This window comes from Streptomyces sp. NPDC046215 (genome assembly GCF_040646215.1).
GTDB lineage: Bacteria > Actinomycetota > Actinomycetes > Streptomycetales > Streptomycetaceae > Streptomyces > Streptomyces stramineus.
Genome location: NZ_JBEYZW010000039.1, coordinates 1 through 57,377, shown reverse-complemented (window position 1 = coordinate 57,377; position 57,377 = coordinate 1). Strand labels below are relative to the sequence as shown.

49 protein-coding genes and 1 pseudogene (1 of these 50 running past the window's edge) are annotated in these 57,377 nt (G+C 73.4%); 33 read left to right on the top strand and 17 right to left on the bottom strand.

Features of this window, described 5'->3' with window-relative positions:
- Positions 1–337, top strand: partial view of a VOC family protein gene (locus ABZ951_RS18720; protein ID WP_344096543.1) — the 3' portion only. It extends 68 nt beyond the left edge of the window; only the last 337 of its 405 coding nucleotides appear in the window; the start codon falls outside the window, past its left edge; the stop codon is at positions 335–337.
- A 129-nt stretch (positions 338–466) separates the two neighbouring features.
- On the opposite strand, the gene ABZ951_RS18715 is transcribed toward ABZ951_RS18720, so the two are convergent.
- Entirely contained in the window at positions 467–1,213 is a 747-nt protein-coding gene (locus ABZ951_RS18715) for a hypothetical protein (RefSeq protein WP_344096541.1), read from the bottom strand.
- A gap of 550 nt (positions 1,214–1,763) precedes the next feature.
- Here ABZ951_RS18715 and ABZ951_RS18710 point away from each other — a divergent pair.
- From ABZ951_RS18710 to ABZ951_RS18670, 9 genes are all read left to right on the top strand, one after another.
- On the top strand, positions 1,764–2,492 hold the full coding sequence (locus ABZ951_RS18710; protein WP_361280270.1) for a hypothetical protein: 729 nt from the start codon (positions 1,764–1,766) through the stop codon (positions 2,490–2,492).
- A 504-nt stretch (positions 2,493–2,996) separates the two neighbouring features.
- Positions 2,997–3,827, top strand: a complete 831-nt coding sequence (locus ABZ951_RS18705) for an SDR family oxidoreductase (RefSeq protein ID WP_344098180.1) — start codon at positions 2,997–2,999, stop codon at positions 3,825–3,827.
- Positions 3,828–3,935: 108 nt separating this feature from the next.
- Positions 3,936–6,701, top strand: coding sequence for a BTAD domain-containing putative transcriptional regulator (locus ABZ951_RS18700; RefSeq protein WP_361280268.1), 2,766 nt, complete (start codon positions 3,936–3,938; stop codon positions 6,699–6,701).
- Between the two features lie 85 nt (positions 6,702–6,786).
- Positions 6,787–7,365 (top strand): DUF4232 domain-containing protein, encoded by a 579-nt coding sequence (locus tag ABZ951_RS18695; RefSeq protein ID WP_344098136.1) that lies wholly within the window; start codon positions 6,787–6,789, stop codon positions 7,363–7,365.
- A 307-nt stretch (positions 7,366–7,672) separates the two neighbouring features.
- Positions 7,673–8,242 carry a nucleoside deaminase gene (locus ABZ951_RS18690; protein ID WP_344098135.1) on the top strand — a complete coding sequence of 190 codons (570 nt, stop codon included), beginning with the start codon at positions 7,673–7,675 and terminating at the stop codon, positions 8,240–8,242.
- Positions 8,243–8,577: 335 nt separating this feature from the next.
- Positions 8,578–9,765 carry a pitrilysin family protein gene (locus tag ABZ951_RS18685; RefSeq protein WP_344098134.1) on the top strand — a complete coding sequence of 396 codons (1,188 nt, stop codon included), beginning with the start codon at positions 8,578–8,580 and terminating at the stop codon, positions 9,763–9,765.
- Positions 9,762–10,298 carry a hypothetical protein gene (locus ABZ951_RS18680; protein ID WP_361280266.1) on the top strand — a complete coding sequence of 179 codons (537 nt, stop codon included), beginning with the start codon at positions 9,762–9,764 and terminating at the stop codon, positions 10,296–10,298. The genes ABZ951_RS18685 and ABZ951_RS18680 overlap by 4 nt, the downstream gene beginning before the upstream one ends.
- A complete protein-coding gene (locus ABZ951_RS18675) occupies positions 10,291–11,361 on the top strand; it encodes a nucleotidyltransferase family protein (RefSeq protein ID WP_344093350.1) in 1,071 nt (356 codons plus the stop codon). Before ABZ951_RS18680 ends, ABZ951_RS18675 begins: the two co-directional genes overlap by 8 nt.
- A 140-nt stretch (positions 11,362–11,501) precedes the next feature.
- Positions 11,502–12,353 (top strand): hypothetical protein, encoded by an 852-nt coding sequence (locus ABZ951_RS18670; protein ID WP_344093352.1) that lies wholly within the window; start codon positions 11,502–11,504, stop codon positions 12,351–12,353.
- Between the two features lie 40 nt (positions 12,354–12,393).
- Here the strand turns inward: ABZ951_RS18670 and ABZ951_RS18665 are convergent, their stop codons facing one another.
- Entirely contained in the window at positions 12,394–12,804 is a 411-nt protein-coding gene (locus ABZ951_RS18665; RefSeq protein WP_344093354.1) for an organic hydroperoxide resistance protein, read from the bottom strand.
- Positions 12,805–12,916: 112 nt separating this feature from the next.
- On the opposite strand from ABZ951_RS18665, the gene ABZ951_RS18660 reads away from it, so the two are divergent.
- On the top strand, positions 12,917–13,396 hold the full coding sequence (locus ABZ951_RS18660) for a MarR family transcriptional regulator (RefSeq protein ID WP_344093356.1): 480 nt from the start codon (positions 12,917–12,919) through the stop codon (positions 13,394–13,396).
- Between the two features lie 57 nt (positions 13,397–13,453).
- On the opposite strand, the gene ABZ951_RS18655 is transcribed toward ABZ951_RS18660, so the two are convergent.
- Both ABZ951_RS18655 and ABZ951_RS18650 read right to left on the bottom strand, forming a co-directional pair.
- Positions 13,454–14,440: a DUF72 domain-containing protein gene (locus ABZ951_RS18655; protein WP_344093358.1), complete on the bottom strand. Its 987-nt coding sequence runs from the start codon at positions 14,438–14,440 to the stop codon at positions 13,454–13,456.
- Positions 14,441–14,532: 92 nt separating this feature from the next.
- The gene (locus ABZ951_RS18650) at positions 14,533–14,838 is read right to left on the bottom strand and encodes a hypothetical protein (RefSeq protein WP_344093360.1); all 306 of its coding nucleotides are present in this window, start codon (positions 14,836–14,838) and stop codon (positions 14,533–14,535) included.
- Between the two features lie 171 nt (positions 14,839–15,009).
- Here ABZ951_RS18650 and ABZ951_RS18645 point away from each other — a divergent pair, with 171 nt between their 5' ends.
- The 7 genes from ABZ951_RS18645 (at position 15,010) to ABZ951_RS18615 (ending at position 21,560) form a co-directional block, all read left to right on the top strand.
- Positions 15,010–16,167 carry an aromatic acid exporter family protein gene (locus tag ABZ951_RS18645; RefSeq protein ID WP_344093363.1) on the top strand — a complete coding sequence of 386 codons (1,158 nt, stop codon included), beginning with the start codon at positions 15,010–15,012 and terminating at the stop codon, positions 16,165–16,167.
- Between the two features lie 237 nt (positions 16,168–16,404).
- On the top strand, positions 16,405–16,599 hold the full coding sequence (locus ABZ951_RS18640) for a hypothetical protein (protein WP_344093365.1): 195 nt from the start codon (positions 16,405–16,407) through the stop codon (positions 16,597–16,599).
- Between the two features lie 356 nt (positions 16,600–16,955).
- Positions 16,956–17,066 carry a keywimysin-related RiPP gene (locus ABZ951_RS18635; RefSeq protein ID WP_130876455.1) on the top strand — a complete coding sequence of 37 codons (111 nt, stop codon included), beginning with the start codon at positions 16,956–16,958 and terminating at the stop codon, positions 17,064–17,066.
- Positions 17,067–17,091: 25 nt separating this feature from the next.
- Positions 17,092–18,936 (top strand): lasso peptide isopeptide bond-forming cyclase, encoded by a 1,845-nt coding sequence (locus tag ABZ951_RS18630; protein ID WP_344093372.1) that lies wholly within the window; start codon positions 17,092–17,094, stop codon positions 18,934–18,936.
- 43 nt (positions 18,937–18,979) lie between these two features.
- Positions 18,980–19,237, top strand: coding sequence for a lasso peptide biosynthesis PqqD family chaperone (locus ABZ951_RS18625; protein WP_344093374.1), 258 nt, complete (start codon positions 18,980–18,982; stop codon positions 19,235–19,237).
- Complete coding sequence (locus tag ABZ951_RS18620) at positions 19,234–19,668, top strand: lasso peptide biosynthesis B2 protein (protein WP_344093376.1); 435 nt, start codon at positions 19,234–19,236, stop codon at positions 19,666–19,668. The genes ABZ951_RS18625 and ABZ951_RS18620 overlap by 4 nt, the downstream gene beginning before the upstream one ends.
- Positions 19,669–19,742: 74 nt before the next feature.
- On the top strand, positions 19,743–21,560 hold the full coding sequence (locus tag ABZ951_RS18615) for an ABC transporter ATP-binding protein (protein ID WP_344093430.1): 1,818 nt from the start codon (positions 19,743–19,745) through the stop codon (positions 21,558–21,560).
- A gap of 131 nt (positions 21,561–21,691) precedes the next feature.
- Here ABZ951_RS18615 and ABZ951_RS18610 read toward each other — a convergent pair whose 3' ends face one another.
- From ABZ951_RS18610 to ABZ951_RS18580, 7 genes are all read right to left on the bottom strand, one after another.
- A complete protein-coding gene (locus tag ABZ951_RS18610; protein ID WP_344093378.1) occupies positions 21,692–22,216 on the bottom strand; it encodes a hypothetical protein in 525 nt (174 codons plus the stop codon).
- Positions 22,217–22,298: 82 nt separating this feature from the next.
- On the bottom strand, positions 22,299–24,056 hold the full coding sequence (gene ctaD / locus ABZ951_RS18605) for a cytochrome c oxidase subunit I (protein WP_344093380.1): 1,758 nt from the start codon (positions 24,054–24,056) through the stop codon (positions 22,299–22,301).
- Positions 24,057–24,428: 372 nt separating this feature from the next.
- Positions 24,429–25,547, bottom strand: a complete 1,119-nt coding sequence (locus tag ABZ951_RS18600) for a substrate-binding domain-containing protein (protein ID WP_361280275.1) — start codon at positions 25,545–25,547, stop codon at positions 24,429–24,431.
- Between the two features lie 32 nt (positions 25,548–25,579).
- Positions 25,580–26,608, bottom strand: coding sequence for an ABC transporter permease (locus tag ABZ951_RS18595; RefSeq protein ID WP_361280260.1), 1,029 nt, complete (start codon positions 26,606–26,608; stop codon positions 25,580–25,582).
- Complete coding sequence (locus tag ABZ951_RS18590) at positions 26,605–28,137, bottom strand: sugar ABC transporter ATP-binding protein (RefSeq protein ID WP_344093434.1); 1,533 nt, start codon at positions 28,135–28,137, stop codon at positions 26,605–26,607. The genes ABZ951_RS18595 and ABZ951_RS18590 overlap by 4 nt, the downstream gene beginning before the upstream one ends.
- A 104-nt stretch (positions 28,138–28,241) precedes the next feature.
- A complete protein-coding gene (locus ABZ951_RS18585; RefSeq protein ID WP_344093435.1) occupies positions 28,242–31,073 on the bottom strand; it encodes a SpoIIE family protein phosphatase in 2,832 nt (943 codons plus the stop codon).
- Positions 31,074–31,246: 173 nt separating this feature from the next.
- The gene (locus tag ABZ951_RS18580) at positions 31,247–32,305 is read right to left on the bottom strand and encodes a methyltransferase (protein ID WP_344093382.1); all 1,059 of its coding nucleotides are present in this window, start codon (positions 32,303–32,305) and stop codon (positions 31,247–31,249) included.
- 239 nt (positions 32,306–32,544) lie between these two features.
- Here ABZ951_RS18580 and ABZ951_RS18575 point away from each other — a divergent pair, with 239 nt between their 5' ends.
- Complete coding sequence (locus ABZ951_RS18575; RefSeq protein ID WP_344093384.1) at positions 32,545–32,946, top strand: DUF393 domain-containing protein; 402 nt, start codon at positions 32,545–32,547, stop codon at positions 32,944–32,946.
- Positions 32,947–33,069: 123 nt separating this feature from the next.
- On the opposite strand, the gene ABZ951_RS18570 is transcribed toward ABZ951_RS18575, so the two are convergent.
- Complete coding sequence (locus ABZ951_RS18570; RefSeq protein WP_344093388.1) at positions 33,070–33,555, bottom strand: GNAT family N-acetyltransferase; 486 nt, start codon at positions 33,553–33,555, stop codon at positions 33,070–33,072.
- 560 nt (positions 33,556–34,115) lie between these two features.
- On the opposite strand from ABZ951_RS18570, the gene ABZ951_RS18565 reads away from it, so the two are divergent.
- Together ABZ951_RS18565 and ABZ951_RS18560 are read left to right on the top strand one after the other, a co-directional pair.
- A complete protein-coding gene (locus tag ABZ951_RS18565; protein WP_344093390.1) occupies positions 34,116–34,586 on the top strand; it encodes an NUDIX domain-containing protein in 471 nt (156 codons plus the stop codon).
- On the top strand, positions 34,583–36,580 hold the full coding sequence (locus ABZ951_RS18560) for an ABC transporter ATP-binding protein (protein ID WP_344093393.1): 1,998 nt from the start codon (positions 34,583–34,585) through the stop codon (positions 36,578–36,580). The genes ABZ951_RS18565 and ABZ951_RS18560 overlap by 4 nt, the downstream gene beginning before the upstream one ends.
- A gap of 78 nt (positions 36,581–36,658) precedes the next feature.
- Here the strand turns inward: ABZ951_RS18560 and ABZ951_RS18555 are convergent, their stop codons facing one another.
- Entirely contained in the window at positions 36,659–37,045 is a 387-nt protein-coding gene (locus ABZ951_RS18555) for a peptidase inhibitor family I36 protein (protein WP_344093396.1), read from the bottom strand.
- Between the two features lie 103 nt (positions 37,046–37,148).
- A complete protein-coding gene (locus ABZ951_RS18550) occupies positions 37,149–38,324 on the bottom strand; it encodes a hypothetical protein (protein WP_344093399.1) in 1,176 nt (391 codons plus the stop codon).
- A gap of 621 nt (positions 38,325–38,945) precedes the next feature.
- Here ABZ951_RS18550 and ABZ951_RS18545 point away from each other — a divergent pair.
- The 12 genes from ABZ951_RS18545 (at position 38,946) to ABZ951_RS18490 (ending at position 53,739) form a co-directional block, all read left to right on the top strand.
- Positions 38,946–40,142, top strand: coding sequence for a hydroxymethylcytosylglucuronate/cytosylglucuronate synthase (locus ABZ951_RS18545; protein ID WP_344093401.1), 1,197 nt, complete (start codon positions 38,946–38,948; stop codon positions 40,140–40,142).
- Between the two features lie 52 nt (positions 40,143–40,194).
- Complete coding sequence (gene blsE, locus ABZ951_RS18540; RefSeq protein ID WP_344093403.1) at positions 40,195–41,184, top strand: cytosylglucuronate decarboxylase; 990 nt, start codon at positions 40,195–40,197, stop codon at positions 41,182–41,184.
- Positions 41,172–42,062 (top strand): CGA synthase-related protein, encoded by an 891-nt coding sequence (gene blsF, locus ABZ951_RS18535; protein WP_344093405.1) that lies wholly within the window; start codon positions 41,172–41,174, stop codon positions 42,060–42,062. The genes blsE and blsF overlap by 13 nt, the downstream gene beginning before the upstream one ends.
- 96 nt (positions 42,063–42,158) lie before the next feature.
- Complete coding sequence (blsG, locus tag ABZ951_RS18530; RefSeq protein ID WP_344093408.1) at positions 42,159–43,349, top strand: arginine 2,3-aminomutase; 1,191 nt, start codon at positions 42,159–42,161, stop codon at positions 43,347–43,349.
- On the top strand, positions 43,346–44,524 hold the full coding sequence (locus ABZ951_RS18525; RefSeq protein ID WP_344093410.1) for a DegT/DnrJ/EryC1/StrS family aminotransferase: 1,179 nt from the start codon (positions 43,346–43,348) through the stop codon (positions 44,522–44,524). Before blsG ends, ABZ951_RS18525 begins: the two co-directional genes overlap by 4 nt.
- Entirely contained in the window at positions 44,521–45,792 is a 1,272-nt protein-coding gene (locus ABZ951_RS18520; RefSeq protein WP_344093413.1) for an ATP-dependent carboxylate-amine ligase, read from the top strand. The genes ABZ951_RS18525 and ABZ951_RS18520 overlap by 4 nt, the downstream gene beginning before the upstream one ends.
- Before the next feature lie 95 nt (positions 45,793–45,887).
- Positions 45,888–47,126 carry an MFS transporter gene (locus ABZ951_RS18515; protein WP_344093415.1) on the top strand — a complete coding sequence of 413 codons (1,239 nt, stop codon included), beginning with the start codon at positions 45,888–45,890 and terminating at the stop codon, positions 47,124–47,126.
- Between the two features lie 105 nt (positions 47,127–47,231).
- Complete coding sequence (locus ABZ951_RS18510; RefSeq protein WP_344093417.1) at positions 47,232–49,115, top strand: hypothetical protein; 1,884 nt, start codon at positions 47,232–47,234, stop codon at positions 49,113–49,115.
- Between the two features lie 70 nt (positions 49,116–49,185).
- On the top strand, positions 49,186–49,803 hold the full coding sequence (locus tag ABZ951_RS18505) for a class I SAM-dependent methyltransferase (protein WP_344093419.1): 618 nt from the start codon (positions 49,186–49,188) through the stop codon (positions 49,801–49,803).
- Between the two features lie 7 nt (positions 49,804–49,810).
- Positions 49,811–50,317, top strand: a complete 507-nt coding sequence (locus ABZ951_RS18500; protein WP_344093421.1) for a nucleoside 2-deoxyribosyltransferase — start codon at positions 49,811–49,813, stop codon at positions 50,315–50,317.
- Between the two features lie 169 nt (positions 50,318–50,486).
- On the top strand, positions 50,487–52,376 hold the full coding sequence (locus ABZ951_RS18495; protein WP_344093423.1) for an ABC transporter ATP-binding protein: 1,890 nt from the start codon (positions 50,487–50,489) through the stop codon (positions 52,374–52,376).
- 277 nt (positions 52,377–52,653) lie between these two features.
- Positions 52,654–53,739 carry an amidase domain-containing protein gene (locus ABZ951_RS18490; RefSeq protein ID WP_344093425.1) on the top strand — a complete coding sequence of 362 codons (1,086 nt, stop codon included), beginning with the start codon at positions 52,654–52,656 and terminating at the stop codon, positions 53,737–53,739.
- A gap of 89 nt (positions 53,740–53,828) precedes the next feature.
- Here ABZ951_RS18490 and ABZ951_RS18485 read toward each other — a convergent pair whose 3' ends face one another.
- From ABZ951_RS18485 to ABZ951_RS18475, 3 genes and pseudogenes are all read right to left on the bottom strand, one after another.
- A complete protein-coding gene (locus ABZ951_RS18485) occupies positions 53,829–54,998 on the bottom strand; it encodes an aromatic acid exporter family protein (RefSeq protein ID WP_361280254.1) in 1,170 nt (389 codons plus the stop codon).
- Between the two features lie 203 nt (positions 54,999–55,201).
- Entirely contained in the window at positions 55,202–56,629 is a 1,428-nt protein-coding gene (locus ABZ951_RS18480; RefSeq protein WP_344093428.1) for an amino acid permease, read from the bottom strand.
- 174 nt (positions 56,630–56,803) lie between these two features.
- A pseudogene (locus tag ABZ951_RS18475) lies at positions 56,804–57,377 on the bottom strand (hypothetical protein); the annotation flags it as partial.

Sequence of the window (57,377 nt, the reverse complement as noted above, 5' to 3'; positions counted from 1 at the left end):
CCTTCGGCTGGGATTCCGTCAGATCCCCAACGACGAGCAACCGAACCTGCGTTATCTGACTTTCGGCCACACCTGGCTCATCCTATCGGACCTGCACGTCCACGAATACAACCGGCCGGAGGACGAACAGGCGGTCAAGGCCGGGCCGCTCGGGCTCGGTTTCGCGCTGGCTCTTCCGACGCGGGACCTTGATGCCATGTACGACCTGTGGCAGCGGGAGGGTCTCTTGGTGGTGAGTGAGCCGGAGGACACGGCCTGGGCCCGGGTCTTCGTGGGTCAGGACCCCGACGGCTACGAGGTGGTGTTCGAGCAGTTCCACGACACGTACCGGCCATAGCCTCCGTCGTCCGGCAGGCTGGGCGGGCTGTGACGGGCCTGGCGGTGGGTCGCGTCGGAGCCCTCAGCCCGGCGACCGGGCCGCCCGCATCGGCGGCCGGCGGCCCAGTCTGTTATCGGAATGGTGGTGTTACCCGATGCAGCCGGGGACGGGTGAGGGGCTGCCGGTGCAATTGGTGGGGGTGTTGGCGGTCACCGAGGAGGTGTTGAGCGTCGCGCTGCCGGCTACGTGGTAGATGCCGCCGGGGTTGATGGCGGCGGCGTTGCCGTTGACCACGCTGCTGGTGAGGGTGAGGGTCCCGTTGACGTTGGCGATGCCGGCGGCCTGGTGGGCGGTGTTGTTCTTGACGTTGCTGCTGGTGAACGTCGCCGCTGCTGCTCCGCCCGTGCTGTAGATGCCGCCGCCGGTAGCGTCGGCGGCGTTGTTGGACAGCTCACTGCCGGTGAGGGTGACCGCGCCGAAGTTGAGGATGCCGCCGCCGTTCGTGGCGGCGTGACCGCCGCTGAGGGTGACGGCCTTGAGGGTGAGTCCGCCGGCGGTGCTGACCTGGGCGATGCGGAAGTTGGTCGCCCCGGCGCGGGTGATGGTGTTGGCGTTGCCCTCGAGGGTGATGGGCGTGGTGATGATCGGCAGCCCGGTGGGGCCGTTGACACCGTCGTTGCCGTGGGCGGCGGTGAGGTTGTACGTACAGCCCGGGGTGAGGGTCACCGTTCCACCACCGGCGGCGTTCGCGGCGTTCACGGCGGTGATCAGTGACGTCTCGTCGCACGCGACGGCCATGATCCGGGCCTGGGCGGTCGTGGGCAGAAGGGCGGTCGTGCCGGTGGCCAGAACAGTGGCCCCGACGAGGGCGAGAAGGGCACGACGGAATCTCATGGAACCCCCTGGGAATCGTTCGGCTGCCCCGCTGATGCGGGGCACTGCGGCGGTGCGCAGCGAGCTCAGACGTACCCTTTCGGCCGCCAGGGGATACGCGGGGAAGCTTTTCCCTTCATGCGGAAATACGTAGTAATGGTCAGCCGTTGGGAGTTTACCCGGCCTCTCGCCCTCGAATCTTTGACTGATCTCGCAGCGTGAGTGCGGGAATATCCGCTATGGCGTGCCGCCGCATATAAGGCCCAGCCTCATGCGTCACCACCGAAGCAGGCACCCCGAAATGAGATAAGACGACATACACCTCGGAAGCTCTGACACCTAGCTCATTCATCGCCTTCGCATTAGCGTCAGATGAACCGGAATAGAACGACAGGCACACCCGGCGGTCCCTGGCCGGGAACATGCGCTTACTCCTCCCCGCTGCCCCGTTGTCGGGCAACGGGCGGGGAAGTGGGCGCCTGCGTTACCGGCCGTCCGAGGAGTACCGACGATCCACGTCATCTCGGGCCATCACCGGCCCGACTCCCGCCTCCTTCAAGGAGTTTGCGTCATGACTGGAGAACGACGACCTTCCGCCCTTCTGGGCATGCGCGCCCTCTTCGCCGCGGTGATGCTCACCGCGGTGCCCACCGCGGCCCTGGTCGCGGGCACAGCCCCTGCGGTCGCCGCCTGCTCCGGCACCAACGGCCTCAAAGGCGCCGACGGAACGCCCACCCACCCGGCCGGCTGGCCCGGTACCGACGGCGGCAACGGCGCCCCCGGTTGCGCCGGCGGGAAAGGCGGCGACGGCGGAGCCGGATGGGGCGGCGGGGCCGGAGGCGCCGGCGGGGCCGGAGGTGCCGGCGGCGCGGGCACGACAGGCTTCGGCGGAGCCGGTGGCAACGGCGGCGACTCCGGCCCGGACGGCGGGGCCGGCGGTGCCGGGGGCATCGGCGGAGTCGGCGGGGCCGGGAGTTCCTCCGGCAGTGCCGGCGCCCCGGGCGGGCTCGGCGGGCTCGGCGGCGATTCCACCGTCAGCACCGGCGGAGCCGGAGGTCAAGGCGGGGCCGGTGGTGCGGCGACCGGCAGCAACAACAACGGCGGGGCCGGCGGAACAGGCGGCAACGGCGGCAACAGCGGCACCACTGGCACAGGCGGGGCCGGCGGAGCGGGCGGCAACGGCGGGGCGGCCACCGGCACCGGCCTGATCGGACACTGCGGTCCCGGCGGCAACGGCGGACTCGGCGGCGTCGGCAACGGCGCACACGGCACCCCCGGCACCGGCAGCGGCACCTGCTGACAACCGGCCCCGGCCCCACCGGGTACGGCCGCGCGTCCCTCGTGCGGGTGAGCCCGCAGCCGCGCGGCCATACCTGTGAAGTGCCCTGGAAACTACGGGGGTTACCAACCTCAAGAAGGGTTCATGGGTGTACCCGTCACCGGCGGTCTGATCGACAGCGTGATCGGCATCGTAACTGGCGCAGTGGCCGGCATCGCGCCCCAGGCCCTGGCTCTCGTGCGCGGTCCTGGCGTGCCGGTGTGAGTGAGTCGGGCATGCCGTGACGGCTCGACGTCATTGAGTGAGGTCCTACTCCGAATCCGGAGTAGGACCTCGGCGTTTGCCTGCGAGCGGGTTTCGGGCGGTGCTGGTCACGCCCCCTCATGGGGGTCGAGGAACCCCCCGGATCGCGAACACGCGGCGGCCGGGGGAGGGGTGGGCGCGGGCCCCCGGCCGCACGCGCGACCCGGTGGTCCGTAGGATCGAAACGTCCCGCACACCACCACCTTCGGAGGTCGTACGACCATGACGGACCGGCGAGTTGTCATCGTGACCGGCGGAGGAACGGGCATCGGCGCGGCCACGGCCCGGCTGCTGCGCCGCGACGGCCACCACGTGATCGTCTCCGGCCGCCGCCCCGAGCCGCTGCGCCGCGTGGCCGAGGAGACCGGAGCCCTGGCCCACCCCGCCGACGCCGGGGACCCCGACGCCGCCCAGGGCCTCGTCGACGCGGCGCTGTCCGCCTACGGGCGGCTCGACGGGCTCGTGCTCAACGCCGCCATCGGACGCTCCGGAGCCGTCGGCGACCTGTCGGTCGAGGACTGGGAAGCCGTGATGCGCACCAACGTCACCGGCCCCTTCCTGCTCCAGCGCGCCGCCCTCCCGCACCTGCTGGAGGCGCGCGGCTCGGTCGTCGCGGTCGCTTCGGTGGCGGCCCTGCGCAACGGGCTGGCCAACGCCGCGTACGCGACGTCCAAGGCGGCCCTGCTCCAGCTGTGCCGCTCCCTCGCCGTCGACTACGGACCCCGGGGCCTGCGCGCCAACACCGTGTGCCCGAGCTGGGTGCGCACGGACATGGCGGACGGGCGGATGCGCCGGTTCGCCGAGGAAGCGGGCCTGGAGGGTGGCGTCGAAGCCGCGTACCAGGAAGCGACCCGGCTCCTGCCGGCGGGCCGTCCCGGTGAGCCGCAGGAGGTCGCCGAGGCGATCGTCTGGCTGCTCTCGGCGGCCGCGTCCTTCGTCAACGGCGCGGTGCTCACCGTCGACGGCGGGGTCACGGCCCTCGACCCGGGGGTCGCCCCCTTCGCCTTCCGCATCGAGCCGCGCGACGCCGCCCCGGGGGACCCCGGCCGCTGAACCGGCGGGAAGGGCTCCGTCCCGGGGCGAGCGAGGGCGCCGGCGCGTGGGCCATTGCCGCAAACCACCGGTATCCTGGATCTTTCCTGTCAGGAGGGCGTTGGACGGATGGAATTCCGGCTGCTTGGGACGGTGTCGATCGCCACCGGAACCGGTGATCTCCCCCTCGGACCCGCCAAACGACGCAGCCTGCTCGCTGCCCTGCTGCTCAGGCCGAACTACCCCGTCTCCGTCGAGCAGCTGACCGCGGCCCTGTGGGACCACGAGCCGCCACCGCGCGCCCGCGGCGTCATCCAGGGCCACGTGTCGCGGCTGCGCACCCTGCTGATGTCCGCCGACGCCGGGATGTACGGCGTCGAGCTGGCCACCCAGGGCACGGCGTACGTCCTGCGGATGCCGGACACCCTGCTGGACGCCCACCGCTTCGAGGAGCTGGTGACGCTGGCCCGCGGCCGGCGCGCCCCGGCCGACGCGGCGGCGATGTACCAGGAGGCGCTGTCGCTGTGGCAGGGGCCCGCGCTGGCCGACGCCTACCCGAGCGCGCCCCTCCAGGCGGCCGCCCATGCCCTGGAGGAACTGCGGCTGGCCTCGGTGGAGCAACTGGCCTGCGCCTACGCGCGCTTGGGCGACCACACCCGGGCCGCGGCCGTCCTGCGCGCGGAGGCGATAGCCCACCCGCTGCGCGAATCGCTGTCCGCCGCCCTGATGAGGGCGCTCCAGAGCGCGGGCCGCCGCTCGGAGGCGCTCGACTGGTTCCACCGCACCCGGCGGCTGCTCGCCGACGAACTGGGCGTCGACCCGGGCCGGGATCTGGCGGACGCCTACGCGGCCGCCCTGCGCGGCGAGGACGACGTGGCGGCGGGCGCCGCCGCGGCGCCGTTCCCGGCCCTGGCCCCCGCCGCGCCGGCGCCCGCCCAGCTTCCCGCGGTCCCGGCAACGGCCGCCTCCCACACCGCCGTCGCGGATCTGCTGCCGCGCGCACCGCGCGGATTCCACGGGCGGGCACCGGAGCTCGTCGCCCTGTCCAGGGCCGCCGCGGGCGAGGCGCCCGTCTGTCTGGTCACCGGGCCCGCCGGGGTCGGGAAGACCGCCCTCGTGGTGCAGTGGGCGCACCGCAACAGCGCCGGCTTCCCCGGCGGCCGGCTCTACGCCGACCTGCGCGGCTTCGGCGACACGGGGGAGCCGGCCCTCGCCGAGGTGCTGCGCGAGTTCCTGCTGGCGCTGGGCGTCGCGCCGCTGCGGATACCGGAGTCGGCGAACGCCGCGGCGGCCCTGTTCCGTTCGCTCGTCGCCGACCGCCGGCTCCTCGTCGTACTTGACAACGCGCGCGACTCCGAGCAGGTCAGACCGCTGCTGCCGGGCGGCCCCCGCTGCGTCACCGTCGTCACCAGCCGGAACCGGCTGGGGGGACTGATCGCCACCGACGCCGCCCGCCCCGTGCCCGTGGACATCCTCGGCCCGGAGGACGGCACGGCGCTCCTCGCCGGGGTGCTCGGCAAGGAGCGGGTGCTCGCGGAGCCGGTGGCCGCGCGGCGGATGGCCGAGCTGTGCGGCGGGCTGCCGCTCGCGCTGCGGGTCGCGGCGGCCAGGCTGGCGGACCGGCCGGGGTGGGCCCTGTCGGCGATGAACACCGAACTGTCCGACACGACCCGCCGGCTCAGCCTGCTGGACGTCGAGGACACCGGCGTCCGCGCGGCCCTGCGGCTCAGCGTGCGCCAGCTCCCCGAGCACGTCTCCCGCCACTTCGCCCACCTCGGCCGCCACCCCGGGGTGCACTTCGACCGGTACGCCGCCGCGGCCCTGGCGGGCACGGACCCGGTCACGGCGGAGGCCGCGCTGGACCGGCTCGCCACGGCGCACCTCGTCACCGAGACCGCGCCGGGCCGCTGGACCCTGCACGACCTCGTACGGCTCTACGCGCGTGGCCTGGACGCCGGGCCCGACGCCGTCACCCGCGTGCTCGACCACTACATCGCCACCGCCCTCGCCGCGGTGGCCGTGGCCGAGCCCGGCGACGAGGAGTGCTTCCCGCTGCCGGCGGACTTCCGCGTGCCCGCCGCCGTACGGGAGTTCACGGACCGGACCGACGCCATGACCTGGTACGTGACCGAGCGCGACGACCTCACGCTGGCGGCGGCCGCGGCGCGCACCGCCGGACTGCACAGCAGGACGTGGCGGATCGTTCTGGCCCTGTGGCCGCTGATGGTGTGGCGGGTGCTGGACGGCTGGACCCCCCTCCTGGAGAGCGCGCTGGAGGCGGCGCGGGCCGAGGCCGACCCGGCCGCCGAGTCGCGGGTGCTGGCCCTGCTGGGCTGGGTGCTGACGGAGGAGGGGCGCACCGTGGAGGCCCTGCACTGCCTTGAGGCCGCCCCCGCGCTCGCGGCCCGGGCGGGCGACCTGGGCGGTGAGGCGACCGCGCTGGTCAACCTCTCCCTGGCACAGGCGGCCCTGGGCGGCCCGGCGGAGGCCGCGCAGGGGTGCGAGCAGGCGGTGGTGCTGGCCCGGGAGGCCGGGGACCGGCACACCGAGCGCCTGGCCCTGCACCACCTCGCGCGGCACCGGCTGGAGGCCCGGGAGTGGCAGTCGGCCCTCGACACGGCGGCCGAGGCGCTCGCCTTTGAGGACCTGTCGGGCACCGCGCCCGCGGCTCGGGTCCTGCTGCTGGTGGCCATGGGCGAGGCCCTGCTGGGGCTCGGGGACGAGGCCGAGGGCATCCGCCGGCTCGGCGTGGCGGCGCGGGAGGCGGAGGCGTGCGGTTTTGACGAGGGCGCGGTCCAGGCGCTGGGCGCGCTGCTGCGGGTCTCGGCGGACGAGGGATTCCGGGTCCGGTACGAGGCGGCGCTGGCGCGTCAGCGAGACGTCAGCGCCGCGTGAGCCGGACGCCAGCGGGCCTCTCCACACTGGTGAGCAGAGCAGCACGACGCCGCAGAAGCCACACCACCACCCGGAGTGCATCCTCATGCGTACACCTCGTATCCGTACCGCCGCCCTGACCGCCACCACCACGGCCGCGCTGGCCCTGTCACTGACGGCCTTCACCGGCTCGGCCGGCGCCGAGGCGAAGGGCGGCGTGGTGCTCAGCGGCGCGGCCCGGGCCGCCGACACCGGCACCCGGCAGTGCAACGGCGACGAGATGTCCTACTCCGTCCTGCACCGCTTCGCCGGACAGCAGGGAGAGCACCTGCTCATCACGGCGACCAACGCGGACGCCGAGCCGTGCTGGGTCACGTCGTACCCGTCCGTCATCCTCGGTGACACCGCCAACGTCCTGGGCCATTCCCCCAAGGACGCCCCCGGCGGCGCCACCCGCGTCACGGTCCGGCCCGGCGGCAAGGTCTACTCGGCCGTGAACCTCTTCACCGACGACGCCGCGCCGCACACCGCGCTCGGCTTCAGCATCGCCATGCGGGACGTGACGGGCGACACCGGCCCGGCGACCGAGCTGGACTCCTTCGACGAGAAGGACCTGCCGTCGAAGTTCTCCTGGTCCGACGCGGACGTCACCAACTGGAACACCGCCAAGCCCTACGACTTCTGACCGGCCCTCAGGGGAGCCGGGACGAAGACGGCCGGACGCCCTCCCGCGGCCCCACCCGGGGGAGGGCGCCCGGCCGGCCGGGAAACCCGGGGCACGGCGCGACATCGCCCGGGCCCGGGCACCCTGCATTCCCGCGAGTCGGCTTTCTCTGCGGAATGCGTGCAGGGAGAGGGGTATTGTCGGCATTCCACCGGCCGGTCCCGGAGAATCGGAAAACGGCCCGCGTTTTCCTGAACCGGTGCCGGGGCAGGCGCGCCTTTGGGCCTCGAACGCTGACTCAAGGGAATCCACGCCGATCGGAGACTCCGTGACGGAACACAAAGAGCTCATCACCGAGGCGGTACGCCTGGCCACCGAGTCCGTGGAGAACGGCTGGGGCGGCCCCTTCGGCGCGGTGATCACCCGCGGCGGGGACATCATCGCGCGGGGCCAGAACCGGGTCCTCCTGACCGGAGACCCCACGGCCCACGCCGAGGTCGAGGCCATCCGCAAGGCCGTGCAGCACCTCAACCCCGAGGCGCCGACGATCGCCGCGGAGCACCGCGACCAGAGCACGCTGGAGCTGGTGCCCCGCGCCGAAGGCTCGCCGGACCCGGAGCCCGAGCGGGCCCGGATGCTCCTGGGGTGCTCCCTCTACGTCAGCGGCGCCCCGTGCCCGATGTGCATGAGCGCCATCTACTGGTCCCGCATCGACGCCGTGTACTTCAGCTGCTCCGCGGAGGACACCCGGCGCATCGGTTTCGACGACTCGTTCCAGTACGAGGACTTCAAGAAGCCGTTCGGGGAACGCCGGATCAAGATCGAGCAGCTCCACCCCGAGCTCGGCGCCCACGCCTACGACGCGTGGACGGACAAGCCCGACCGCTACCCCTACTGAGCGGACGGGCGCGCGGCAGCACGCGCCGCCTTCCGGCCGGCGAACCATCGGCGAAAACCATCGGCAGGGAAAAGGATCGGCCAACCGCCCGGGGCAGTGGTCCGGGCGGTTTATCCATGCCCGGCAACGGCCCGTGCCGTCCATGGGCGAAGAATCCGGCACCCTCTTGATCAACATCTGCGCGGGAGGCGAAAATCCCGTCAAGAGGAAAGGCCACCCAAGAAATACGGGCCGGCATTCTCCTCGACCGGCGCGGGTCTCCGATACGTGACACGCCGCCGCGGCATTCTCCGCGCTTCTCTGTTCTGTGCAAGATTCTCTGTGCAAGGAAACTGATGACACCTGCTGACCGCATATCGGTCGTCACCGCGGTCGACGGCCGGTTCAGGACGACGAGCGTCTGCCTCGGGGTGGCCTACGGTGCCCGCCACGACCCGGCGGACCGCGGCGGTCTGGCCCACGTGCTGGAGCACCTGCTGATGTCCGCCCCCGTCTCCGGCGTCGGGCCCCTTGCGCAGCACATCGAGAGGCTGGGCGGCAGCGTCAACGCCGAGACCGGCCCGGAACAGATGCTCTTCTCCGCCCAGGTCGACGCGGACGACGCGGACGAGGTCGTGGACCTGCTGCTGCGCGCCGTGCTCACGCCCGAGCTGGACGCCGCGACCTTCGACACCGAACGGGCCGCCGTGCTCCGGGAGATCGAGGCCGCCGCGGCGGACCCGATGGACACCGTCCAGGACGCCTTCCTCTCCGCGCTCTTCCCGGACCACCCCCTGGGCCGGCCCGTGGGCGGCACGGCCGCCGGGGTCGCCGCCATGGACCTCGAAGGCGTGAGACGCGTACACCGCGACGCGCTGCTCACCAGCCCCATGGCCCTGGCCGTGGTGGGCCCCCGGATGCCCGCCGGGCTGAACGCCACCGGGCACGCGCCGCCCGCCGCCGGGACGCCGCGCCCGCCGGTCCTGCCCGGCCCGGCCCGTCCCGCCGGCCCTGCCTGGCCCGACGCCTTCGCCTGGGTGGCGGTGGGGGGCCGCTCCACCGCCCTGACCGACACCGGCCGGCACCGCTACACGGTGCTGGCGAACCTCCTGGGCGGACACGCCTCCTCGGTGCTCTACCGCGAACTCCGCGTGGGCGCGGGCCTCGCGTCCTCCTTCCAGGCGTGGGACCGGGGCTACACGGAAGCGGGCGCCTGGCGCGTCCTGATCGGCGTGGAGAGCGGCAACGGCCCCGAGGCCGTCGCCGTCGTCACCAGGGAACTGGACGCGCTGGCCACGGCCGGCCCCACCGACGCCGACCTCGAAGCCGCCCGCCGGCATGCCCGCATGCGTCTGCTGCGCGACACCGAGACGCCCCTGGAACACGCGCGGCTGCTCGCGTCCAACGCGCTCTCCCAGGACGGCCCCTGGGATCTCGACGGCGAACTGGGGAAGATCGCCGCCGTCACCCGGGACGACGTCCGCGCCGCGGCGTCCGCACTGCGCGACGGCCTCGTCACCGTGGTCCGCCCGGAGGCGGCATGAGCACCGGCGCCGCTCCGGCGGCCTCCCCCCGCGACGTCGCCGCGGCCACGGCGGCGGGGCTCCGCCGCACACCGTCCGCTGCGGACGGGCGGCCGGCGGCTCCCTTCACCCTCCGCCCGGCCGGGCCGGGCGGGCCCTCCGGCCTCCTGGCCCGCGGCAGCGCCGGCCGAGGCGCCCCGGCCGGCCCCGGCCGCGTCTCCTGCGCGGCCTGCCGTGGAGACGGCCCGGCCGGTCACGGCACGCGGCTGTGCGCATCTCACGCCCCGGCGGCCGACCGCGCTTTCGCCGACCTCGTCGACCTGCTGGACGAGGAGCCGGACGCACCGCGAGGCGCGGGCACCCGCGCGCTGACGGACATCACGAAGACCCGCGCCCACCGGGCGGGAGCCCCGCTGACCGGGCACGTCGCCCATCCCGCGGGGCACGCCGCCCATCCCGCGGGGCACGCCGACCGGATCGCGGCACCCCCCGCGGCCCGCGGCGCGGCCGGTCACGACCTCCGGCGGCGGAACCACGACAAGGGCGGTGCGTGAGATGGACCTCGCGATGCTGTACGACGCGCTGGGCGTGTGCCCCGAACAGGGGCCCGGGCGGCTGTACTTCGCCGCCCGCAAGGCGCACTACACCCTGCCCTACCTCGTGCTGTCCGCGCTGGACCGGGAGGGCTTCCCCATGAGCGAGGCGGCCCGCGAGGAGCTGGCCCGGGCCTGGCGGCGCGCCCGTCACTACGAGGACGTGCTCGCCCGGGTCACCGGCCAGGTGCCCGTACGGGTCATCAAGGGACCGCTGCTGGCCCGTACCTACCCCGAAGGGCTGCTCCGCCCGACGGGTGACCTGGACCTGGTCGCCGACGGCGAGGCCGACCTGTGGCGGACGGTCCGGCTGCTGGCGGAGGACACCCCGCAGTACGTGGGCGTCTCCGTGCTGGGCGCGCCGGTCCGCCATGTGGTGGTGACCCTGACCTGGCAGCCCGAGGACCCGCTGCTCGACCCCGAACTCCGCGTCGAGGTCGCCACGGCCGCCCTGGTCGGTGACGACACGACCGTCCCCGTCCGGCGCGCCATGCCCGCCGACCCGCTGACCGCATGCCTGCTGGCTCTGGCCGAGGAGCGGTTCCAGCGCCCCTTCCACCCGCGGGACGCCGTCGACATCCACATGCTCGGAAAGGCCGAGCTGCCGTCCCCGGACGGCGTCCTCTTCGCGGCGGCCGCCTACCACCTGGCCCCCGAGCTGCGGGAACTGCTGGACTACGCCGCACAGCGGGTACCGCTCGGGCACCTCGACGGCCTCGGCCCGGCCCTGGAGCCGGGGGAGCGGAAGGAGCTGGCTCGCCGCGCCGCCCTCCCGGCGCCCCGGGGCCCCGTCACCGGGGTTCGCGCGGCTCTCGCGACCGGCGCACCGCTGTACGGGATGCCGCTGAGACGTGTCGACGGGCGTGCGCACTGGGACCGCTCCTGCGTCCACCACTACGGGGACGGCGCCCTGCTGCTCACCCCGGTGGGGGACTACCTCCTGGTGGCGGGCGAGGCCGTGACGCAGGAGCAGTACGACACGGCGCTGCGGGAACTCGACGCGCTGGGGGAGGAGGCGTCATGACGTCCGTGGAGCCCCACCGGCCACCGCCCCCTGCTTCCTTGTCACGCTCGCACGGAAGAACCGCCCCGCGTCGCCCCGCTCACGACGCGGAAGGTCACGGCGCGGAAGCTCATGACGCGGAAATGGAAAGGGTGTGACCCGTGCGCGGCATTCTCGTCTCGTTCCTCGGTGCCGACGGCATCGGCAAGTCCACACTGGTGGATTTTCTTGCGGAATCCCTGGAGTCCGAAGGCGTCACGGTGCGCCGGGTGTCCTGGCGCCGGCTCATCGGGGAACCGGACACCTCCTGGCCCGTGGACGGTCTCCAGGAACTGTGGCTGGAGGCGTTCCGTACGCTCGTCGGCCGGGCCCGGTCGGACTCGGGCCCCCTGAGCCTGCCCCGTGACTACGCGGAATGGGCCTCCGGCGACGGGGAGGCGGCCCTCGCGCGGACGGAGCTGCGCGGCGTCGGCCCCGCGGGCCCGCTCGCCTCCGCCCTGGTGGGCCTGGCCGGCGGCGTCCTCCTCGCCGGAGACGCCGTCGAGCCCGCCCTGGAGCGGGGCGAAGTGGTGCTCCAGGAGACGTTCCCCTTCAAGCAGGTGCTCAAGAAACTCCTCGTGTGCCGGCGCATCGCCGGGGACGACCCCGCCTGGTCCCCGCTCCTGGACCGGATGCAGGCCATGGCCGAGGACGTCTTCGGCGGCCGCCTCTTCCAGCCGGACGTCGGCGTCCTCGTCGACGGACCGCTGGACCTGGCCTTCCGGTGGCGCACGGCCCAGTCCGGGCACGTCGGACTCCTGGAGGACTACCGCGTGGCGGGCGACAGCGGCGAGGCCGCCTACCTGCGGTTGCAGCAGGAGACGGTCGAGGTCTTCCGGCGGCTGGCCGGACAGTGGGACTGGCTGATCCACCAGGTGGACGGCTCCGGCCTGGAGGCGAACCTCGGCCGCGGCAGGGCGCTGGTCCTCGGACACCCTGCGTTCCGGCGCTTCCTGAACCCCGCCCCGTGCTGACCGCACGAGACTCCCGCCCGCGCACGGGCCCCGCCCGGTCCTACTCGATGACGAGGTTGACCTCGATGTTGCCGCGGGTGGCGTTGGAGTACGGGCAGACCTGGTGCGCCTGCTCCACGAGCCGGGTGCCCGTCTCGCCCGCGAGGCCGGCCGGGAGCTCGACGCGGAGGGTGACGGCGAGCGCGAAGCCCGGGCCCTCCTTGCCGATGGAGACCTCGGCGGTGACGGAGGCGTCCTTGGTGTCGACCTTCGCCTGGCGGCCGACCAGCCCGAGCGCACTGGCGAAGCAGGCCGCGTAACCGGCGGCGAAGAGCTGCTCCGGGTTGGTGCCCCGGCCGTCTCCGCCGAGCGCCGGGGGCATGGCCAGGGCCAGGTCGATCTGCCCGTCCGTGCTCACGGCCCGGCCCTCGCGGCCGTTGGCGGTGGCGACAGCGGTGTACAGCGCGTCCATGGAAGGTCCCTTCGAGTCGGTTCGGCGGGCGGGGTCCGCCCGCCGCACACCAGAAGCATCGCACACAATTAAGTTGTGCACAATCTAATCGGGCAGCGGCTACCCTGGAACCATGACGACGCCGCCCCTCCCGCTGCCGGACGACGCGGAGCTGCTCCGCCTCGACCACCAGATCTGCTTCTCGCTGCACGCGGCGTCGCGGGCCTTCGGCGGCGTCTACCGCAGTGCCCTCAAGGACCTCTCCCTCACCTATCCGCAGTACCTGGCGATGATGGTCCTCTGGGAGCACGGCCCCCAGCCGGTCAAGGCCGTCGGGGAGCGGCTGCGGCTCGACTTCGGGACGCTCTCCCCGCTGCTCAAGCGGCTCGAATCGGCGGGTCTGCTGCGGCGCGAGCGCAGCGCCGAGGACGAGCGCTCGGTCACCGTACGGCTCACGGCGGAGGGGGAGGCGCTGCGCGAGCGGGCTCTGTCCGTGCCACGCCGGATCGCCGAGGCGGCCGGGATGCCGCTGGACGACATCATCACGCTGCGCGGGCTGCTGGAGCGGCTCACCGCCAACCTCGACGCCGCGCAGAACGGCCGACCGGGGTAGCGGCGTCGCGACCCGGCGGCCCGGGCCCGGCGGTGTCCCTTCCGGCGGTGACGGGTGTCAGAAGAGAGTGGGCTGCCCCGGGCCCCGGGGCGACGCGTCGGACGGTACGCACCCGTGCGCCGCGGGCGTGCCGCCTCGGACCACCGCCGTGTCCTCGGGGCCGGCAGTGGCCGTGAGCAGGCGCCGCATGGCGGAGGCGGCGCTGACCGCGGCGTCGCCGCAGCAGTTGTTGAACAGGACGTGGACCTCCTCCGCGAGCCGGGCCAGCCGTTGGATCCGCCGGGTCCACGGAGCCAGTTCGCCCTCGGTGTAGCGGTGGCGGAAGCGGTCCTCCTTGCTGCCCGTTCCCCACGACGGGGAGCGCCCGTGGAAACGCACCACCGCGAGGTCCGGGCAGGTGACCTCGGAGACCGGGGGCATGGCGCCGGAAACGGTTTGCGCGGTGTCCGTGGCCACCGAGGCCATGCGGTGCGCACGCAAGGTGTCCAGGGTGCGCTGCCGCTCGCCGGGTTCCAGCCAGGCGGGGTGGCGGAACTCGACCGCCAGCGGCAGCTCCGGCGCGCGTGCGCGGCACTCGGCCAGGTACGCCCGCGCACCGGCTCCCGGCCGCACCCAGGGCGGCAGTTGCAGGAGCACGCTGCCCAGCTTTCCGCTCTCGCGCAGAGGGCGCAGGGCGGCTGTGAACCGCTGCCACAACTCGTCCACCACCCCGCCCGGCAGCTCGGCGCGCGCGAGGCGCCGCTCCGGGGCGCAGCCCGGCGGCCTGAGGTCGGGGGGCAGGGCCCTCGCCCTGACGGTGTGTCCGGTCAGCGGCGCGAACGCCTTGACGTCGAAGGTGAACTCCGCGGGGGTGCGCCGCGCCCACAGCTCGCTGTTGCGTGCGCTGGGGAGCCCGTAGTAGGTCGCGTCCACCTCGACCACGGGAAACCGCGTCGCGTAGTACCGCAGCCGGCCTTCGGGCCCCCGCGCTCCCGGCGGGTACCAGCCGTCGGCAAGGAGAGCGGGGTCCGTCCAGGAACACGTGCCCACGAGAATCGTCGCCATGGCGAGCGGATACCCCGGACCGCGCCGGATGTGCCCTCGGCGGTGCGGTGCGGTGCGGCTCCGGGCCCTGTGCCACCAGGCCGCCCGGCGGCTCAAGGGCGCGGGTTCACCCTGCGCCACGGTGGTGCGGCGGCACTGCCTCGGCGCCCGGCCACCGAGGCGCAGCGCGGGCAGACCCGCTGGACGCGGTCGGCGGCACCGCCGGACTCGGGGAGGACGTCCGGCCACACGATGTGCGGGAACCGCAGAAGGCGGGATTTGTGGAGCGAGAGCCCGCACACGCTCTGGTTCGTGCCCGGCACCCAGGCGTGCACCTCTCCCGCGGGCAGCCTGCGCCCGTCCTCCTCGTCCTGCCACTGACCGGACGCCGCCACCTGGTACTGCTGACGAGCTGACATGGAGGACGGGTTCCCCGATCACCGGCGTACGTCACCACCCGGAGCGCGGCAAAGCGTCCGATGCGACCGGCTGACCGCCGAGGCAGGCCGCGGCGGCCCCCGTGCCCGGCGTTCGCGAAAAGGCGACATGGAATACCGCCCGCGTGGCACAGAGATCATATGAAACAAGCCATGAGAGCCGTGGGATGGCAGCTGCACGGAGAGTCCGCCGAGATCGCGAGGTCCGTGGCTCGGGCGTGGCGGGGGCCCGGCCGGGAGCGCGATCTGACGGTGCTGGCCCTCAAGGCCACCCTCGCCGCGGTCGTCGCGTGGTCCCTCGCCGCGTGGCTGCTGCGGAACACTCTGGCCCTCATGGCTCCGTGGGTCGCCGTTCTCCTTGTCCAGACGACGGTCTACCGGTCGGTGGCCCGGGCGGCGCAGCAGACGGTCGCGATCCTGGTGGGGACCGTCCTGGCGACGGCCGGCGGCATGCTGCTGGGCGACCCCGTGCCCGCCATGGCGCTCGTCCTGCCCCTGGCCCTGCTGATCGGCAACTGGCAGCGGTTCGGCGACCAGGGCATCGCCGGGGCCACCTCCGCCCTCTTCACGCTGGCCGGAGGCGAGTGGTCGGTGGAGATCGCGACCGACCGGGTGCTGGCGGCGCTCCTGGGCGCGGCCGTCGGAGTGACCGTGAACGCGCTCGTCCTGCCCCCGGTGTACCTGCGCAGCGCCCACGAATCGATCTGCGGGGTGGTCGCGGAGTGCCGGGAGATCCTCACCACGATCGCGGACGGAGTGGCCGGGGACTGGGGGCTCGACGACGCGGTGGGGTGGCAGGGGCGGGTGCGCCGGCTGCCCGGGCGGCTGCGGGCCGTCCGGTCGGCCATCGAGTGGGGTGAGGAGAGCGCGCGCCTCAACCCCGACCGCCGGCGCCAGAACCGGCTCACCCGCCTCAAGCCGTCCTACGAGGAGACGTTGCACACCCTCGAACACGTGGCGGACCATCTGCAAGGGCTCACCCGGACGCTGGTGGAGGCGGCGGATCGCGAAGCGGACAGCCCCATGCCCGGGGCGGAGGTGATCCGGCGGTACGCGGCCTTCCTGCGCGAGGCCGCCGGGGCGCTCGGCGCCTACGGGGCCACGGTGACGGGCGATGACCCGCAGGAGGCCCGGCAGGACCTGGAGCGCAGGCTGCGGCAGGTCGAGGCCGCCCACGGCGATCTGCAGAAACGGCTGCTCGAACGGGCCGCGTCGGCCACTCCGGACACAGCCGCGCTGGAACAGGTCGGCTCCCTGCTCGCTGAAGCCCGCCGCCTGACGCAGCGGCTCCGGCCGGACGTCAACCCGTAGCGAGCGGCCGGAGCGGGCCGTGTCGTGGCGGTGGCCTTCCGTTCCCGCCCCGACGCGGCAGTGTCCACAGGTGCGCAGGCGTACGCGTGCGCAACACGGGGTACCCGGGAGTCGTCCCTCACTCCACCCACGCGGCGCGCCGGCCGAGCGAGGTCCCCCGGCCGCTCCGCCCCGGGCACCAGGGCTTTCCCCGGGAGCGGCTAAGACCGGCGCGCGCACGACACGAAAGGACCCCGCATGGGAGCACACCGCCACAAGGACAACAGCGGCAACAGGGCCCTCGAGGAACTCTCCGAAGCGGTCCGCAACGCGGAAGCGAAGGCGGGGAACAGGGCGAGGCGCGACATCAAGCACGACGGCGAAGCGGGCGACGCCCTCACCCCCAGCCCGCAGGCGCAGAAGGACGCCGAGAAGGCTGGAGATCACGACTGAGCGCGGCGCCGGTGGCCACCGGGCTCGGGCCTGGGCGCGCAACTATCGAATAGAAAAACCGAATATGAATGTGCGTCCGTTTCTCGCTGTACTGGCGTGCGAGCCTTTCTTCCTCGCAAGGGGTCGGTAATCGCCCACGCATCAGCCGTATCCCCCGATGATATTGCCGGGATTTTCCGGGACGGCTAATTCCCGACAGGGGTTGCGGCGTCTCCCCGGGGCCTGGCTAGTATGTTCATACGCTCAACGCCCTGGCTCGCGGCTCTAAATTGCGCGAGTTCCGCCGATTCCGGGGTCGAGTACGTCGGCCCCCGAATTGGTCAGGGTGACAGGTTCATCGACTCTGAGGAGACGTCATGAAGAAGGCGTACGAAGCCCCGACGCTCGTCCAGCTCGGCACCTTCCGCAAGAAGACCGGGCTGCTGCGGTCCAGCGGCAACGACCGTCTGATCCTCAGCAAGAACTAAGGCGCCGGCCGGCTGATTCGACGCCATGCCACCGTCCTCTGAGACGGGGGGAGCGGGCCCCGGTGACGCGCACTTCGTGGTCCTGCCGGACTGCGCGGACGCGCTCGCCGCGGCCCGCTTCTTCCCCCGCACCGACACCCGAACCCTTGACCACGCCTCGGGCCGTCCCTGGCTGATCGGCCGGTGGAGCGACCAGGAGATCGTCGCGGCACGGGCGGGCCGGGCCGCGATCGCGGTCGTGGGCTGCTGCCCGGTCGACCCCGCCGAGCTGGAGCGGCACGCCGCCCGGATGCGCGACCTCACCGAACTCGACGCACTGGCCCGGCGATGGCCCGGCAGCTTCCACCTCATGGCGACGCTCGACGGCCGGTCGCGCGTGCAGGGGACCGCGTCCGGCCTGCGCCTCGTCTTCCACGCCCTGGTCGGCGGCGTCCGGGCGGCCGCCACCCGGGCCGATGTCCTCGCCGCCGCGATCGGCTCGGGGCTGGACGAGGAACAGCTCGCCACCCGGCTGTTGTGGCCCGTCCCCCACCCGCTCCACGAGACGTCGCTGTGGCGCGACGTCACCGCCGTCCCCCCGGAGGAAGCGCTGGTCATCGCCCCCGACGGGCGGACGGTCAGACGATCGCGCTGGTGGACGCCGCCCGAACCGACACGGTCGCTGGCCCGCGGAGCCCCTCGGGTGCGGCAGGCGCTGGCGGAGGCCGTCGGGGCCCGTACGGGCGCCGGCGGAGTGGTCAGCTGCGATCTCTCCGGAGGGCTCGACTCCACCTCGGTCTGCTTCCTGGCGGCCGCCTCACCCGCCCACGTCGTGGCCAGCACCTGGCCGGGACGCGATCCCGCGGACAGCGACCTGGCCTGGGCCCGGAAGGCCGCCGACTTCCTCCCGGACGTCGAGCACGTCGTCTGGGACCCCGATGAAGCCCCGCTGGTCTACACCGACCTGCTCGGCATCGACGACCTCATGGACGAGCCGTCCATCGGAGTGATGGACCGGGCACGGGCCCTCCACCACCTCCCGGGCCTCGCCCGGCGCGGCAGCCGGCTGCACCTGACCGGCATCGGCGGCGATCACGTGGCCTGGTGCTCCGAGGCCTACTACCACCGCCTGATACGCACCCGTCCACTGTTCGCCCTGCGGCAGTTACGCGGTTTCAAGACCCTCTTCCAGTGGTCGCTCGGTGACACCGCACGGGCCCTGGCCGACTCCCGCCCGTACGACAGGTGGCTCGCTTCCTCGGGCGCGCGGTTGCGTGACCCGCTGCCGCCCGGGGCGGGCGGCGCCCTGGGCTGGGGCACCCCGCCCCGCCTGTTTCACTGGGTCACGCCCGAAGCGGCACACACGGTGACCCGCGTCCTGCGCCAGGCCGCCCGGGACGCCGTCCCCCTGCACCCCGACCGCGGCATGCACGGTGACTTGGAGCAGATCCGGATCTGCACGCGGATCGTCCGCCAGTGGGACAGGATGGCCGCCCGGGCAGGGGTGCCGATGGCCTCCCCGTTCTTCGATGACCGGGTGATCGAGGAATGCCTGGCGGTCGACCCCGCCGAGCGCGTCACCCCCTGGACGTACAAGCCCCTGCTGGCCACCGCCATGCGCGGCGTCGTCCCGGACGTGTGCCTGGAACGCTCGAACAAGGCCCATGCCTCGATGGACGCCTCCAACGGGCTGCGCGAGCACCGCGGCGACCTGATGGCTCTGTGGGAGGACTCGCACCTGGCCCGCAGGGGACTGGTGGACGCCGGCACGCTGCGGGCGCTGGCGCAAAGGCCTTCGACGCCCGGTCTCCAGGACGCCGTCCTCTATTCCACGATCGCCTGCGAGGTATGGCTGCGGAATCTGCCGCAGCAGAAAGACACCGGCTTCTGACGGACGGAAACTCCCCGGTGCCCCGCGGAAAGGGAAACGCTTCATGGCAGTGCGCTTCGCCAAGGATGTCTCCACTGCGCAGACCGATTACGGCACGGTCCTGCTCGACCAGCGCAGCGGCCAGTACTGGGAACTCAACCCCACCGGCACCCTGGTGGTGCGGATTTTGATGGAAGGGGGCGGGGAAACGGACGCGGTCGACGCGGTCGTCGCGGAATTCGCGATCGACCGGCCCCGGGCCGCCCAGGACGTCTTTGCCCTCATCGGCCAGTTGCGGCAGGCGGGGCTGGTCGTCCTATGACCACCCCGAGCGCGTTGCACCGGCCGGCTGGCGTCCCTCTCGGGCGGCGGCTGGGGGCCCGGCTCGTCCTGACCGCGGCCTTCGCCCTGTCCCTCCTGCCACCGCGCAAAATCCACACCGTGCTCCGCCTCGTGCGCCGCGGCGCCGCACCGGCCTCCGCCGCGCGGGCGAGATCCGCACGGGACGCGGTCTGCGCGGTCAGCCTTTTCTGCGCCGGCCCGCGCGGCTGCCTCCCGCGCTCCCTGGCCACCGCCCTGCTCTGCCGCCTGCGGGGCACCTGGCCGACCTGGTGCACCGGGGTGCGCGTCGTGCCGCCCTTCACCGCACATGCCTGGGTCGAGATCGACGGCCACCTCGTAGACGAGGGCGTACCGGACGACTACTTCAGCCGCCTCATCACCGTGCCGCCCGCGGAACGGGCGCCCCGCTGACGACCCCGGGAGCGAAGGTGGACAGGAAGACAGGGCGCGAGGAGGACCGCTCCGCACGGGGCGCCGTCGCCGCGATGTTCCGGCTCACCGCCGGCCACCGCTCCTCCATGACCGTCGCCACCGTGCTCACCCTCGTGGGATCCGCCCTGGGGCTGGCCCAGCCGCTGCTCGCCAAGAAGATCGTGGACGCGGCGGGCAGCGGCCGCATCACCTGGCCGCTCCTGTTCCTGGCCTGCCTCTTTCTCGCCGAGGCGGCGACGGCCGCGGTGGGCCGCTTCGTCCTGGAACGCATGGGGGAGAGGATCGTCCGCGGACTCCGCCGCGGCCTGGTGGGACACCTGCTGCGGCTGGAGATGAGGGAGTACGACAAGCACCGCACAGGTGACCTCATTTCCCGGGTCACCGCCGACACCTCCCTGCTGCGCGAAGTCGTCTCCCAGGCGCTGGTGGACCTGGTGACGGGCTCGCTCGTCGCCGTGGGAGCCGTCGCCCTGATGATCTGGATCGACCCCCTGCTGCTGCTCCTGGTGACGCTGACCGTCGTCACGGCGGCGGCGATCGTCACCTCCCTGCTGGCCGGGATCCGCGCCGCCGCCGAGCGCATGCAGCACGCCGTGGGGGAGATCGCCGCCGACCTCGAACGGGCCCTCGGCGCCCTGCCCATGGTGCGGGTCCACCGCGCCGAGGAGCGGGAAGCGGCGCGCATCGGACAGTGCGTCGACACGGCCTACGAAGCCGGGGTGCGCACCGCGCGACTGGCATCGGTGATGAGCCCGGCCGTCGAACTCGCGGTGCACGGCTCCTTCCTGCTCGTCCTGGTCATCGGGGGCATGCGGGTCAACGGCCACGCCAACTCCCTCGGAGACCTGGTGGCCTTCCTGCTCTACGCCACCTACCTGGTGGTGCCCCTGTCGTCGGTCTTCCGCGCCGTCGGCCTGATCCAGCGGGGCATGGGGGCCTTCCAGCGCATCGAGGAAGCCCTGGCGCTCCAGGCGGAACCCACGGGGCCGGCGCGGGAGACGCCGGCGCCGGCACCCGAGCCCCCGGCCGGGCCGGCCGAGGACCCGCCCGCGCACCGGGCCCCGGCACCCGGGACGAGGAGGACACCGCCGCGGGACGGCGCCGAGGCACCCGCCCTCGCCCTGGAGAACGTGCGGTTCGGCTACGGCCCGGACCGCCCGGTCCTGCAAGGCGTCTCCCTGTCCGTGCCGCACCGGCGACAAGTCGCCCTGGTCGGCAGCTCGGGCGCCGGCAAGAGCACGATCTTCGCCCTCGTCGCCCGCTTCTACGAAGCGGACTCCGGAACCCTGCTGTTCGACGGCCGGCCGGCCGCCGAGCTGAGCCGCGCGCAATGCCGGGCCCGCATCGCGGTCGTCGACCAGAACACCCACGTCGTCCACGGCTCGCTCCGGGACAACCTCACCTACGCCGCCCCCGCCGCGAGCCCGGCCGACGTGCGGCGCGTCATCGAACTCACCAACCTCCACCAAGTGGTCGACCGTCTCCCCGGCGGACTGAGCGGCATGCTGGGCGAGAGGGGAAACACCCTCTCCGCCGGAGAACGGCAACGCGTCGCCCTGGCCCGTGCCCTCCTCACCCGGCCCGCGCTGCTCCTGCTGGACGAACCCACCTCCCACCTCGACGCCATCAACGAGGCCGCGCTGAGCCGCGTACTGAAGGACATCACCCAAGAATGCGCGGTCCTGGTGATCGCGCACCGCTTGTCCACCGTCCAGCACGCCGACCAGATCGTCGTCCTGGACGCCGGGCACGTCATCGCCCGGGGCCGGCACGAGGAACTCCTCGCCGGGAACGCCACCTACCGCGAACTGGCGGCCGGCCAGGCCCTGCGCACCACCACGGCCCCGGCCGGCCGGCTGCCCACGCGCTGACGGCCGCCCGGGCCGCGGACAGGAGATGCCCCGTCCGCGACCCGTCCAGGAAGCCGCCACCGCCGTCCGCGCAGCAGGAACACGGTTCGCCGGCCGGTCGGAGCCCGAACCGCACAGCAGTGCGCCGCCGGTCAGGAGCGGGGCCGCTGCAACGCGACCGCACGCGCGACCGCGATCAGCAGGAACAGGGCCGTGACCACCACGGCCGCCGCGACAGCCGTGACCGCACCCGCGGGCAGGGCGAGCGCGACGGCCGCCGGCACTGCGAGCGCCGAGCCGGAAAAGGCCCAGGCCGCGAAGACGCGCCGGGAGGCGCGGGCGGTGTCGGCGGGTGTGACGCGGCGCAGCGCCGTCCAGCAGGCGTCGGCCTCCCGCTGTTCACGGGCCCGGTGGGTACGGGCCCGTACCGACAGGGCTGCCGCGGCCGCCGCGCCCAGCGCCCCGGCCGTACCCGGCATCAGCCACGACTCCACGACGGACAGCAGCACGCCGACCGCCGCCCAGGTGGCCCACCCCGTCACGCACGCGGCGGCGGCGAGCCGCCGGGAGCGCGGCCGGTCGTCGCCTGCCCGCAGGTCGGTGACCGCGGGCAGGTACCAGACGCAGCCGGACGCGCAGACCACCGCCGCTCCGAGCGCCGGGATCGTATGGGACATGTGCTTCTTCCTCCTCGGACGGGCAGGACGTGCCGGCCCCGTGTCGCGACGACCGGCACGTCCTGGCTTCGGGGCCGCTGCCTCAGCGGTGGGCCACCTCGGGCTCGGCCACCTCGGCGACCTCGGGATGGTGCAGGTCGAAGGCAGGCGATTCGGAACGGATCCTGGGCAGGGAGGCGAAGTTGTGCCGTGGCGGCGGGCAGGAAGTGGCCCACTCCAGCGAACGGCCGTAGCCCCAGGGGTCGTCGACCTCGACCTTCTTGCCGTATTTCGCGGTCTTCCAGATGTTGTAGAAGAACGGCAGGAAGGACATGCCGAGCAGGAACGAACCGATCGTCGAGACCGTGTTGAGCGCGGTGAAGCCGTCGGCGGCGAGGTAGTCGGCGTACCGGCGGGGCATGCCCTCGGCGCCGAGCCAGTGCTGGACCAGGAACGTGGCGTGGAAGCCCACCGTGAGCGTCCAGAAGGTGATCTTGCCGAGCTTCTCGTCGAGCAGCTTGCCCGTGAACTTCGGCCACCAGAAGTGGAACCCGGCGAACATCGCGTAGACGACGGTGCCGAAGAGCGTGTAGTGGAAGTGGGCGACGACGAAGTACGAGTCGGAGACGTGGAAGTCCATCGGGGGCGAGGCGAGGATGACGCCGGTCAGACCGCCGAACACGAAGGTGATCAGGAAGCCGGTGGACCACAGCATCGGGGTCTCGAAGGACAGCGATCCCTTCCACATGGTGCCGATCCAGTTGAAGAACTTCACACCGGTCGGCACCGCGATCAGGAAGGTCATGAAGGCGAAGAACGGCAGCAGCACGCCACCGGTCACGTACATGTGGTGCGCCCACACCGTCACGGAGAGGCCGGCGATCGAGATCGTGGCGGCGATCAGGCCCCAGTAACCGAACATCGGCTTCCGGGAGAAGACCGGGATGATCTCGGAGACGATGCCGAAGAACGGCAGCGCCAGGACGTAGACCTCCGGGTGTCCGAAGAACCAGAAGAGGTGCTGCCACAGCAGCGCGCCGCCATTGGCCGGGTCGAAGACGTGCGAGCCGAATTTGCGGTCCGTCTCCAGGGCGAACAGCGCGGCCGCCAGAACGGGGAAGACGAGCAGGATGAGCAGTGCGGTCAGCAGCACGTTCCAGGTGAAGATCGGCATCCGGAACATCGTCATGCCGGGCGCGCGCAGGCACAGGATCGTGGTGATGAAGTTGACGGCACCCAGGATGGACCCGAACCCCGAGAGGGCCACTCCCATGATCCACATGTCGGCGCCGATGCCCGGCGAATGCACGGAGTCGGACAGGGGCGCGTAGGCGAACCAGCCGAAGTCAGCCGCCCCTTGGGGGGTGAGGAATCCACCGGCGGCTATCAGCGATCCGAAGAGGAAGAGCCAGAAGGCCAGCATGTTCAGCCGGGGAAAGGCGACGTCCGGCGCGCCGATCTGCAGCGGCATGAGCCAGTTGGCGAACCCGGTGAACAGCGGCATCGCGAACAGCAGCAGCATGACCGAGCCGTGCATGGTGAACGCCTGATTGAACTGCTCGTTCGACATGACCTGCGTCCCCGGGCGGGCGAGTTCCGCCCGCATCAGCAGGGCCATGAGCCCGCCGACGACGAAGAACACGAACGCCGAGACGAGATAGAGCGTTCCGATCTTTTTGTGGTCGGTGGTCGTCAGCCACTCCACCACCGGGCCGCGGGGCGCCCTGAGGGCCCCCTCGCCGGCCACGGGGAGCCCCTCCACGGGTTCCCTCCCCTTCGTACCCAACGTGTCCACTGCTCGGGGTCCTCCGCTCTCGTGCGCTCGGCGGCGACCGGGAAGAGCCCTGTGTGAGGAGGCCATGGCCCTTCCCGGCCGCCGTCTCATGATCAGCTGTGGAGCGGGGGGAACGGAGGGGCCGAAGAGTCCCTCGTGCGGGGTCCGATGGTCCCTGCGCGACCGGCCCTGAGCAGGCCGTTTCGCCGTGCGGAGCCGGGCACCCGCGTGCTGTGCCCGGCTCCGGTCGACCGCTGGTGCGCGCCGGGTGTGCCCGCCCGCCTCCTGCGTACGGCCGGCCGACGCAGGAGCGGACACACCCGGCCGCCTCACCAGGAAACATTCAGGAGCGCCCCGGCGGGCAGGGCTGAACGGCCCTGTCGCCCAGGGCCTGCCGGGCACAGTGCCCCGAGCCCCTGCGGGCCTGGTGGGCGTCCTTCGCGGTACGCCGGCCGGGGTTCACCTTCCCCAGGTCTTCCGGTACGCCGCGCGGTAGCCCGGCGGGTCCCACGTCGAGACGCCGCCGCTGTTGGTGGCCGTGGCGAGGTGGACCGGGGCGACGTAGCCGCTCGCGGGCTCGCCGGCGAAGGCGCGGTTGAACTCGTCGGCGATCTGCCAGCCCTGTTCGGTGAGGGCTTCGGGGACGGTTGCCGTCTGGAACTGCCGGCTGTTCACGCGCTGGAAGGCGGAGGGGTCGCCGTCGCCCGCGCCGACGTTGTAGGGGGCGGCGGCGCCCTTGCGGCGGGCCGCGCGCAGGGCGGGGGCGGCATCGGCGAAGTACACGTCGTTGATGGCGACGGAGTGGGTCCACCGGTTCGCGAAGCGGGAGATCAGTGCGGAGACCACCTGGGGGGTGCGGCTGCTGGTGTCCGTGATGGGGATGTTCTCCTCCGCCAGGAGCCGCACGCCCGGGCAGGTGGCGAGCTCCTCCTTGATGAGCTCGGACTTCTTCCGGGCGAACGGGATCGAGGCGTCGGTGAAGAGGACGACCCCGGCGTGGCCGCGGGAGTGCGCGATGATCCAGTCGGCGCTGATCCGCGCGACGTCCTCGACCCTGGTGGTGACGTTGCTGAAGAGCCGGGGGTCCTCACTCGGGCCCGGGGTGTCGACCGCGTGCCAGCCGACGAGCGGGATGCGGTCCGCGACGGCCCGCGCGACCTGCGGGGACGTCAGGCGCGGGTCGAAGCCGCCGAGGGCGATACCGGCCGGCCGCAGGGCGACGGCCTGGCTGAACGCCGCCTGGATGCCGGCGGGGGTGCCCTGGCCGTCGATCACCCGGACGCGCCAGCCGAGGGCCCGGCCGGCCTCCCGTACGCCCCTGGCGGCCCCCGCGACGCCGGGGTTGGTCATGGTCTGCGCGACGTAGACGACGCTCTTGCCGGCGACGGCCCGGGGGCCTCTGGTGGGGCCCTGCCACGGGGCGTCGGTCTTCTCGGCCTGCCGGACGGCCGCTTCGGCCCGGGCCAGGGCGGCCGGGCAGCCGGCTCGCGCCGGCCACGCGGGGGAGGGGACGGCACCGGTCGACGCGCCGCGCTCGCAGCCGCCGGCGAGGGTGCCCGCCAGGGCCAGCGCGAGCAGGGCGGCCGGGCGGCGGGGCGGGCGCCCGGAGTTCACGGTGCGACTCGCGGCAGGTCGCGCAGGGACCGGGAGGGTTCCGCCCGGCGCCGGCGCAGCTGACGGCGGGCGGCGTAGCCGGCCAGTCCCACGGCGAGGAGCAGGGTGCTGCCGTTGAACAGCGGGGTGACCCAGAAGTCGGCGCCGAGCTGGCCGATGCCCGCGAGGCCGACGGCCAGGACGGTGACGGCGACGAGGGTGCCCGGCGCGTTGGCCCGGCCGGGACGGATCGCGGTGGCGCCGAGCAGCGCGCCGACGAAGGCGGGAAGCAGGTAGTCCATGCCGACGCTGGGATTGCCGATCCGCTGCTGCGCGGCGAGCAGCACACCGGCGATGCCGACGACCAGCCCCGACCCGGTGAAGGCGAGGACGACGTAGCGCCGGGTGGGAATGCCCAGCAGGTCGGCGGCGCGGGGGTTCGACCCGATGACGTACAGGTAGCGGCCCAGGGGGAGCCGTTCCAGCAGCAGCCACAGGACGGCGGTGAGGGCGAGGACGTAGAACGCGGACACCGGAAGGCCGAGGAACCTGGAGTCGTAGAGGGCGGTGAAGGCCTCCGGCATCCCGCGCGGGCCGGGGACGATCCGGGCCCCGTCGGTGATCCAGCCGGTGAAGGCGTACATGACGCTGCCGGTGCCGAGGGTGGCGATGAAGGAGTCGATCCGCGCGAAGACGACGACGGCGCCGTTGACGGCGCCGACGGCCGCGCCGCCGAGGATCACCACGGCGCAGGCGAGCGGCCAGGACCACCCCGCGGTGACGAGGAGCTGCATGGCCGTGACGTGGGCGAGGCCGAGCCCGTAACCGATGGACAGGTCGAACTTCCCGGTGGCGATGGGGAGCGTCGCCCCGAGCGCGAGGAGCGCGGGGATCGACTGGCCGGACAGGACGGCGGAGACGCTGTCGAGCGTGGGGAAGGTGTCCGGCAGGGCGAGGGAGAAGGCCACGAACAGCAGGGCGCCGAGGGCCAGGAGCCCGTAGGCGCCGACGAGGTGCCCGAACCGGTGGCGCGGCGGTGCCGTCATCGTCCCGCCGTCCCGGTCAGGGCGTCCATGGCGGAGGCGGCGCGGGTGAGCGCGGTGACGGTGAGCGCCGGGCCGCCGAGCTCCACGGTCGTGTTCCCGCGGACGAAGACCAGGGCCCGGTGGCACACGCCGGCGACCTCCTCGAAGTCGGTGGACAGGAGGAGCACGGCCAGCCCTCCGGCCAGGGCCTCCCGGAGCAGGCCGTAGATCGCCGCCTTGGCGCCCACGTCCACTCCGGCCGTCGGCTCCTCCAGGATCAGCAGGCGCCGGCCCGGCCCGAGCCACCGGCCGATCATGACCTTCTGCTGGTTTCCGCCGGACAGGGTGGCGATCGGCGCCTCGGTGTCCCGGGGGTGGACCGCGAACCGCTCGATCAGGGTCGCGGCCGCGGCGCGTTCACGGCCGGGGCCGAGCCAGTGGCCGCCCCGCGGGCCGGCCGCCCGGGGGTTGGCCAGGAAGTTCTCCCGCACGGTCAGTTCGGGGGCGCAGCCCTCCTCCTGGCGGTTGCTGGTCACGAAGCCGACGCCGGCGCGGACGGCGGCGGCGACGGTGCCCGGCCGGTACGGCTCGCCGTTCAGCAGGGCCGTTCCGCCCAGGAGGGGCCGGGAGCCGGCGAGGGCGCGGCCCAGCTCCAGGTGGCCGGCGCCGGTGAGGCCGACCATGCCGAGGACCTCGCCGGCGCGCAGCCGCAGGCTGACCGGCCCGGTCTGCTCGGTCCGTACCCCGTCGAGGCTCAGGACGGGCGGCCCCGCGGCGGGAGCGGCGGGGCGCGCGGCGCCCGGCGCGTGGCCCACGATGTCGCGCACCAGCCGGGCGGGGCCGTGGCCGGCGAGCGGGCCGCGGCTGACGACGCGCCCGTCGCGCAGGACGGCGAAGGAGTCGGCGACCTTGTATACCTCGTCGAGCCGGTGGGTGACGAAGACGACGGCGTGGCCGCGGTCGCGCAGGGTGTGCAGGACGTCGAAGAGCCGGGCGCAGTCCGCGGCCGGGAGACTGGCGGTCGGCTCGTCCAGGACGACGACCCGGGCCCGGGTGCACAGGGCCCGGGCGATGGCCACCAGGGAGCGTTCGGCCCGGGAGAGGCCGGCGACGGCGGCATCGGGGTCGAGGTGCGCGGCGACGGTGCCGAGGGCCCGGGCGCACTGCTCGCGGGTGCGGCGCCAGGACACCAGCCCCGCGCGGCGCGGGTAGCCGGCGCCCAGGGCGATGTTCTCGGCGACGGTCATCCACTCGACCAGCCCCAGGTCCTGGTGGATGAAGGACATGGCGCGGGAGGCCGCTTCGGTGCCGAGCGGGTGCCCGGCGACGGTCACCTCCCCGGTGTCCGCGCGGTGGACGCCCGCGAGCACGTGGATGAGCGTGGACTTCCCGGCGCCGTTGGGGCCGAGCAGGGCCAGGACGCTGCCGGGTTCGATGTCGAGGTCCACCGTGTCCAGCGCGAGGGTGCCGCCGAACCGCTTGCCGAGACCGCGGACGCGGACGAGGGGATCGGGGCCCGGGGGAGGGGCGACTTCGGGAGTGTCGGGCACAGACTTCTCCGGCACCTGCTCAGGATCCGGGACACAGTGGGACGATGTACTGCGATTCGGTCATGCTACGGCTCTCCTCCGGCCGCCCGCGGCCGGACGGGCCGTCAGATCGCGGGAATGTCGTCGAAGTCCAGGAGCGCTCCGGCCGGGGCGGGCTTCCCGCCGGGGGCCTCCAGGGCGCATTCCGCCCAGATGACCTTCCCGGTTGCGGTGTAGCGGGTGCCCCAGGCCCGCGAGAGCTGCGCGACGAGGAACAGGCCGCGGCCGCCCTCGTCGGTGGTGGCCGCCCGGCGCAGGTGCGGGGCCGTGCTGCTGGTGTCGGAGACCTCGCAGGTCAGGGCCCGGTCGTGGAGCAGGCGCACCTGAATGGGGCCCGTGCCGTACCGGATGGCGTTGGTGACCAGCTCGCTGAGCAGCAGCTCCACGGAGAAGTCGAGCTCCTCCAGCCCCCACTCGGCCAGCCGGCGGGTGACGCCGGCGCGGACGGTGGAGACGAGCGCCGGGTCCGTGGGCAGGTCCCAGGTGGCGATCCGCTGCGGATCCAGGGCGTGGGTGCGGGCGACGAGCAGGGCGATGTCGTCGGAGGGGTGCTCGGGGACGACCGCCCGCATCACGGCCCGGCAGGTTTCCTCGGGCGGGCGGCCCGGGTGGGCCAGGACCCGGCGCAACTGCTCCAGGGTCACGTCGAAGTCGCGGTCGCGGTCCGTGAGGAGCCCGTCGGTGTAGAGCACCAGTTGGCTGCCCTCCGGGAGGGAGAACTCGGTCGTCTCGAAGGGGAGGCCGCCCAGGCCGAGGGGCTGGCCGGCGGGCAGGTCGGGGAAGGTGACGGTGCCGTCGGGGCCGACCAGCGCGGGCGGGGGGTGGCCGGCCCGGGCCAGGGCGCACTGCTGCGACGTGGGGTCGTAGACGGCGTACAGGCAGGTGGCGCCGATGATGCCCGTCGCGCCGTCGGCAGGGTCGTCGCCGCCTTCCTCCCGGTCCAGGCGTCCCACGAGGTTGTCGAGATGGGTGAGGACTTCGTCGGGAGGCATATCCAGCTCGGCGAAGTTGCGCGCGGCGGTGCGCAGCCGGCCCATGGTGGCGGCGGCGTGCAGCCCGTGGCCGACGACGTCCCCGACGACGAGGGCGACCCGGGTGCTGGAGAGGGGGATGACGTCGAACCAGTCCCCCCCGACCCCGGACTCGGCCGGCAGGTACCGGTGCGCGACCTCCACCGCGGTCTGCTCGGGGAAGCCGTGCGGCAGCAGGCTGTGCTGGAGGGCGAGGACCATGGTGTGTTCGCGGGTGTAGCGGCGGGCGTTGTCGACGCAGATGGCCGCGCGCGTGGTGAGTTCCCGCGCCAGCGACCGGTCGTCGTCCCCGAAGGGGGCCGGGTCCCGCGCGCGGTAGAAGCTCGCTATGCCCAGGACGATGCCCCGGGCGAGGAGGGGCACGGTGATCAGGGAGTGGACGCCGTGGTCGAGGAGGCGCCGGGCGCGTAGCGGATTCTGGGCGATCCAGCCCGGGGCGGCCCTCAGCTCGGGTTCCAGCACGGCCTCACCGCTGGTCAGCGAGCGGAGCTGGGGTGTGACCGGCCGGAGGTGGACCGGCTCGCCCGCCGGGTAGAAGGGGCAGTCGTCGCGTATGCCGTGGACCACCGTGCGATGGAGATCCTTGCGGGGGTCGGCCGGCTCCTCGCCGCGCAGCACCGCCTCGGGAAGGTCGATGGTGACGTAGTCGGCCAGGCGCGGGACGGCCATCTCGGCGAGCTCCCGGGCGGTGCGGGCCACGTCCAGGGTGGTGCCGATGCGGGCGCTGGCCTCGGAGAGCAGCTCCAGACGGCGCCGGGCCGCCACGGCGTACTGTCCCACTCCCGGCTCGCCCACCAGCACCAGCCCGCCGGCCGGCCCCGCTCCGGCGGGCCCGGCGGCGCCGGGCGCGGGCTCCGTCGCGCCGGCCCGGTGGCCGTGCGGCGCGATGAGGGGGGCGGGGCCGTGCCGCGCCGGCGCCGCGGGAGCCGCGTCCCGCTCTTCGGCGGGGACGGCGAGGCGCTGCTGCCGCGAGGGCAGGACGGCCTCGACGGCGATGCCCTCCACGCCGGAGGCGCTCGTCACCGGCCGGCTGAGCAGGGTGATCCGCCGCCCGCCGGGCAGGGACACCTGGACGGCGGCCCGCTGGGCCGAGGCGAGCAGCTCGCCGGCCTTCTCCTTGAGGATCATCTGGTCACGCCGGTCCAGTCCGCTCGCGGCGAGCTCGTCCGGCTGCTCGTTCGGCGGCGCGCCACTGTCCGGCAGGCCGCGCCGGGCCGCGAGGTAGGCCTGCAGCAGGGCGCGCTCGCGGGCCGAGCTCTGCTCCAGCAGCCGCCGTTCGATGGCGTCCGCCGCGCGGTGGATCACGACGTTCAGGGCGGCGTCCGCCTCCGCGCGCGGGTAGCCGAAGCACAGGACGCCCTCGATGCGCCCGCTGAGCAGGTCCCGGACGGGGATGGCCGCGCACGCGTTGGACTGGGAGCGTTCGGCGAAGTGCTCGGCGCCGTAGACGTTGATCAGATGCCGTTCCGCCAGCGCCAGGCCGATGCCGTTGGTCCCGGCGAACTTCTCGGCGAACACGAAGCCCGGGACGCTCTGGATCGGCGCCAGGCGCCTGACCGACGAGGGGTCGCCGAACCGGCGCTGGAGCACCGCCCCGCGCCCGTCGGCCAGCGAGATGTTCATGTTCCGGCCGGCGAAGCGGGCCTCCAGCCGGTCCAGCACGGGCCCGGCCGCGCGCACGAGACGGCCCTGGAGGTCCAGATCGTCGGTGAAGGGCAGCTCACAGCCGTCCGGTGAGAGCCCCAGCGACCGGGAGCGCTGCCACGACTCCAGGATCGGGCCGCGCACGGCCCCCTCGACGGGCTCCCCGCCGAAGAACTGCTCACGGGCGAGCACGGGGCCGACGTCCTCCGCCCTGAGCCCCATCCGGATCACTTCCTCGCGGGTGCGTGCCACCGTGGCCGCCCGCGCCGGGCGGCTGCACGGTTGTTCCATTTTAAAACCTCGGCGACACGACGGCACTGATCGCAGACCGGCGGCGGGCGGCCACGTTCCGTGTTCCTCTGTGCTGCGACCGATGGCCCTGCCCTCGGGCACCGTCAGACCGGTTTGGCCTCCACGACGTGGAAGACGTTCGGCTGGGGCAGCGGGCTGACGGCGTCGAGCGCGAACCCCGCCTCCGTGCACAGGGCGGCGAAATCGTCCGCGGTCCGCTCCCGGCCCCCGACGTTCACAAGCATGTTGAGATCGCTGAGGTAGGCCAGCGGGGTGGTGCCGGCGTCGACGACGGCCGGCAGGACAGGTTCGACGATCATGAGGGTTCCGCTGTCGGGGATGACCGTCCGGATGTGCCGGAGGATGGTGACGCACTGCTCGTCGGTCCAGTCGTGGATCACGCTTTTGAGCAGGTAGAGGTCCCCGCCGGCCGGGGCCGACGCGAAGAAGTCGCCCACCGTGAGGGTGACGCGGTCGGTGAGCCCTTGCGCGGCGAGGCGGGCGGGGGCCTGGGCGAGCCCTTCAGCCGTGTCGTAGATGACGCCGCGCGGCCCGGGGTGCGCGCGCAGAATGGCGGCGAGCAGGGTGCCGTCGCCGCCGCCCACGTCCACGATGGTGCCGTAGCGGCCGAAGTCGTGGTGGCCGGGCAGGGCCTCGGCCGCGACCAGCGTGGCCTGTCCCATCGCCACGTTGAACTCGGCGGACAGCTCGGGGTGTTCCTTGAGGTGGCCGAAGAAGTCCGTGCCGAAAGCGGTCTCGAAGGTGGTCTCCCCGGTACGGACGGCCTGGTCGAGGAACTCCCAGCCGCGCTGCATCGAGGGGTCGGTGAACATCCGCGCCAGCGACAGGAGCGTGCCGGGGGTTCCGGAGCGCAGCAGGTCGCCCGCCGCGGTGGTCACGAAGGCGCCCGGGGCGGTCTCGGCCAGCAGCCCCAGGCCGGCCAGCGCGCGCAGCAGGCGGAGGGTGGCCCCGGGGTGGGTGCCGAGAGCGCGGGCGAGACCGTCGGCCGTCCCCTCACCCCCGCCGACGCGGTCGAACACCCCCAGGCGTACGGCCACGCCGAGGACTTGGGTGCTCATCTGCCCGAAGGCCAGCCGCATCACGGTGTCGCGAGCCTGCCAGCCCGGCGGTGTGTACTCCTTCTCGTGCTCCGCACCGGTCATGTGCGGCCCCCCTTCCGAGGTGGGTCCGTCGCACGCCTGGTCACCGGCGCGCGGCATGGGTGAGGCCGGGTACGTGCGGTGTACACCGCCGACTCGACTTAGGTGAGCCTAAGTTGACTGTCGTGGCGCTGGCAATGCCCCGGCCGGAGGTGACGCGGTGCCTTTGAGGTGCGCCCGGCCGGGCAGGGTTCCGTCACCCGCGTGACCCCGCCCGGCCGGCGCACGGCATCATGAGATCCATGCGGACCCGACCTGTGCTCGTCTACGACGGCGACTGTGCTTTCTGTACCACCTCGGTGACGTACGCCGAGAAATACGTCCGGCCCGACTGCGAGGTCACCGCGTGGCAGTTCGCGGATCTGGACGCGCTGGGCGTGACGCGGGAACGGGCCGAGTACGAACTCCTGTGGATCACCCCCGGCGGGGCGGTGTACGGCGGAGCCCAGGCGGTCGCCAAGCTGATGCTCAGCGGTCGGGGCGCCTGGGCGCCCCTGGGAGCGCTGCTCCGGCTGCCCCCGGTGAGCTGGGCCGCGCACGGCGTCTACCGCGTGATTGCGAACAACCGGGACCGCATGCCGGGCGGCACGCCGGCCTGCGCCCTCCCGGCCGACCGCCGGCCGGACACGATGACGCGGCCCTGAGCCGGCGCTGCCTTCGCCGCTGCGCGGCGGTGTTTTCAATCTCCCCCAGCTACCGCTGGGGGAGATTGAGGACGTGCCCGCAGGGCGCTCGCCGCCGCAGGCGGCAAGGCGACGGGGACGCGCCTAGGGTCCCGCGTGGCGGGACATCGCGAACTCCTCCGCGTCCTCGCCGTCGCGGATGAGCTGGACCTCTCCCGTGCGCCGGAAGCCCTGCCGGCTGTAGAGCCGCTCGGCGCGGTCGTTCCCCTCCGACACCCACAGGCGCACCTCCGGGAAGCCGTTGTCGGCGGCCCACTCCAGGGCCCTGGCGACGAGAAGGCCGCCCACGCCCTGACTCCGGGCGCCGGGCGCCACCCACATGGAGACCAGCCCCGCGACGCGCGAATCCAGCGGTACCACTCCGACGAGCCCGCACGCTTCCCCGTCGCGCACGGCCACGAACGAGTTGCGCCGGCCGAGCCGGTCCTTCCACTTCTCTTCGGGGAACGTGCTCTCGTCGGCCCAGGTGGCCCCGAACGCCTCGGGCGCGTCCGCCAGGGCCGTCAGGCGGACGGTCCGGTACAGGCGCCAGTCCTCCGGGCCCAGCGGACGCGTGGTGATCGTCGACATGGGTGCGACCGTGCCACCCGCCCACCCCTGCGGGCAACCGGTTAAGAGGTGACGAGGGCCGGCGGGCAAGGGACGTGAGGCCGGGCGCCCTGTCCACCCCTCGGACACACGGCGCGGACTTCCGCACGGGGGAAGCGCGGGCCGGGCCGCGCGCTCCGTGCCGTCCCGGCCCCGTGTGCAAAGCGCCTTCCCCGGACGCGCCGTGAGCGGAAGGCAAGGGGCGCCACGTGATCGTTTCCGGCAGCAACGCAACCCCCGGATCGGGTGACCGACCACGGTGGAGTGAATCGCACAAACGCCGACGGGCCGTCCGCCCCCTGCTCGCGGGCCGATTGACGAGCGTTCGAAAATCTGCACGACAAAACGTCCCCCGGTGGCCGTGACGCCCCCCAACGGGGGTCGTTTTCCCGATCACTCGTCCGATCCCCGTGTCAATGAGGAGGCGTAGTGCATCACCGTCACGACGGTCACACGAACACCGGCGGGGTGGATCTGCCATTCGAACACGACCATCCGGCCACGGCCGGGAACACCGCCGTCACCGCCGGGAGGTGCTCGGCATGAGGCACCAGCGGCGCTACACCTGCGTGGTCGACGTGATGGTCCTGCTGCACCGCGACGACGGCCGCGTCCTGCTGTTGCGGCGCGCAGGCGACGTGTACGCGAGCGGGCTGCTCGCGCCGCCCGGCGGACACCTGGAGGAGGGCGAGACCGTCACCGCGGGCGCGCTGCGCGAAGTCGGCGAAGAGGTCGGTGTGACGATCGACCCGCCGGACATGGAGTTCTGCCACCTCGTCCACCACCGCGGTCCGGAGGGAGCGGCCCGGGTCGGGGTCGTCTTCACCGCGCAGCGCTGGTCGGGCGAACCGCGGAACCTGGAACCGGCCAAGTGCTCCGGCCTCGTATGGGCCGACCCGGCGCGCCCGCCCGCCGACTGCGTCCCCTGCACCGCCGCCGTGCTCGGCAAGTTCGTCTCCGGGGACCTGCTGTCCACGCACGGCTGGCCCACCACCGACGGGAGCGCGCGGTGAGCGGACGAGCCGGCATCAAAGAGGACGGCACCAAAGAGGAGGGGTCACCCTCGGAGCACCTGCTGTTCGGCGGGCCGCTGCTGCACGACACGGGCTGGAACACGCACGAGGACGCCTACCTGGAGATGTCGCTGTGGGCCATGGCCCGGAGCCTGCCGCGCCTGGTGGCCTCCACCATCCGGCTGGCCCACCGGGCCGACCGCCGCGCCCTGTGGGCGGTGGGCTGCGCGGAAGTGCTCCACGGCGTCACCCAGGCGGTCGGCCTCGTCGCCGTCAACCACGTCCTCGCGGCCGTCCTGGCCGCCGGCCCCCTCGCCGGCCGCCTCCACGCGGCGGTGCCCGCGCTGATCTGGGTCGCGGTCACCAGCCTCGTCGGGGCCCTGGCGATGTCGGCGTCGACCGCCGGCACCGGAAGCCTGGAGCCGAAGGTGGAGCGCGTGGCCACCGAGACGTACCTGGAGCGCGTGATCCGCGTGGAATTGGAGGCGATCGAGGACGAGGAGTTCCACCGGCTCCTGGACTCGGCACAGTACGGCGCGTCCGGCGCCCGCCGCATGATCAGGTACTGCACGGCGGTCATCGGCGCCCTGGTGTCCTTCGCCGCCGCGGCCGGTGTGCTCACCGTCCTGCACCCGGTGCTCCTGCCCCTGCTGCTCCTGATGACCCTGCCCCGCTCCTGGGCGGCGCTGCGCAACTCCCGCACGCGGTACGCATCCTTCCAGCGGTGGGCCCAGCACGCGCGGGCCGGCCGGCTGCTCAGCCAGACACTGATCCGCACCGACCCCGCGCCCGAGATCCGGGTGCACGACGTGGGGCCGTTCCTGCTGACGCACTTCAGGAAGATGTCGGAGAGTGCGGAGGAGGAACAGACCCGGCTCGCCAGGAGCGCCGCCCGCACCCGGCTGATCGCGTCGGCCCTGACGGGCGTGGCCACGCTGGTGACGTACCTCGCGCTGGGCGGGCTGCTGCTGACCGGAGTGATGGCCCTCTCGGTCGCGGGAACGGCGGTGCTGGCCACCCGCAGCGGCGCGGCCAGCCTCACCACACTGATCCTCCAGGTCAACAGCCTCTACGAAGAGGCGTGTTACGTGATGGACCTGGAACGGCTGTGCGGGGAGGCGACGAAGCGGGCCATCCCCGTCGGCGGCCTGCCCGTGCCGGCGCGGCCCAAGGCCATCCACTTCGAGGACGTCACCTTCACCTATCCCGGCAGCGCCGAGGGCGGGCGGCCCGCCCTGAAGGGGGTGACGCTCGGCATCCCCACGGGCAAGATCGTGGCCCTGGTGGGGGAGAACGGCTCCGGGAAGACGACCCTCGTCAAACTCCTCGCCGGCCTCTACCGGCCCGACGGCGGCTCCGTCCGCTGGGACGGGGTCGACGCGGGCGCCCTGGACCGGGCCCAGCTGTTCTCCCGGTTCGCGATGGTCAGCCAGGATTTCCACCGCTGGCCGCTGACCGCCCGCATGAACGTCGCCATCGGCCGCACCGACCGGCCACTGGACGAGGAGCGCATCGAGGCGGCGGCCCGGTACGCGGGGGCGGACGAGGTGATCGAGGAGCTGCCCCGCGGCTGGAACACCCTCCTCAGCCGCGGTTACAAGGGCGGCCACCAGATCTCCGGCGGGCAGTGGCAGAAGATGGGCATCGCCCGGGCCCGGTACCGCGACGCGGACATCCTCATCGTCGACGAGCCGACCTCCGCGCTCGACGCCCGCGCCGAACTCGACGTCTTCGAGCAGATCCGGCGGCTGGCCGAGACCGGCCAGACCATCCTGCTGATCACGCACCGCCTCGCGTCGGTGCGCCACGCCGACCTCATCCACGTCCTGGAGAAGGGGAGCCTGCGGGAGAGCGGCACGTTCGAGGAGCTGATGGACCGGGGCCCCGCCGGCATCTTCCACAGCCTCTACGAGCTGCAGCGCAAGCAGTTCACGGACGACGGGGCGGCCGTGCCCGGGCGGCGCCGGCCGACCGATGCGGCCCAGGGGGCCTGAGAGCACCGAGCGGGCCCCGGCGGACGGCTCTCCGCCGGGGCCGCGCCCTGCCGTCGCGAAGAGGGCGGACCGGTCAGATCAGCACTCCCCGCCCCACACGGCGGAGTTCAGGGTGACATCGCCGTAGAGGATGAAGGAGTTGCCCGCGTCCGGCGGGTAGTGCAGACATCCGGAAGAGGTCTGCCCGCTGGACCAGGTGGCCCGCCACCGGATGTGGTCGCCACCCGGGTACGCCGTGCCGTTGTTGAAGATCGACATACCGGCAGACGACTTCAGGTTGTAGAGGTTGCCCTTCGACTTCCAGGCCGGCGCGCCGTCGAACGACGTGTTGTTCCATACACAGACGTATTCCCTGGGGCAGTCGCCCTTCGCGGCGGACGCCGACGGCGCCATGACCACGCCCGCGGCCATCAGGATCACTGCCGCTGTGCCGATGCCCGCGCTGCTGCGGATACCTGTTCTCACGGTTCCTCCTGTGGTGTCGACGCGGGCACCCTACGAGGTACCTGACGGCTCGTCACCCCTGTCGGCGCGGAATTCTCCTGACGCCGCCCGGCGCGGCCGTGGTTCAGGTCCGGGTGACCGTGCCGCACGGGTCGTCGCCGCCGGCCCGGCCGCCCGCGCCCCGGGCGGCGTCCAGTTCCCGGCTGCGGTCGTAGGGGTCGACGGCGGGGCCGGACGGCCGGGCCGCCCCCCGGCGGTCGGCGTCGAAGACCGGGTGGAGGAAACCGTCGTACACACCGCAGGAGGAGTTGGCGATGTCCACCGCGTAGGAGCGGACGACCAGCGTGCCGGGGGTCACCTTGAAGCGGGCGGGGTCGAGGACCTCGGTGTCCAGGACGCGGCGCACGATGGTGCGCTCCACCGCGTGGGAGCCCTTGGCCGCTTTGGTCAGCGGATAGACGAAGGTGTAGTCGGCGTGGACGGCCACGGAGCCGTTCTTCCCCGCCTCGAACGTCATCCGGCCCCGCGTCTTGACGGTCTCTCCGGCCATGGACACCTCGTTCCGGTCGAAGCGGCTGACGAGCATGAGCGGGTCGTGCTCCCGGTCGGGCTTGCTCAGGCCGGCCGACAGGGTGTCGGCCACGCCCTCCTGGAGCGGGTCGAGCAGGGCCAGGGCCGCGGCCGGGCGTTCACCGCGCAAGGTCGCCGGGTCGAGGTTGGCGGCGACGAGGAAGTCCTTGGTCAGCTTCAGGGCGGAGGCCACCTGTTCCTTCGTCATGTCGCCCACGGCCTCCGCCTCGGGCAGGACGATGCCGGCCGGGCCGTCCGCGTACCGCTCCGCCGGCGATCCGGCGAAGGGGCGGCCGGGCGTCGGGGTGTCCGCGCCGGCCCCGCCGGGCGCCGCCGAGGGGCGGCCGGTCTCCGGGGGCAGTGGCGCCGGGCTGCTGTGCGAGGCCGCCGCGTCGCCTTCCGGGCCACCGGGGAGCCAGGAGAGGGCCTTGCCGGGGTTGAGGGCCACGAGAATGACCGCGACGGCCGCCAGGACGCCCACGCCGCCGCGCAGCCGGCGCCCGCGGGTGCTCCGCCCGTCCATCTCCCGCCACGCCGGCCCGGTGCGCCAGCCTTCGGGCAGCTCGGGCGAAGCGCTCCGGCCGCGCCGGGCGGCTCCCGCGAACAGCTTCCCGCGCCCCTGCGCCGGCCGCGGCTCCGAACGCTCCTGCGCCGACGGCTCCTTGGGGGCGGACGCGCGGATCGCCCTCTCGTGGTCCCGCGCGAACCGCTCCCAGACCTCGTCCGGCACCGAGGGAGGCTGGGCACCGTCACCTGACGGTCTGTCGGACGAGGGTCGTTCAGTTGTCACTACGCACTCGCTCATTTTCGGAAATGTCCAGGTCAAAGGGGTCATGGTAGAGGTGTGGCCGCCGCGTGGCGGCGTCGGGCACCCCCACACCGTCCGGAGTCGCCACCGCCTGGTTCCGGCCGCCCCGTGGTGTGTCCTCCGCTCCGGTGCGCGGGCGCACACCGGGCTCCGGGCGCGGTATCGCCTGTTGGGCGCCCGGTCAGCTCGTCCTGCGGCTGGGGCGGGAGGCGGCCGCTGGCCGGAAGTCGACGGCACCGCCCTTGCGTCACTGGATGGCCTGGGCAATCGTTTTATGTGGCGGAAGCGCCCTATTCGGTTCTTATGCGGATCAGCCCGCGAACGTACCGATTCCGCCCCGGCCCCCGGCCCGGGACCACAGGTCCGCACGGCCCCCACCCGGCACCCGGCTCTCCCTCAGCGCACCCGGCTCGACCCGTACCGCCCCAGAGAGTTGAGACAGCGACGATGCGTTCTGTGCCCCACCCGCCGCCCCCGCCGCCGCCCCGCACGCCGAGCCCCGAGCCCGCCGGCCGGCGCCTTGCCGGACCCGGAGCCGGCGCCGTGACCGTCGCCGTCGCCGGTGCCGAATTCGGCTGGGGCAGCTCCGGCAAGCTCAGCGCCGTCCTGGCCGCCCTGCGAGGGCGCGCGGCACGGCCGCTGCGCTTCGTCGGCCTGGCCTCGGGGCTGGGCCGGCCCCTGCTGGCCGAGCACCCCATCGACCGCTGGTACGACCTGCCGGGCTCCGCCCACGACGTCCCCGGCGCCCTCACCGACGTCGTGCGTGCGGAACGGGTGGACGCGGCGGTGGTGGTGCTGGACGGCGCCGCGGCGATGGCGCTGGAGACCGCCGGGGTCCCCACGGTGTTCGTCGACAGCCTGCCGTTCCTGTGGACCGAGGGGGACCGGAGCGCACTGCCGCTGGACGTCTCGGCCTACTGCGCGCAAAGCTGCGTCGAACTGCCCGCGGAGTGCCGCGGTGTGCTGGAATCCGTCCGCGCGCTGCACTGGGTCGAGGCCGTCATCGGCACCGGCCCGGGTGCCGGCGCGGCTCCTGCCGCCCCCGCCGGCCCGTTCCGCACGGCGCTGGTCAGCCTCGGCGGGCTGCGCGCGCCGCACCTCGGCGACTGGACGCCCTACCCCCGCCTCGTCGTCCCCGCCGCCCTGGAGGCGCTCGCCGCGTACGGCGTCCGGGAGGTGCACGTCGCGGGCAACCTCCCCGCCGGCACGGCCGAGCAGATCGCGAACGGTCCGGCGTCCGCACCCGTGCGCGTCACGGCCGGGGCGCTCTCCCACAGCGCGTTCCTCCGCCGGCTGGCCGACTGCGACGTCCTCCTCGCCTCGCCCGGGCTCACCACGCTCCTCGAAGCCGGCAGCCTGGCCGTGCCCACTGTCTGTCTGCCGCCGCAGAATCTCAGCCAGATCTTCAACGGCCGTTTCCACAGCCGCGCGGTGCGCCGCGACGTCCGGGTCGTGTGGCCGTCCGGGGTCTTCGCCGAGGACGAGGCCCTGGCCCTGCGGGCGGCCGGCGAGGACGCGGCGCTCCAGGTGATCTACCGGGGGATCGCCGGGGCGGCCGCGGCGCCGGACCGCCGCCGGAGCACGGCCGGCGCCGTCCGCGACGGCGTCCTGGCGGCCCTGCACCGCGCCACCCCCGCCGCCGACTGGGGCGGCCTGACAGGAAGCGTCGGCACCCGCGGCGCGGCACAGGTGGCCGACACCCTGCTGGGGATACTGCCGCGGGCACCCCTGCCCGCCTGACCCCGGCTCGGCCCGTCCCCTGCCCGTGAGCGGCCCGGAAGACCACACTGCCATGCCTGAGCGTCACCGGTACCTCTTCGTCCGGATCCTGGAAGCCTGCAACGCCGACTGCTTCATGTGCGAATACGCCCTGTCCCGCGACACCTTCCGCTTCTCCCTCGACGACTTCGACGACCTGCTGCCCAAGGCCCTGGCGGCCGGAGTGGGTTACGTCCGCTTCACCGGCGGCGAACCCCTGATGCACCGCGACGTCGTGGAACTGGTGCGGGCCGGCACGGCCGCGGGCGTGAAGATGTCCCTCATCACCAACGGCATGCTGCTGCCGAAGATGGCGGAGCGGCTGGCCGGGGCCGGCCTCGCCCAGGTGATCGTCAGCCTCGACGGCGGATCCGCCGCGACGCACGACGTCTACCGGCGCTCGCCCGGCATGTTCGACAACGGCCTGCGCGGGCTGCGGGCAGCCGCCGCCCTCGGGGTCCTGCCGAGGGTCAACACGGTCGTCGGACCGCACAACTACCCGGAGATGCCGCAACTGCAGAAGGTGCTGACCGAGGCCGGCGTCCGGCAGTGGGAGCTGTCCGCGCTGAAACTGGACCGCGCCGTCAGCTACCCCGACCCCGGGCACGTGCGCGACGTCTGCGACCAGCTCTACGACGCCGACCCGCGCTCCGTCCTCGTCCCGATGGGCAAACGGTTCTACGGCGACACGCCGGAGGAACAGGAACGCTATTTCACCGAGTCCGTGACCCCGCGCGCCTCCGCGCCGCTGTGCCACGTCGTGGACGACGTCATCTACCTCGACGGCAAGTACGGGCGCATGTACGCGTGCAGCTGCCTCCCGCACCGGGAGGGCGACGGCGGTCCGGGCGGTGCCCCGCTGCGCGAGAACGGCGTCATCCACCTCGACACGCCCGCCTTCCGGGCCCACGCCGACTTCTTCCGGGACCGCGGCCCCGCGCTGTGCGGCGGCTGCTCCACGACGGCCGCCGGATACAGCGACGACATCGCCCGGCTCGGCTCCGTGACGCCATGGCAGTACTGACCCCCGCCACGGTGCTGCTCGCCTCGCGGGACGAGCAGCTGGACTCCCTGCTCGCCCGCCGCCGCGTGGCCGCCCACCTGGGCGGACTGCGCACCGCCGGCGCACTCCCCGGGCCCCCTTCGGGGGTGTCACCGCGGGACGTGGCGCTGGTCTGCGACGACACCGACGCCACCGCGCGGCTCCTGGACCTCGGGGTACCCGTGGTGCACCTGCGCTCGGGCCACGGGCCCGGCGCCGGGCCGGACGGGGCCCTGTGCCGGGTGCACCGCCCGGGGTGGCTGCCCGGGCCCCCGCCGAGCGGTGAGCGGGCCACAGGGACCCTCGCCCCCGCCCGGCTCACCCGGAACCGGGCGCGCGCGGGCACCTTGCTGCTGCTGTCCGCGTGGGACGTGCCGGAGGACGAAGCCGACGCGTTCGCCGCCGGGCCGCTGCGCCCGCTGGCCGCCGAGGCGGTACGCCGCACCGGCCGGTGCGCGGTGGTCTGCGACACCCGGCTCGCACCGGTCCGCGCCGCGCTGGACGGCCTGGACGGCGTGCGGGTGACGCGCGCCGCCGAGACGGACGCCGACGCCCTGCACGCGGGCGCCGATGTCTTCCTGGCCGCCCCCACGATGGGCGCCCTGACCCTCGCTCAGGCCCGGCGCTCACCTCTGGTGTTCCTCCCGCCCCTGGGAGCGGCCCAGCGCGACCTGGCCCGCCAGGTGGCCGGGGTGAGCCCCGTGGCGACGGCCCACGACCCCGCCGACCCCGCGCTGTGGGCTCCCCCCGGGCCGCCCGGCCCTCCGCCGTGGAGCACGCTCGACCCGGCGGCGGACGACCTGCGGGGCGCCCAGCGGGTGGCCCGCACCCTGCGCCAGCTCTCCCTCGCTCCCCTCTGACCGCCCCACGGCGCCACCCCTGGGCCCGCCGCACCGCGCGCCCGGCCCCGCACCTGCTGATCATCCGCACTTGCCGGCACCGACCCTGGAGTCGCCATGTCCCGCACGCCCGGCGCAACCGACCCCCCAGCCCGCGACACGGTGGCGGCAGGCACCCGCGCCGCCCCGGTCCGGCCCCGCGTCCCCGACGCGGAGTGGAACGACTGGCGCTGGCACATGCGCAAGCGCGTCACGACCGTCGCGAAGGCCCGCCAGTGGATCGCCCTCAGCCCCGACGAGGAGAAGGCCATCGCCGGCGCCGCCGGCACCTACCGGTGGAGCATCACCCCCTATTACGCCTCCCTCATGGATCCCGTCGACCCCAACTGCCCCATCAGGCTGCAAGGCGTCCCCGCCCTCGGGGAGCTGGCGGAGTTCCCCGGCGCCGAGGTCGACCCGGTCGGCGACATGTACTACCGCAAGACCAACCGCGTGGTGCACAAGTACCCGGACCGCGTGATCATGCTCGTCACCGAGGCGTGCCCGGTCTACTGCCGGCACTGCACCAGGAAGTTCCACACCACCGACGTCACCGGAACCTACTTCCGCGACGACGAGGGCGAGTCCTTCGACGAGGACTTCCGCTACATCGCCGACCACCCCGAGATCCGTGACGTCCTCCTGACCGGCGGCGACCCCCTGTCGTACCGGGACGGCAAGCTCGAGGAGATCGTCGCCGGACTGCGGGCCATCCCGAGCGTGGAGATCATCCGCATCGGCAGCCGGTTCCCCGTGCTGCTGCCGCAGCGCGTCACCGACGGGCTGTGCGAGATGCTCTCCCGCTACCACCCCGTCTGGCTCAACACCCACTTCAACCACCCCAAGGAGATCACCGCGGAGGCCGCCGCCGCGGTGGACCGCCTGCTGCGGCACGGCATCCCGGTCGGGAACCAGACCGTGCTGCTCCGGGGCATCAACGACGACGTCACCACCATGCGCACGCTGATGACCGAGCTGCTGCGCATCCGCGTCCGCCCGTACTACCTCTACCACTGCGACAACGTCACCGGTGTCTCCCACTTCATGACCTCCGTCGAGAAGGGCTGGGAGATCATGGAGGGCCTTCAGGGGCACATCACCGGGTTCGGGGTCCCGCAGTACGTCCTGACCACCAAGATCGGCAAGATCCCCCTCGCGCAGCCCTACTTCACCCGCACCCCCGACGGCCTGCTGCTCCGCAACTACCGAGGCCAGGAGATGGCCGTCGACACCGCGGCGTACCCGATCACGGAGCCTGATGCGCGATGACCCTCGACAAGCGGCTCGGACAGCGGTTCCTTCCCTACGGCGCCAACTACCTCGACTGGTCCGACATGGACGAGCTGCGCGAAGCGATCGACCAGGGCGTCCTGTTCCGCTACCAGACGGACGGCGAAAGCGTCGCCTCCCGGCTGGAGCGCCGGGTCGCCGAACGCCTGGGCGCCGGCCACGTCCTGGCGGTCCACAACTGCACCGAGGCCCTCCGGCTCGCCCTGATCTCCACCCGCCCGCGCACCGGCGACCTCGTGCACATCCCCGCCGTCACCTTCGTCGCCGTCGCGGGGGCGGTGCTCTCCAGCGGGCTGATCCCCGTCCTCGTCGACGTCGACGACTCGCTGTCCATGGACACCACCCTGCTGCCCCCCGGCACCCGGCGCAGCATCGTCGCCCACATGGAGGGCACGGTCGCACCGCTGCCCGAGGGCGTCCCGTACGTCGTCGAGGACTGCGCCCAGGCCCTCGGGGCGAGGTTCCCCGACGGCCGGCACGCCGGCACCCGCGGCTACGCCGGAACCTTCAGCTTCCACCACAACAAGGTCCTCACCTCGGGCGAGGGCGGGCTGCTCGTCACCGGCGACCGCGCCGCGTGGGAGACCATGCGCTGCTACCACGACCACGGCTCGGCCCGCGTCCCCGGCCACTACCCGACGTGGAACCAGGACGCCCACTTCGGCGAGAACTTCGTCACCAGCGAAGGCGTGGCGGCCATCCAGTACCAGCAGTTCCGCCACCTCGACGCACTGCTCGCCGGCCTGGAACGCATGCACGCCCTCGCCATGCAGGAACTCCCCGACCGCCCCGACCTGACGGTACTGCCCCGTGCCGCGGGCGATGTGAAGATCAGCCTGCGCTTCCGCTGGGAGAGCCGGGAACTGCGCGACGCCGCCGTGGCCGCCCTCACCGCCCGCTCCATCGCCAACTGGACACTCGGCAAATACTTCCTGCCCGAACACCCCGTGCTCACCGGCCGGCGCTCGCTGTACGGCGACGGCTTCCCCTGGAACCTCGCCCCCGCCGGCCCCCTCGCCCTGAGCCGCGACGGCTTCGCCCGCACCCGCGACCTCCTCGACCGCACCCTGTGCGTCCCGCTGTCACCGGAACTCCCCGAGCAGGAACAGGTCCTCGCGGTCAAGGCCCTGCGGCAGACCCTGGAGGCGGTATGACCGGGCCCGGACAGCCACGGCCGGTGCTGCTGATGGCGGACGACCGCGCCACCTCCTTCACCCGGTACGCCGCCCGCGCCCTGCCGCCGGACCTGGTGCTGCTGCGGTTCGCCGAGGCGCGCCGCGACCTCTCCGACGCGTACCTGCGGCAGACGGCCCACCTCCCGGCGTTCTGGATCCGCGAGGGGGTACCCCTGACGGAGGAGGCCCGGCGCTACGACGCCTGGGCCGCCACGCTGCCCCGGCGCCCCGACCGCTTCTGCAACCCCTCGGAGCCGCGCCAGGGCGTCGCCCAGCACTTCGCCGAGCTCATCGGCCTGCCCCACCTCACCGGACGCCAGGTGCGCTGGGTCCGCGACAAGGCCGCCATGAAGGACAGGTTCCGGGAACTGGGGCTGCGGACCGCCCGCTACGCGCGCGTGGCCACCGCCGGGGACGTCGAACGGTTCGCCGCGCAGGCCGGCTGGCCCGTCGTCCTCAAACCCGTCGACTCCTTCGCCTGCGTCGACACCTACCGCCTGCCCGGCCCCGCGGCGCTCGCCGGCGTCGACTTCGGCGCCCGGGACTGGCTCGCCGAGGAGCACCTCGGCGGCACGGAATGGGAGGTGTGCGCGCTCCTGCACGGCGGCGAGGTCCTGGACGCCTGGCCGAGCGCGATGCCGTGCCGCCCGCTCGACATCGTCGACGGTGCGATGAACGCCAACATCAGCGTCGCCACCGGCGAAGGGCCGGACGTCGATCTGCGCGCCCTCGTCCAGCGGATCGCCACCGGCATGGCGCTCGACCACGGGTACGTCCACATGGAGTTCTTCCTCGTCGACGGCGAGGTCCACGCGGGCGAGATCGGGCTCCGGCCGGCCGGCTGCGAGATCACCGCCAACCACGGACACGCCTACGGCTTCGACGTGTTCGCCGCCACCCTGGACGTCTACCTGGGCCGGCGCCCGAACCTCCGGTACGGCGCCCGCCGCTGCGTGGGCGACCTGCTGCTGCCCCTTCCCGGCTCGGGCACCGTCACCCGGATCACCCCCCGGGAGGAGCTGTTGCGCATCCCCGGGGTCATCGACGCCGTTCTCACCGTGCGGGCCGGCGACCCGGTGGCGGCCCGCCGCGCCTCGCACAACGCGTCCGGGTACGTCCATGTGACGGGCACAACGATCGGTGAGGTGGAAAACCGCATGCGCGCCGTCCTCGACGCCTTCACCATCGAGCTGACCCCGGCACCCCGGCCGTGCCCCGGGCGGGGGAGCGGCGCCGTGACCCACTGACCACCCGCCACCGGCGCGCCCGCCCACCCCCGGGCACCGGCGCGCAAGACCCTCGTCAGGCCGCACCGCGCGGCCACGGAACGGAGACCGAGGCAGTGACCGACGGCTTGCCCCACCGCTTCCTCGACCTGCTCACCCGCCGCCACGTGGCGGGGCCGGCCTGGTGGAGCGTGGTCTCCCGGCTGCCCGTCTACCTGGCGTCCCTGGCCCTGATCCTGGTGGTCAGGGAACAGGGCGGCAGCTACGCGCAGGCCGGTCTCGCCGCCGCGCTGTACACCGGCGGCATGGCGCTGGGCAGCCCCCTCGTCGCCCGCCGCGTCGACCGCAAGGGACGGCGCCCGGTCCTGCTCGCCACCGGCATCTGCTACCCGGCGGCACTCGCGCTGTTCACCTGGGCCACCGAACCGGGCGGCTGGGCGCAGCCCGCCACGGCCGTCCTCGCCGGGCTGTCCCTGCCGCCCGCCAACGCCTGCATGCGCTCGCTGTGGGCCCGGCTGCCGCTCAGCGACGACGACCGGGAGATCGCCTACCTCTGGGAGGCGCTGCTTACCGAAGTCCTGGTGATCGGCGCCCCCCTGATGCTCGCCGCCCTGATGCTGGCGGGATCGGCCGGCATCGCGCTGACGACGGCCGCGGCGATCGGCGGCGCCGGCGCCCTGGGCCTCGCCTGCACCCGCCTCCCGGCGGGCACCGAGGAGGCGACGGAGAAGAGCGCGAAGGCCGAAGGCGGGCCGGGCCGTCTGACGGGGCCGCTGCGGAGCCCGGCGATGCTGGCGCTGACCTGCGTCATGGCGGTGTGCGCCGTCCCCGTCGGCCTGATGACCCTGGCCATCCCGGCCTTCGTCGACGCGCACGGCGCACACGCCGGCACCGGCGTCGTCTACGCCTGCTGGGGGGTCGGCAGCGCCGTCGGCGCGCTCTGGCTGGGCCGCTCCCAGTCACAGGTCGCGGTGCACCGGCGCTTCCCGCGCCTCGTCCTCGCCTACGCCACCGGTACCGGCCTGCCGCTGCTGGCGACGTCCCCGCTGACCCTGGCGGTGGCCCTCGCGGTGGGCAGCGCGCCCATCGCCCTGGTGTCGGCGAGCGAGATGACCCTCGTCAGCACGGTGGCGGACAGCCGGTCGCTGACGGAGGCGTTCACCTGGGCGATGCTGGCGACCGTCGCCGGGGACGCCCTGGGCCAGCAGGCCGGGGGGCTGCTGATGGAGCCCGCCGGGCCGCACGGGGTGTTCGCCGCCGCCTTCGCCGTGGCCCTGGCGGGCGCCGGCCTGGCTTTCGCCTGCCGCGGCCTGCTGGGCCGGGGAGCCCGCACCCCCGAGGAGTGTGCGACGTGAGCGGCGCCCGGGCCACCCGGCCCCCGCCGTGACGCCCCCTGCCCTCACTCGCCCCCACCCGCCCCCTCGCACCGGTTCAGTGCCAGAGACACGAGGTAACCCGTCATGAAGTCCGCCGTCACCGACCAGCGCCCCGAGCCGTCCCCCCACCGGCCGGACAGCCTCTTCCGCCCGGTCGCCGACGAGGAACTGCCCGGCGCCGTACGCGCCTTCCTCGACGCTCCCGACCGGACGCCCGTGCCCGTACCGGTCTCCGGCCGCGCCGACCTGGCCGACAGCGCGGAACTGGCGTCCCGCCTGTACACCGGCACACACCGCCCGCACCCGCTCGACTTCGGCGTCATCCTGGGGGAGAAGGAACTGCCCGCCGGGGTGGCCGAACTGGCCCGGCCCCTCGCCCACCACTGGCCGGCTGAGGAGGAGCTGGCCGACCCCGCCGCGTTCCTCGACCGCTACCCCGGCACCCTGCTCCTCGTCGGCGCCTACGACCGGCTCAACCTCGACCCCGTACGCGCCCTCCTGCTGGCTTCCTACCGCGGCCGGGAACACGGCCTGACGCTGCTGAGCGGCCGTGACGGCGCCTCCGTCGCCTGGAACGTGGCCAAGCAGTACGCCGAGCCCGCCGCCGGCGTCGACGCGCTGGGCCTGTTCACCGACACGGACCGGCCGCCCCACCTGCCCGGCGTGCGGGTCTTCGACGACCGGGACTTCGAGCGCGCCGACATCCAGGCGGAGATCCTCCGCACCCGGTGGCGCAGGGTCGTCTTCCAGGGCCACGGCAAGGACGACAGCGTCAACCTCGGCGAGTTCACCATCTGCGGCCGCAACCACACCGTCCCCGCCCGGCCCGGCCTCCTGGGCCCCCGGTGCGCCTACGGGCTGCCGTGCTACAAGCCCGAGGACAAGCTCGTGCCCCTCCACCGCGTCGAGGCCGTGGAGGTCGTGCTCAGCGCCTGCAACAGCGGACCGCTCGCCGACCTCGCGCTCTACGACCCCAAGTACCAGCTGCTCCTCAACGCCCTCGACGGCCCCGCCCGCACCGTCGTCTCCGCCGTCTCCGTCCACGACTCGGACCGGCCCGAGAACGTCGCCTGGATGCGCGCCGCCCTCACCGGCGCCGACTCCGTCGACACCCTCAACGCCAGCCTGGCCGGCTCCCACCCCTACCCCGCGTTCATGCGCTTCGGCCTGCCGGCCGCACCCGGCGAGGCGCCCCCCGCGCCCGCCCCCGCCGACCACCGGCCCGACCCCCTCCTGCTCACCACGGGCCGCAGGCTGGGCGCCCTGCTCACCTCCGACCTGCTGCCGCACAACCACCCCCTGCGCCCCCGGCTGACCAAACTCGCCCGCAAGGTGGACCTGTGGGTGGCCCGGCCCACGCACCTCGCCGACCAGTCGCCCGAGGAGATCCGCTCTTCCCTCGCTGCCGACCTGCAGTCCCTCGACCACACGGTCACCGAGCAGGTCGCGGAGAACCCCGAGAACGAGATCATGAACTACCCCGCCCACTTCGGGGACCGCAGCTCCCTCGACCCGGACGTCCGCGAGGCCCGCTGCCACTGCGGGCGCCCCGCCCAGGAGTTCACCCGCCGCGGGCTGCTGCCCTACGTCCTGGACACCGTCTGCGTGGTCTGCATGCGCTGCGGTGACGTCACCTTCCGGGTGCCGGACGCGCCCGGGCTGCTGGCCTACGCCGACGACGAGGTCGAGCAGGGCGGCGTGCTGGAGGTCCGCGCCGTGCTCACCGCGGCCCGCCCCGGGCCCGTGCGCCTGGGCCTCTTCGTCCCCACCTACCTGCGCGAGGACACGGTGGTGGAGCCCGCCACGGTCAAGGTCAGGGCCGGTGAGGAGCCCCGGGACGTGCTCTTCCGGGTGCGCTGCGCGCCGGGGACCGCGCCGCAGGCGTACTACTTCACGGTCTTCGCCGTGCAGGACCTCGCGATCTCCACCGCCCGGCGCCACTTCGGAGTCGTCCCGCGCCGCGACTGACGCGCGCACCCGGCCGGGATGCTGCCGACCCCCCGTTTTTGCACCGCACGACGGACGAAGGACGGTTGTCATGGAAAGCCAGACCAAGCCCGCGATCGAACTCATCGACAACGACGGCGAGGTGACGCTGAGCATCGGCGGTGAACAGGCCATGCAGGCGTGGGAGCGCGAGCTGATGTGGGCGAGCGCCGACATGCTCTGCGAGTACGGCCGGGACTTCTACGAAGTGGGCCTCGGCCTCGGCCTGTCGGCCCTGCGCATCGCAGAGAACCCGGCCACCCGCAGCCACGCGGTCCTCGAACTCTTCGACGAGGTCGAGGAGCTCTTCCGCGACCGGCACCCCCACCTCCCCGGCAACCTCACCGTCGAACGCGGGGACTTCTTCCAGCGCGTCTTCGCTCTCCCCTCGGAGAGCATCGACGGCATGTTCTTTGATCCCGCCCTCGACATGGAGGTGTGGAAGGACGAGGCGCTGTGGGCCCGGACCATGCCGGAGGTCGTCCGGGCGCTGCGGCCCGGCGGGGTGTTCATCCCGTTCTTCAGCACCCGGCCCGAACTCCGGTGGCAATACGTGCGGCACTTCCGCACCGTCCGGGTCGAGCGCCACCGCTACACGGCCTACGACACCACCGAGTACACGCACGGCACCAGCGGCGACGCCTACATCCAGTGCTTCCGGAAGGACTGATGTCCCCATGACCACCGAACTCGCCCACGCCCTGGACGTCGGGTCCCTGTTCCTCGCCGGCCCCTTCCTGCAACTCCTGGACCCCGCCACCGGAGAGATGCCGGAGGAGGCCCGGGCCCCCTTCTCCCTCCTGATCAAGCACTTCGAGGGACACGGGCTCGACGTCCACAACGCCCACCGCCGGGAGGCGTGGGGCGCCGAGCTGATGCCGCCCGACACGTGCACGCGCCTGGACCAGGACGGGATCCGCGATGCCGACGTGTTCGTCGCGCTGCCCGGCGCCCCGCCCTCGCCGGGGACCCATATCGAGATCGGCTGGGCCAGCGCCTTCGACAAGCCGATCGTCCTGCTGCTGGAGCGGGGCCGCGAGTACACCTTCCTCGTCCGGGGGCTGGACTCCGTGGCCACCGTGGAACAGGTGATGTACACCGACATCGCGAGCGCGCTGCCCGCCATCGACGCGGCGATCGGACGGGCGGTGACCCGCCGCAGGGCGAAGGCGCGCACCCGCTGACGGCACCCGCCCTCCGCCGCCGGGCCACGGCGGAGGGCGGGCACCCCTGCCGGGAACTCCGGGCCGAGGCCGGAGCCGTGCCGCCGCGTGCGGTGCGACGATCGGACTTGATCTCAAGCATGCTTGAGGTTCTAACCTTCCGGAGAGATCCAGCCCCCGGAGGAACGTCATGGACATGGAAGTCACCGCGTGGACGTCGCTGCACAGCGCGATGAACGCCCAGCAGGACCGGCGGCCCTTCTCCCGGGCCACCCTGCGCCGCATCGGCGCCTTCGCGCGGCCGCACCGCCGGCAGCTGGGGCAGTTCCTGCTGCTGAGCGTGGTCATGGCGCTCCTCGCGGTGGCGACCCCGGTGCTGGCCGGCCGGGTCGTCGACGCGATCGTGCGGGGTGACGAGGCGGGCACGGTCACCCGGCTCGCCCTCTTCATCGCCCTGATCGCCGTCGCCGAGGCGGGCCTGGGCCTGCTCAACCGCTGGCTCTCCGCCACCCTCGGCGAAGGGCTCATCCTGGACCTGCGGACCGCGGTCTTCGACCACGTCCAGCGGATGCCGGTCGCCTTCTTCACCCGCACCCGCACCGGAGCGCTCGTCAGCCGCCTCAACAACGACGTCATCGGCGCGCAGAGAGCGTTCAGCAACACGCTCTCCGGTGTCGTCTCCAACCTCGTCACCCTGCTGCTGACGCTCACGGTGATGCTCGGCATCTCCTGGCAGATCACCCTCCTCGCCCTGGTCCTGCTGCCCGTGTTCGTGGTGCCCGCCCGCCGGATGGGCTCCCGCATGGCCGGCCTCCAGCGCGAGGCCGCCCACCACAACGCCGCCATGGGCACCCAGATGACCGAGCGGTTCTCGGCCCCCGGCGCCACGCTCGTCAAGCTCTTCGGCCGGCCCGCCGACGAGTCCGCCGAGTTCGCCGCCCGCGCCCGCCGGGTGCGGGACATCGGCGTCCGCACCGCGATGGTCCAGTCCGCCTTCATCACCGCCCTCACCCTCGTCTCGGCCCTGGCCCTCGCCCTGGTCTACGGGCTCGGCGGGTTCTACGCGCTGCGCGGCAGCCTGGAGCCGGGCGCCGTCGTCGCGCTGGCCCTGCTCCTCACCCGCCTCTACGCCCCGCTGACCGCCCTCGCCGGCGCCCGCGTCGAGGTGATGAGCGCGCTCGTGAGCTTCGAGCGCGTCTTCGAGATCCTCGACCTGAAGCCGCTGATCTCCGAGAAGCCGGACGCCCGCCGGGTGCCGGACGGGCCGGTGTCCGTCGAGTTCGACGACGTCCGGTTCGGCTACCCGTCCGCCGACAAGGTCTCCCTCGCCTCCCTGGAGGACGTCGCCACGCTCGACACCCGCGGCGGCGCCGAGGTCCTGCGCGGCGTCTCCTTCCGCGCCGAACCCGGCCAGATGGTGGCCCTGGTCGGCTCCTCCGGCGCGGGCAAGTCGACGCTGGCCCAGCTGCTGCCGCGCCTGTACGACGCCGACACCGGATCCGTCCGGCTCGGCGGCATCGACGTCCGCGACCTGAGCGCCGCGTCCATCCGCGAAACGCTCGGCATGGTGACGCAGGACGGCCACCTCTTCCACGACTCCGTCCGGGCCAACCTGCTCCTCGCCCGGCCCGAGGCCACCGAGGAGGAGGTCTGGGACGCCCTGCGGCGGGCCCGGCTGGAGGGTCTCGTGGCCTCCCTGCCCGACGGGCTGGACACCGTCGTCGGCGAGCGCGGCTACCGGCTCTCCGGCGGCGAGCGGCAACGGCTGACGATCGCCCGGCTCCTGCTGGCCCGCCAGCGCGTCGTCATCCTCGACGAGGCGACCGCCCACCTCGACTCCACCTCCGAGGCGGCCGTGCAGGAGGCCCTGGGCGAAGCCCTGGAGGGCCGCACCGCCGTGGTCATCGCCCACCGCCTGTCCACCGTCCGGGCGGCCGATCTCATCCTCGTCATCGAGGACGGACGGGTCGTCGAACGCGGCACCCACACCGCGCTGCTCGCCGCGGGCGGGCGGTACGAGGAGCTGTACCGCACCCAGTTCGAGCGCCCCGGGGCGGAGAAAGCGGAACCTCTCCACTGACCTCCTGCCGGGCCCCGCAGGGGAGTTCCCGACGCGCCGGTGACGTGGTGCGTGACCGAACGGACACGCAACCGCCCTGCCCTGACGCACGCTCCGCCGCCCGGCGCACTCCCGTGGCGGGACCCGGGGGACTTGGCCGATCCGTGATCTGATCACATATCCGGGAAAGCGGAACTTCGTGCGAAGATTCCGTTCCCCGGTCCGTCCGGACCGGGGGACAAGGGGAAATATAGTGAGACCAGCAACGTTCAGATCCGCCGTAGGGGCGGTCCTGACGGTGGCCGTTTCGGCCGTGTTCCTGCCCGCTTCGAGCGCGAGCGCCGCTCCGTCCGACGCGGTGGACAGCGCGACGGCCGGGTCCTTCGCCCGGCTCGCCGACGCCGTGCTGACCGACCGCACGGCGGCCCTCCTGGACCGTGGCCAGGCGCGGCGAATAGCGCCGGAGCTCGACAAGAAGGTGCGGCTGTCCGCCTCCCTGACCCGCTCCGAGGGCACCGCGGTGTCCTCGCTGCGCACCCGCAAGTCGCGGCTCGCCGCGCTGGGCGAGGCGTACACCGCCGGTGACACCAAGGTCACCGTCGAGCGGACCCGGGTCAAGAGCGGCCGCGCCACCGTCGACGTCACCGAGAGCACCACGCTGACGTACAAGAAGCTCCGCGGTGACGAGCCGTCGACGACCGGCTTCAAGGCCCGCCACGAGCTGACCTTCACCGCCAAGTCGGGCGGCAAGTGGGAGCTGACGGGCATCCGGTCCAAGGACGAGGGGCCCCGGGCGATCAACGCGCCCGTGGCCATGGCCGTGACGGTCGGGTCCTCGGGCCTGCCCAGCGCACCCCCCGCGGCCACGTCCTGGCCCGCCCGTTCGCAGCCGAAGGCGAAGTCCTCCGCCGGCGGCTACGACTACGCGGCCATGGCGGCGTACGCGGAGAAGTACTGGCGGAACTACAACCCCGCCTACCGGAGCTTCAACAGCTACGGCGGGGACTGCACCAACTTCGTCAGCCAGGCCCTGAAGGCCGGTGGCTGGAAGGACCAGCCCGGCAAGTACGACGACTACCGCGCCTGGTGGTACGACTCCAAGAACCAGGCCACGTCCTGGGTGGGTGCCAACGAATGGTCGTGGTCGGCGCTGAACTCCCAGCGGGTGAAGCCCCTGTCCAACGTGTACCAGATGGACGTCGGCGACATCATGCAGATGGATTTCGACGACGACGGGTCCAAGGACCACACGATGATCACGACGTACCGGAGCCGGATCGGCGTCCCGTACCTCACCTATCACTCGACGAACACCTACCGTAAGTCGGTGGCGAGCATCATCGCCTCCAACCCGGACGCGGTCTACTACGCGTACCGCACCTGACGGGCCGCCGGGCGCGACCATGGTGCCCGGCGTGGTGTAGCAGTGGGCCCCGCCTCGTGGCGGGGCCCACTGTGCTGTCGCGGGTCTCCCTACGGCTGGGTGCTGCGGCGCCCGTAGTGGCTGGCGCGGAGCCGTTGCTTGACGGCGTTGAGGAGCGGGTGGCGGTTGTGCTGCTCGCGGGCGTGCCGGTCGAGGTGCTCGGTCAGGCGGCGGGAGCGCTCCTCGACGTCGAGCTCGTCGAGGATGCGGTCGACCTCGGTCAGCAGCGCGCCGTGGAGCTGCCACTGGCGCGGGTGCCCGAGCACCTGCCGCAGCAGGAGCTCGGCCGCGCGGTCGCGGCCGGCACGGCCCGCGGTGAGCTCGGTGGTGAGCCGGTCCTCCGCGTCCTCGGCGTTGGCCTGGACCTGGCTGGTGATGACGACGGCGAAGTTCTCCACGGCCTGCGCCAGGTGGGTGAACACCTCCCGGAGCGCTTCCCCCACCTCGGGGTCGAACAACGGCTCGTCGCGCCGCGCCTTCGCCAGGTCCGTCAGCGTCCGGCAGATGACCCGCAGGACGACGGCGGAGACCTCCAGGGCGTCCAGGCCGGTGCGCAGGACGACGCGGTACAGCAGCCCTTCCTTGACGCGGGGGTTGAGCCGGAGGCTGTCCTCCGCCTGCCGCAGCGAGGCGTCGACCTCGACGATGTCGTGGTCGAGGCGGCGCGCCTCGTGGAGCCGGGCGACCGCCCGGTCGACGGGGGTGTGCCCGCTCGCCTCGTCACCGATGTCCTGGAGCAGGCGGCGCATCCGCCGCGCGAGGTCCTCGATGGCCTCCCCGGCCGGCTGGACCCACACCGGGGGGACGAAGAGGATGTTGAACAGGAGGCCGACGACCGCGCCGATGAGGGTCTCCAGCACCCGGTCCCAGGAGGTCTCCGCGACCCGGGTCACCCCCAGGACCAGCATCGCGCTGATGGCCACCTCGGGGACGAACTCGCCGACGCGCACGAACCGGCCGATGACCAGGGACGCCAGGATGATCGAGCCCAGGGACCACCAGGTCAGCCCCACGAGGGAGCTGAAGCCGATGGCGATGAGCACGCCGGCGACGACGGAGTTCACCCGGCGGATGCCGGTGGTGAGCGTGGCGTAGAGGGTGACCTGGACGACCAGCAGCGCGGTCAGGGGCGCGGTCAGCGGCGCGGGCTCGGAGCTCAGCCACAGCGCCACCACGTAGGAGATCACCGCGGCCAGGGTCGAGCGCACGGTCTGGACCACCGCGGGTTCCCTGCCGCGCCGGATGATTGTGGTCACTTGGTCGGGGAGAACGGGCACCTTGTGCCTTTTCCCCCGCACCCCCGCCCCGGACACCCCCCGCCGGGCCCGCCACCCGGGTGGGCCCCTCCGCCGGGGCATCCGCGCCGGTACGGCAAGGCCCCCTTCGCGGCGCGTTCGCGCGAAGGGGGCCGGAGGCGGGGCGCTCAGCGGGCCGCGGCCGCCCGCTGCCGGACGTAGCCGGTCACGGCCAGCGCCAGGGCCAGACCGCCGGTGAAGTACAGCTGGACCCGGGTGTCGGTGTCGAGGGTCATCAGGACCAGCACCCCGAGGACGCCCGCCAGCGTCACCCAGGTCAGGTACGGGAAGCCCCACATCTTGACCACCAGTTTCTCGGGGGCCTCGCGCTCCAGCCGGCGGCGCAGCACCAGCTGGGAGGCGGCGATGAAGCCCCACACGATCAGCACGACGCCGCCGACCATGTTCAGCAGCCAGGCGAAGACCGTGGTGGGCCACCAGTACGACAGGAGCACGGCGGCGAAGCCGAAGGCGGACGACGCGAGCACCGCGCGGCGCGGCACCTGGCCGGAGACCTTGCCCAGGGCCTTGGGCCCCTGGCCGCGCGAGACCAGGGAGTAGGCCATGCGCGAGGAGCCGTAGATGTTGGCGTTCATCGCGGACAGCAGGGCGATCAGCACGACCACGTTCATGATCTGGCCACCGCCGGGGACGCCGAGCCGGTCGAGCACCGCGGCGTACGGCCCGCTCTCCGTGACGGCCCCGTCGTTCCACGGGATCAGCGCGACGATCACCAGCATCGAGCCGACGTAGACGATGCCGATCCGCCACATCGTCGTCTTCACGGCCCTGGCCACGCTGCGCCGGGGGTCCTCGGACTCGGCGGCCGCGATGGTCACGGTCTCCAGGCCGCCGTAGGCGACGACGGAGGCCAGCAGGCCGGTCAGCAGGCCGTCCATGCCGTTGGGCAGGAAGCCGCCGTCGTGGAGGAGGTGCGCGGTGCCGGGGGAGTCGCTGCCGGGCAGGTAGCCCAGGATCGCGAGCGTGCCCAGGATCAGGAAGAGGCCGATGGCGCCGATCTTCAGGGCCGCGAACCAGAACTCGAACTCACCGAAGTGGGAGACGGCGGCGAGGTTGGTGCCGCAGAAGAACGCCATGAAGACCAGCACCCACAGCCAGGACGGGGTGCCCGGGAACCAGCCCTGCATGATGTGGGCCGCGCCGATCGCCTCGATCGCCACGCCCACGACCAGCAGGGTCCAGAACATCCAGCCCGCGGTGAAGCCGGCCCACGGGCCGATCGCGCGGTCGGCGTGAACGGAGAAGGAGCCGGAGGCGGGGTTGGCGGCCGACAACTCGCCGAGCATCCGCATCACGAACATCACGAGCAGCCCCGACGCGGCGTACGCGAGCACGATCGACGGGCCGGCCGCGGCGATGCCGGCGCCGGAGCCCACGAAGAGGCCCGCGCCGATGACGCCGCCGAGGGCGATCATCGAGAGGTGCCGCTGCTTGAGCCCGTTCGACAGCGGGGCGCCCTGCTGCGGGGAGCTCTGGTTCTGCGGGTCGGTCTGCGGGCCGATCTGCGGGGGAGGAGAGGTGAGTGTCCGGCTCATGGTCGCGCCTGTCCAGTATGCGAGATGGGGAGATGCGAGTATGGGCCTTCCGGTGAAGATCCGTCCCGCTCGTCCGTTATGCGGACACTCCCTTCACGGACGGTGATCGCTTTGCGCCGGAATCTCCCCGGCCGCGGGCCGTGGCGGCCCCCCGGAGCGGGGAACCGGCAGGGGTCAGACGAGCTTCCGCAGATGCGCGGTGACCTGCGCCCCGGTCTCCGGCGAAAGCCGCCCCTCGGGCACCTCGAAGCCCAGCTCCCGCGCGAGCGTCGCCGCCCGCAGGTCGAAGGCGGCCTCCGTGAGGTGGGCCAGCGTGTCCACGGCGGCCCGCGTCCGCCGCAGGCCGGCGGCGAAGACACCCGCCGCGAGCAGCAGGGACGGCCACCACCAGAGACCGGGCACTATCCACAGCACGCCCCAGCCGGCCAGCGCGACGGCGGCGTCGAGCTCCGCGCGCGCCGCGCGCAGCGCGTTCTGCTCCGGCTCCGCCAGGACCAGCCACAGCCGGGGCCAGGAGAAGACGACGTCCAGCCGGTACCAGGCCCACACCCGGGCGTCGACCGCCCCCAGCCGGTCACCCGTCCAGGTGGGGTGGGCCGGCGGCCCCAGGGCGACACCGTTGCGCCGGGCCGCCAGGGCGTCGAGCCGGGCCCGGGCGCCGGCCGGCGCCCGGGCCCCCCCGGCGGTCAGCGCGGCCCGGTACGCCGCCGCGGCCCCCCCCCACCCCGCCGCACCGGCCGCGGTACGC

Excerpts from the sequence above, each read along its gene's own strand:
- ABZ951_RS18650 (WP_344093360.1), bottom strand. The coding sequence starts at position 14,838 with ATGTCAGCTCGTCAGCAGTACCAGGTGGCGGCGTCCGGTCAGTGGCAG.
- ABZ951_RS18655 (WP_344093358.1), bottom strand. The coding sequence starts at position 14,440 with ATGGCGACGATTCTCGTGGGCACGTGTTCCTGGACGGACCCCGCTCTC.
- ABZ951_RS18695 (WP_344098136.1), top strand. The coding sequence starts at position 6,787 with ATGCGTACACCTCGTATCCGTACCGCCGCCCTGACCGCCACCACCACG.
- ABZ951_RS18570 (WP_344093388.1), bottom strand. The coding sequence starts at position 33,555 with ATGTCGACGATCACCACGCGTCCGCTGGGCCCGGAGGACTGGCGCCTG.
- ABZ951_RS18610 (WP_344093378.1), bottom strand. The coding sequence starts at position 22,216 with ATGTCCCATACGATCCCGGCGCTCGGAGCGGCGGTGGTCTGCGCGTCC.
- ABZ951_RS18510 (WP_344093417.1), top strand. The coding sequence starts at position 47,232 with ATGAAGTCCGCCGTCACCGACCAGCGCCCCGAGCCGTCCCCCCACCGG.
- ABZ951_RS18505 (WP_344093419.1), top strand. The coding sequence starts at position 49,186 with ATGGAAAGCCAGACCAAGCCCGCGATCGAACTCATCGACAACGACGGC.
- ABZ951_RS18500 (WP_344093421.1), top strand. The coding sequence starts at position 49,811 with ATGACCACCGAACTCGCCCACGCCCTGGACGTCGGGTCCCTGTTCCTC.
- ABZ951_RS18585 (WP_344093435.1), bottom strand. The coding sequence starts at position 31,073 with ATGGGGCTCAGGGCGGAGGACGTCGGCCCCGTGCTCGCCCGTGAGCAG.
- ABZ951_RS18700 (WP_361280268.1), top strand. The coding sequence starts at position 3,936 with ATGGAATTCCGGCTGCTTGGGACGGTGTCGATCGCCACCGGAACCGGT.
- blsF (WP_344093405.1), top strand. The coding sequence starts at position 41,172 with ATGGCAGTACTGACCCCCGCCACGGTGCTGCTCGCCTCGCGGGACGAG.
- ABZ951_RS18625 (WP_344093374.1), top strand. The coding sequence starts at position 18,980 with ATGGCAGTGCGCTTCGCCAAGGATGTCTCCACTGCGCAGACCGATTAC.
- ABZ951_RS18665 (WP_344093354.1), bottom strand. The coding sequence starts at position 12,804 with ATGGACGCGCTGTACACCGCTGTCGCCACCGCCAACGGCCGCGAGGGC.
- ABZ951_RS18480 (WP_344093428.1), bottom strand. The coding sequence starts at position 56,629 with ATGAGCCGGACACTCACCTCTCCTCCCCCGCAGATCGGCCCGCAGACC.
- ABZ951_RS18565 (WP_344093390.1), top strand. The coding sequence starts at position 34,116 with ATGAGGCACCAGCGGCGCTACACCTGCGTGGTCGACGTGATGGTCCTG.
- ABZ951_RS18640 (WP_344093365.1), top strand. The coding sequence starts at position 16,405 with ATGGGAGCACACCGCCACAAGGACAACAGCGGCAACAGGGCCCTCGAG.
- blsE (WP_344093403.1), top strand. The coding sequence starts at position 40,195 with ATGCCTGAGCGTCACCGGTACCTCTTCGTCCGGATCCTGGAAGCCTGC.
- ABZ951_RS18710 (WP_361280270.1), top strand. The coding sequence starts at position 1,764 with ATGACTGGAGAACGACGACCTTCCGCCCTTCTGGGCATGCGCGCCCTC.
- ABZ951_RS18630 (WP_344093372.1), top strand. The coding sequence starts at position 17,092 with ATGCCACCGTCCTCTGAGACGGGGGGAGCGGGCCCCGGTGACGCGCAC.
- ABZ951_RS18615 (WP_344093430.1), top strand. The coding sequence starts at position 19,743 with ATGTTCCGGCTCACCGCCGGCCACCGCTCCTCCATGACCGTCGCCACC.
- ABZ951_RS18595 (WP_361280260.1), bottom strand. The coding sequence starts at position 26,608 with ATGACGGCACCGCCGCGCCACCGGTTCGGGCACCTCGTCGGCGCCTAC.
- ABZ951_RS18495 (WP_344093423.1), top strand. The coding sequence starts at position 50,487 with ATGGACATGGAAGTCACCGCGTGGACGTCGCTGCACAGCGCGATGAAC.
- ABZ951_RS18660 (WP_344093356.1), top strand. The coding sequence starts at position 12,917 with ATGACGACGCCGCCCCTCCCGCTGCCGGACGACGCGGAGCTGCTCCGC.
- ABZ951_RS18620 (WP_344093376.1), top strand. The coding sequence starts at position 19,234 with ATGACCACCCCGAGCGCGTTGCACCGGCCGGCTGGCGTCCCTCTCGGG.
- ABZ951_RS18715 (WP_344096541.1), bottom strand. The coding sequence starts at position 1,213 with ATGAGATTCCGTCGTGCCCTTCTCGCCCTCGTCGGGGCCACTGTTCTG.
- ABZ951_RS18525 (WP_344093410.1), top strand. The coding sequence starts at position 43,346 with ATGACCCTCGACAAGCGGCTCGGACAGCGGTTCCTTCCCTACGGCGCC.
- ctaD (WP_344093380.1), bottom strand. The coding sequence starts at position 24,056 with ATGGCCTCCTCACACAGGGCTCTTCCCGGTCGCCGCCGAGCGCACGAG.
- ABZ951_RS18705 (WP_344098180.1), top strand. The coding sequence starts at position 2,997 with ATGACGGACCGGCGAGTTGTCATCGTGACCGGCGGAGGAACGGGCATC.
- ABZ951_RS18635 (WP_130876455.1), top strand. The coding sequence starts at position 16,956 with ATGAAGAAGGCGTACGAAGCCCCGACGCTCGTCCAGCTCGGCACCTTC.
- ABZ951_RS18520 (WP_344093413.1), top strand. The coding sequence starts at position 44,521 with ATGACCGGGCCCGGACAGCCACGGCCGGTGCTGCTGATGGCGGACGAC.
- ABZ951_RS18680 (WP_361280266.1), top strand. The coding sequence starts at position 9,762 with ATGAGCACCGGCGCCGCTCCGGCGGCCTCCCCCCGCGACGTCGCCGCG.
- ABZ951_RS18645 (WP_344093363.1), top strand. The coding sequence starts at position 15,010 with ATGAGAGCCGTGGGATGGCAGCTGCACGGAGAGTCCGCCGAGATCGCG.
- ABZ951_RS18580 (WP_344093382.1), bottom strand. The coding sequence starts at position 32,305 with ATGACCGGTGCGGAGCACGAGAAGGAGTACACACCGCCGGGCTGGCAG.
- ABZ951_RS18685 (WP_344098134.1), top strand. The coding sequence starts at position 8,578 with ATGACACCTGCTGACCGCATATCGGTCGTCACCGCGGTCGACGGCCGG.
- ABZ951_RS18575 (WP_344093384.1), top strand. The coding sequence starts at position 32,545 with ATGCGGACCCGACCTGTGCTCGTCTACGACGGCGACTGTGCTTTCTGT.
- blsG (WP_344093408.1), top strand. The coding sequence starts at position 42,159 with ATGTCCCGCACGCCCGGCGCAACCGACCCCCCAGCCCGCGACACGGTG.